The sequence below is a fragment of the Halomonas sp. AOP22-C1-8 genome (genome assembly GCF_052378905.1).
GTDB classification, from domain to species: Bacteria; Pseudomonadota; Gammaproteobacteria; order Pseudomonadales; family Halomonadaceae; genus Vreelandella; species Vreelandella citrativorans.
The window spans coordinates 1-54,723 of record NZ_JBQSYD010000017.1 but is presented as its reverse complement, the minus strand read 5'-3'; the positions used below and the strand labels follow the sequence as shown (position 1 = coordinate 54,723).

At 53.6% G+C, this 54,723-nt stretch carries 59 protein-coding genes and 1 riboswitch (1 of these 60 only partly in view); of the genes, 43 read left to right on the top strand and 16 right to left on the bottom strand.

Annotated features, from left to right (window positions below; all coding sequences use genetic code 11):
• From ACT3TY_RS10855 to ACT3TY_RS10805, 11 genes are all read left to right on the top strand, one after another.
• Positions 1-457 carry the 3' portion of a transketolase family protein gene (locus ACT3TY_RS10855; RefSeq protein WP_441678865.1) on the top strand. 551 nt of this gene lie to the left of the window's left edge, so only the last 457 of its 1,008 coding nucleotides appear in the window; its start codon lies off the left edge, out of view; its stop codon occupies positions 455-457.
• 60 nt (positions 458-517) lie between these two features.
• Complete coding sequence (locus ACT3TY_RS10850; protein ID WP_444628182.1) at positions 518-1,498, top strand: TRAP transporter substrate-binding protein; 981 nt, start codon at positions 518-520, stop codon at positions 1,496-1,498.
• A gap of 19 nt (positions 1,499-1,517) precedes the next feature.
• Entirely contained in the window at positions 1,518-2,081 is a 564-nt protein-coding gene (locus ACT3TY_RS10845; protein WP_087106420.1) for a TRAP transporter small permease, read from the top strand.
• Complete coding sequence (locus ACT3TY_RS10840; protein ID WP_444628179.1) at positions 2,078-3,337, top strand: TRAP transporter large permease; 1,260 nt, start codon at positions 2,078-2,080, stop codon at positions 3,335-3,337. The genes ACT3TY_RS10845 and ACT3TY_RS10840 overlap by 4 nt, the downstream gene beginning before the upstream one ends.
• 8 nt (positions 3,338-3,345) lie before the next feature.
• Positions 3,346-4,251, top strand: a complete 906-nt coding sequence (locus ACT3TY_RS10835) for an NAD(P)-dependent oxidoreductase (protein WP_444628178.1) — start codon at positions 3,346-3,348, stop codon at positions 4,249-4,251.
• A gap of 8 nt (positions 4,252-4,259) precedes the next feature.
• Entirely contained in the window at positions 4,260-5,099 is an 840-nt protein-coding gene (locus ACT3TY_RS10830; protein ID WP_444628177.1) for a sugar phosphate isomerase/epimerase family protein, read from the top strand.
• A gap of 15 nt (positions 5,100-5,114) precedes the next feature.
• A complete protein-coding gene (locus ACT3TY_RS10825) occupies positions 5,115-5,867 on the top strand; it encodes an SDR family NAD(P)-dependent oxidoreductase (RefSeq protein WP_444628176.1) in 753 nt (250 codons plus the stop codon).
• Positions 5,868-5,926: 59 nt separating this feature from the next.
• Positions 5,927-6,646, top strand: a complete 720-nt coding sequence (locus tag ACT3TY_RS10820) for a FadR/GntR family transcriptional regulator (protein ID WP_087106411.1) — start codon at positions 5,927-5,929, stop codon at positions 6,644-6,646.
• A gap of 225 nt (positions 6,647-6,871) precedes the next feature.
• Positions 6,872-7,927, top strand: coding sequence for an AbrB family transcriptional regulator (locus ACT3TY_RS10815; RefSeq protein ID WP_444628175.1), 1,056 nt, complete (start codon positions 6,872-6,874; stop codon positions 7,925-7,927).
• Positions 7,928-7,945: 18 nt separating this feature from the next.
• Entirely contained in the window at positions 7,946-9,814 is a 1,869-nt protein-coding gene (locus tag ACT3TY_RS10810; RefSeq protein WP_444628174.1) for an ABC transporter ATP-binding protein, read from the top strand.
• Positions 9,815-9,870: 56 nt separating this feature from the next.
• On the top strand, positions 9,871-10,878 hold the full coding sequence (locus tag ACT3TY_RS10805; RefSeq protein WP_444628173.1) for a zinc-dependent alcohol dehydrogenase family protein: 1,008 nt from the start codon (positions 9,871-9,873) through the stop codon (positions 10,876-10,878).
• Positions 10,879-10,940: 62 nt separating this feature from the next.
• On the opposite strand, the gene ACT3TY_RS10800 is transcribed toward ACT3TY_RS10805, so the two are convergent.
• On the bottom strand, positions 10,941-11,207 hold the full coding sequence (locus ACT3TY_RS10800; RefSeq protein WP_172117262.1) for a hypothetical protein: 267 nt from the start codon (positions 11,205-11,207) through the stop codon (positions 10,941-10,943).
• A gap of 163 nt (positions 11,208-11,370) precedes the next feature.
• On the opposite strand from ACT3TY_RS10800, the gene ACT3TY_RS10795 reads away from it, so the two are divergent.
• The gene (locus tag ACT3TY_RS10795; protein WP_444622547.1) at positions 11,371-11,679 is read left to right on the top strand and encodes a hypothetical protein; all 309 of its coding nucleotides are present in this window, start codon (positions 11,371-11,373) and stop codon (positions 11,677-11,679) included.
• Here the strand turns inward: ACT3TY_RS10795 and ACT3TY_RS10790 are convergent.
• A complete protein-coding gene (locus ACT3TY_RS10790) occupies positions 11,615-12,346 on the bottom strand; it encodes a YebC/PmpR family DNA-binding transcriptional regulator (RefSeq protein WP_444622548.1) in 732 nt (243 codons plus the stop codon). The two genes, ACT3TY_RS10795 and ACT3TY_RS10790, sit on opposite strands and share 65 nt — an antisense overlap.
• Before the next feature lie 200 nt (positions 12,347-12,546).
• Here ACT3TY_RS10790 and ACT3TY_RS10785 point away from each other — a divergent pair, with 200 nt between their 5' ends.
• Both ACT3TY_RS10785 and ACT3TY_RS10780 read left to right on the top strand, forming a co-directional pair.
• A complete protein-coding gene (locus tag ACT3TY_RS10785) occupies positions 12,547-13,170 on the top strand; it encodes a LysE family translocator (RefSeq protein ID WP_444622549.1) in 624 nt (207 codons plus the stop codon).
• 102 nt (positions 13,171-13,272) lie between these two features.
• Positions 13,273-13,758 carry a glutathione peroxidase gene (locus tag ACT3TY_RS10780; RefSeq protein ID WP_444622550.1) on the top strand — a complete coding sequence of 162 codons (486 nt, stop codon included), beginning with the start codon at positions 13,273-13,275 and terminating at the stop codon, positions 13,756-13,758.
• A gap of 38 nt (positions 13,759-13,796) precedes the next feature.
• Here ACT3TY_RS10780 and ACT3TY_RS10775 read toward each other — a convergent pair whose 3' ends face one another.
• Positions 13,797-14,180, bottom strand: coding sequence for a DUF7079 family protein (locus ACT3TY_RS10775; protein ID WP_444622551.1), 384 nt, complete (start codon positions 14,178-14,180; stop codon positions 13,797-13,799).
• A gap of 157 nt (positions 14,181-14,337) precedes the next feature.
• Here ACT3TY_RS10775 and fabV point away from each other — a divergent pair, with 157 nt between their 5' ends.
• The 4 genes from fabV (at position 14,338) to ACT3TY_RS10755 (ending at position 18,053) form a co-directional block, all read left to right on the top strand.
• Positions 14,338-15,546 carry an enoyl-ACP reductase FabV gene (fabV, locus tag ACT3TY_RS10770; RefSeq protein ID WP_444628172.1) on the top strand — a complete coding sequence of 403 codons (1,209 nt, stop codon included), beginning with the start codon at positions 14,338-14,340 and terminating at the stop codon, positions 15,544-15,546.
• A gap of 378 nt (positions 15,547-15,924) precedes the next feature.
• Positions 15,925-16,488: a PRC-barrel domain-containing protein gene (locus ACT3TY_RS10765; protein WP_444628170.1), complete on the top strand. Its 564-nt coding sequence runs from the start codon at positions 15,925-15,927 to the stop codon at positions 16,486-16,488.
• A 225-nt stretch (positions 16,489-16,713) separates the two neighbouring features.
• Positions 16,714-17,061 carry a hypothetical protein gene (locus tag ACT3TY_RS10760; protein ID WP_444628168.1) on the top strand — a complete coding sequence of 116 codons (348 nt, stop codon included), beginning with the start codon at positions 16,714-16,716 and terminating at the stop codon, positions 17,059-17,061.
• Positions 17,062-17,213: 152 nt separating this feature from the next.
• Positions 17,214-18,053 (top strand): PRC-barrel domain-containing protein, encoded by an 840-nt coding sequence (locus ACT3TY_RS10755; RefSeq protein WP_444628166.1) that lies wholly within the window; start codon positions 17,214-17,216, stop codon positions 18,051-18,053.
• A gap of 207 nt (positions 18,054-18,260) precedes the next feature.
• Here the strand turns inward: ACT3TY_RS10755 and ACT3TY_RS10750 are convergent, their stop codons facing one another.
• Positions 18,261-18,848, bottom strand: coding sequence for a bactofilin family protein (locus tag ACT3TY_RS10750; protein ID WP_444628165.1), 588 nt, complete (start codon positions 18,846-18,848; stop codon positions 18,261-18,263).
• Positions 18,849-19,048: 200 nt separating this feature from the next.
• Here ACT3TY_RS10750 and ACT3TY_RS10745 point away from each other — a divergent pair, with 200 nt between their 5' ends.
• From ACT3TY_RS10745 to astB, 7 genes are all read left to right on the top strand, one after another.
• A complete protein-coding gene (locus ACT3TY_RS10745) occupies positions 19,049-19,609 on the top strand; it encodes a bactofilin family protein (protein WP_444628163.1) in 561 nt (186 codons plus the stop codon).
• 199 nt (positions 19,610-19,808) lie between these two features.
• Positions 19,809-20,783, top strand: coding sequence for a GlxA family transcriptional regulator (locus ACT3TY_RS10740; RefSeq protein ID WP_444628161.1), 975 nt, complete (start codon positions 19,809-19,811; stop codon positions 20,781-20,783).
• Positions 20,784-20,988: 205 nt separating this feature from the next.
• Positions 20,989-22,203, top strand: coding sequence for an aspartate aminotransferase family protein (locus tag ACT3TY_RS10735; protein WP_444628159.1), 1,215 nt, complete (start codon positions 20,989-20,991; stop codon positions 22,201-22,203).
• A gap of 38 nt (positions 22,204-22,241) precedes the next feature.
• Positions 22,242-23,324, top strand: coding sequence for an arginine N-succinyltransferase (locus tag ACT3TY_RS10730; protein WP_444628157.1), 1,083 nt, complete (start codon positions 22,242-22,244; stop codon positions 23,322-23,324).
• Complete coding sequence (astA, locus tag ACT3TY_RS10725; RefSeq protein WP_087106373.1) at positions 23,324-24,352, top strand: arginine N-succinyltransferase; 1,029 nt, start codon at positions 23,324-23,326, stop codon at positions 24,350-24,352. The genes ACT3TY_RS10730 and astA overlap by 1 nt, the downstream gene beginning before the upstream one ends.
• Before the next feature lie 17 nt (positions 24,353-24,369).
• Positions 24,370-25,842, top strand: a complete 1,473-nt coding sequence (gene astD, locus ACT3TY_RS10720; RefSeq protein WP_444628198.1) for a succinylglutamate-semialdehyde dehydrogenase — start codon at positions 24,370-24,372, stop codon at positions 25,840-25,842.
• Positions 25,839-27,206 (top strand): N-succinylarginine dihydrolase, encoded by a 1,368-nt coding sequence (gene astB, locus ACT3TY_RS10715; RefSeq protein WP_444628156.1) that lies wholly within the window; start codon positions 25,839-25,841, stop codon positions 27,204-27,206. Before astD ends, astB begins: the two co-directional genes overlap by 4 nt.
• Positions 27,207-27,251: 45 nt before the next feature.
• On the opposite strand, the gene ACT3TY_RS10710 is transcribed toward astB, so the two are convergent.
• Positions 27,252-27,848, bottom strand: coding sequence for a putative adenosine monophosphate-protein transferase Fic (locus ACT3TY_RS10710; protein WP_444628154.1), 597 nt, complete (start codon positions 27,846-27,848; stop codon positions 27,252-27,254).
• On the bottom strand, positions 27,848-28,012 hold the full coding sequence (locus ACT3TY_RS10705) for a YhfG family protein (protein WP_193054784.1): 165 nt from the start codon (positions 28,010-28,012) through the stop codon (positions 27,848-27,850). Before ACT3TY_RS10705 ends, ACT3TY_RS10710 begins: the two co-directional genes overlap by 1 nt.
• Before the next feature lie 175 nt (positions 28,013-28,187).
• On the opposite strand from ACT3TY_RS10705, the gene ACT3TY_RS10700 reads away from it, so the two are divergent.
• Positions 28,188-28,613, top strand: coding sequence for a GNAT family N-acetyltransferase (locus ACT3TY_RS10700; RefSeq protein ID WP_444628152.1), 426 nt, complete (start codon positions 28,188-28,190; stop codon positions 28,611-28,613).
• 29 nt (positions 28,614-28,642) lie between these two features.
• Here the strand turns inward: ACT3TY_RS10700 and ACT3TY_RS10695 are convergent, their stop codons facing one another.
• On the bottom strand, positions 28,643-29,581 hold the full coding sequence (locus tag ACT3TY_RS10695) for a DMT family transporter (protein WP_444628150.1): 939 nt from the start codon (positions 29,579-29,581) through the stop codon (positions 28,643-28,645).
• A gap of 88 nt (positions 29,582-29,669) precedes the next feature.
• Here ACT3TY_RS10695 and ACT3TY_RS10690 point away from each other — a divergent pair, with 88 nt between their 5' ends.
• The 6 genes from ACT3TY_RS10690 to ACT3TY_RS10665 all read left to right on the top strand — a co-directional run bounded on the left by ACT3TY_RS10690 (position 29,670) and on the right by ACT3TY_RS10665 (position 33,977).
• Complete coding sequence (locus ACT3TY_RS10690; RefSeq protein ID WP_441678910.1) at positions 29,670-30,167, top strand: MarR family winged helix-turn-helix transcriptional regulator; 498 nt, start codon at positions 29,670-29,672, stop codon at positions 30,165-30,167.
• Positions 30,168-30,324: 157 nt separating this feature from the next.
• A complete protein-coding gene (locus tag ACT3TY_RS10685) occupies positions 30,325-30,783 on the top strand; it encodes a GNAT family N-acetyltransferase (protein WP_444628148.1) in 459 nt (152 codons plus the stop codon).
• Positions 30,784-30,789: 6 nt separating this feature from the next.
• Positions 30,790-31,518: a 5,6-dimethylbenzimidazole synthase gene (gene bluB / locus ACT3TY_RS10680; RefSeq protein ID WP_444628147.1), complete on the top strand. Its 729-nt coding sequence runs from the start codon at positions 30,790-30,792 to the stop codon at positions 31,516-31,518.
• Positions 31,519-31,610: 92 nt separating this feature from the next.
• Entirely contained in the window at positions 31,611-32,093 is a 483-nt protein-coding gene (locus ACT3TY_RS10675) for a GNAT family N-acetyltransferase (RefSeq protein WP_444628146.1), read from the top strand.
• 161 nt (positions 32,094-32,254) lie between these two features.
• Positions 32,255-32,482, top strand: a complete 228-nt coding sequence (locus tag ACT3TY_RS10670; protein ID WP_172117246.1) for a hypothetical protein — start codon at positions 32,255-32,257, stop codon at positions 32,480-32,482.
• Positions 32,475-33,977, top strand: a complete 1,503-nt coding sequence (locus tag ACT3TY_RS10665) for a sodium:solute symporter family protein (RefSeq protein WP_444628144.1) — start codon at positions 32,475-32,477, stop codon at positions 33,975-33,977. The genes ACT3TY_RS10670 and ACT3TY_RS10665 overlap by 8 nt, the downstream gene beginning before the upstream one ends.
• Positions 33,978-34,053: 76 nt before the next feature.
• Here the strand turns inward: ACT3TY_RS10665 and ACT3TY_RS10660 are convergent, their stop codons facing one another.
• Positions 34,054-35,115 carry an SPFH domain-containing protein gene (locus ACT3TY_RS10660; RefSeq protein WP_444628142.1) on the bottom strand — a complete coding sequence of 354 codons (1,062 nt, stop codon included), beginning with the start codon at positions 35,113-35,115 and terminating at the stop codon, positions 34,054-34,056.
• A gap of 2 nt (positions 35,116-35,117) precedes the next feature.
• Positions 35,118-35,612, bottom strand: coding sequence for a nodulation efficiency, NfeD-like protein (locus ACT3TY_RS10655; RefSeq protein ID WP_441678920.1), 495 nt, complete (start codon positions 35,610-35,612; stop codon positions 35,118-35,120).
• A 160-nt stretch (positions 35,613-35,772) separates the two neighbouring features.
• Between ACT3TY_RS10655 and ACT3TY_RS10650 the strand changes: the two genes are divergently transcribed.
• Complete coding sequence (locus ACT3TY_RS10650; RefSeq protein WP_193056777.1) at positions 35,773-36,486, top strand: trimeric intracellular cation channel family protein; 714 nt, start codon at positions 35,773-35,775, stop codon at positions 36,484-36,486.
• On the opposite strand, the gene ACT3TY_RS10645 is transcribed toward ACT3TY_RS10650, so the two are convergent.
• The gene (locus ACT3TY_RS10645; protein WP_444628140.1) at positions 36,483-39,437 is read right to left on the bottom strand and encodes a hypothetical protein; all 2,955 of its coding nucleotides are present in this window, start codon (positions 39,435-39,437) and stop codon (positions 36,483-36,485) included. The two genes, ACT3TY_RS10650 and ACT3TY_RS10645, sit on opposite strands and share 4 nt — an antisense overlap.
• A 108-nt stretch (positions 39,438-39,545) precedes the next feature.
• Between ACT3TY_RS10645 and ACT3TY_RS10640 the strand changes: the two genes are divergently transcribed.
• On the top strand, positions 39,546-40,253 hold the full coding sequence (locus tag ACT3TY_RS10640) for a DUF3581 family protein (RefSeq protein WP_087106339.1): 708 nt from the start codon (positions 39,546-39,548) through the stop codon (positions 40,251-40,253).
• A gap of 125 nt (positions 40,254-40,378) precedes the next feature.
• Here the strand turns inward: ACT3TY_RS10640 and ACT3TY_RS10635 are convergent, their stop codons facing one another.
• Together ACT3TY_RS10635 and ACT3TY_RS10630 are read right to left on the bottom strand one after the other, a co-directional pair.
• Positions 40,379-42,118 (bottom strand): potassium/proton antiporter, encoded by a 1,740-nt coding sequence (locus ACT3TY_RS10635; RefSeq protein WP_193056775.1) that lies wholly within the window; start codon positions 42,116-42,118, stop codon positions 40,379-40,381.
• A gap of 111 nt (positions 42,119-42,229) precedes the next feature.
• Positions 42,230-42,616 carry a hypothetical protein gene (locus tag ACT3TY_RS10630; protein ID WP_193056774.1) on the bottom strand — a complete coding sequence of 129 codons (387 nt, stop codon included), beginning with the start codon at positions 42,614-42,616 and terminating at the stop codon, positions 42,230-42,232.
• Between the two features lie 222 nt (positions 42,617-42,838).
• Between ACT3TY_RS10630 and ACT3TY_RS10625 the strand changes: the two genes are divergently transcribed.
• Positions 42,839-44,338, top strand: coding sequence for a CoA-acylating methylmalonate-semialdehyde dehydrogenase (locus tag ACT3TY_RS10625; protein WP_193056773.1), 1,500 nt, complete (start codon positions 42,839-42,841; stop codon positions 44,336-44,338).
• A 63-nt stretch (positions 44,339-44,401) separates the two neighbouring features.
• On the opposite strand, the gene ACT3TY_RS10620 is transcribed toward ACT3TY_RS10625, so the two are convergent.
• Complete coding sequence (locus tag ACT3TY_RS10620) at positions 44,402-45,094, bottom strand: hypothetical protein (protein ID WP_444628138.1); 693 nt, start codon at positions 45,092-45,094, stop codon at positions 44,402-44,404.
• Between the two features lie 265 nt (positions 45,095-45,359).
• Positions 45,360-45,464, top strand: a riboswitch (TPP riboswitch).
• On the opposite strand from ACT3TY_RS10620, the gene ACT3TY_RS10615 reads away from it, so the two are divergent.
• The 4 genes from ACT3TY_RS10615 to ACT3TY_RS10600 all read left to right on the top strand — a co-directional run bounded on the left by ACT3TY_RS10615 (position 45,454) and on the right by ACT3TY_RS10600 (position 50,118).
• Positions 45,454-46,842 (top strand): sodium:solute symporter, encoded by a 1,389-nt coding sequence (locus tag ACT3TY_RS10615; protein ID WP_444628137.1) that lies wholly within the window; start codon positions 45,454-45,456, stop codon positions 46,840-46,842. (Overlaps the previous riboswitch by 11 nt.)
• Complete coding sequence (corA, locus tag ACT3TY_RS10610) at positions 46,839-47,807, top strand: magnesium/cobalt transporter CorA (protein ID WP_444628135.1); 969 nt, start codon at positions 46,839-46,841, stop codon at positions 47,805-47,807. Before ACT3TY_RS10615 ends, corA begins: the two co-directional genes overlap by 4 nt.
• Positions 47,808-47,884: 77 nt before the next feature.
• Positions 47,885-49,063, top strand: a complete 1,179-nt coding sequence (locus tag ACT3TY_RS10605) for a zinc-binding dehydrogenase (protein ID WP_444628134.1) — start codon at positions 47,885-47,887, stop codon at positions 49,061-49,063.
• 23 nt (positions 49,064-49,086) lie between these two features.
• A complete protein-coding gene (locus ACT3TY_RS10600) occupies positions 49,087-50,118 on the top strand; it encodes a proline racemase family protein (protein WP_444628197.1) in 1,032 nt (343 codons plus the stop codon).
• 34 nt (positions 50,119-50,152) lie between these two features.
• Here ACT3TY_RS10600 and ACT3TY_RS10595 read toward each other — a convergent pair whose 3' ends face one another.
• The 3 genes from ACT3TY_RS10595 to ACT3TY_RS10585 form a co-directional block, all read right to left on the bottom strand.
• Positions 50,153-50,359 (bottom strand): DUF1289 domain-containing protein, encoded by a 207-nt coding sequence (locus ACT3TY_RS10595; RefSeq protein WP_444628133.1) that lies wholly within the window; start codon positions 50,357-50,359, stop codon positions 50,153-50,155.
• A gap of 26 nt (positions 50,360-50,385) precedes the next feature.
• Positions 50,386-50,802 carry an alternative ribosome rescue aminoacyl-tRNA hydrolase ArfB gene (gene arfB, locus ACT3TY_RS10590; protein WP_444628132.1) on the bottom strand — a complete coding sequence of 139 codons (417 nt, stop codon included), beginning with the start codon at positions 50,800-50,802 and terminating at the stop codon, positions 50,386-50,388.
• Positions 50,803-50,873: 71 nt separating this feature from the next.
• Positions 50,874-51,821 (bottom strand): D-2-hydroxyacid dehydrogenase family protein, encoded by a 948-nt coding sequence (locus ACT3TY_RS10585; protein WP_444628130.1) that lies wholly within the window; start codon positions 51,819-51,821, stop codon positions 50,874-50,876.
• Positions 51,822-51,924: 103 nt separating this feature from the next.
• Here ACT3TY_RS10585 and ACT3TY_RS10580 point away from each other — a divergent pair, with 103 nt between their 5' ends.
• The 4 genes from ACT3TY_RS10580 to ACT3TY_RS10565 all read left to right on the top strand — a co-directional run bounded on the left by ACT3TY_RS10580 (position 51,925) and on the right by ACT3TY_RS10565 (position 54,715).
• Positions 51,925-52,539, top strand: a complete 615-nt coding sequence (locus ACT3TY_RS10580) for a flavin reductase family protein (RefSeq protein ID WP_444628129.1) — start codon at positions 51,925-51,927, stop codon at positions 52,537-52,539.
• Positions 52,540-52,789: 250 nt separating this feature from the next.
• Complete coding sequence (locus ACT3TY_RS10575) at positions 52,790-53,419, top strand: NAD(P)H-binding protein (protein ID WP_444628127.1); 630 nt, start codon at positions 52,790-52,792, stop codon at positions 53,417-53,419.
• 230 nt (positions 53,420-53,649) lie between these two features.
• The gene (locus ACT3TY_RS10570; protein ID WP_444628126.1) at positions 53,650-54,219 is read left to right on the top strand and encodes a DJ-1/PfpI family protein; all 570 of its coding nucleotides are present in this window, start codon (positions 53,650-53,652) and stop codon (positions 54,217-54,219) included.
• A 133-nt stretch (positions 54,220-54,352) separates the two neighbouring features.
• On the top strand, positions 54,353-54,715 hold the full coding sequence (locus ACT3TY_RS10565; protein WP_193056763.1) for a ribbon-helix-helix domain-containing protein: 363 nt from the start codon (positions 54,353-54,355) through the stop codon (positions 54,713-54,715).
• Positions 54,716-54,723: the final 8 nt, after the last annotated feature.

Genomic DNA, 54,723 nt, shown 5'->3' with positions numbered 1-54,723 from the left:
GCCGCGCGTGCTGGACCGCTTCGAAGGTTACAAGTTCGAAATTGGCAAGGCCAAGCAACTGATCGACGGTAAAGACGCCCTGATTATCTCCTCAGGCCTGATGACTATGCGGGCTATCGAGGCTTCCGACGAGCTCAAGGAGAAAGGCAAAGAGGTGGGCGTGCTGCACTGTGCCACCATCAAGCCGCTGGATACCCAGACTATTCTGGAAGAAGTGCGCCGCCACCCGGACCGCCCCGTCTTTGTCGCCGAGAACCACTCGGTAGTAGGCGGCTTGGGTGAAAGCGTGGCCTCGCTTCTAATGAAAGAGGGTGTGGCCGTCAAGTTCTACCAGATCGGCCTGCCGGATGAGTTTTTAGATGCCGGTGCGTTGCCCACCCTACATGACCGCTACGGTATTTCTACCAAGGAGGTAGTCAAAACCATTGAGCAACATGTTGCTGTAAACGTTAATTGATTCAGAAGCTTAATACGCTAGTTACAACTTACAACAAATAATCGAATTGAGAGAAACGTCATGAAAAAAACTGTACTTGCTACTGCCATCGCCGGCGCTGTTTTATTTGCAGGCAGTGCCACCGCCCAACAGACCCTTCAACTAACGCACAATGCGGCAGAGGGAAACCCCAAGTGGGAGGCATCCGAGCTTTTTGCCGAATTGGTTGAGGAAAAAACCGCTGGTGAGTTGAGAGTTGATGTTGGCGGTAACGCCCAGTACGGCGACGACATGGAAGCCTTGACGCTCATGCGTATGGGTACCCTAGCGTTCAGTACCAATAGCCAAGGCGCAACCTCCAGCGTAGTGCCCCAGTTCTCTGTGCTGGGTCTACCCTTTCTCTTCGACTCGCTTCCCGCCGCTTGGGAGGTCATGGATGGAGAAGTGGGTGAGGAGCTGAAACGCTTGGCCGAAGAGCAGAACTTGGTACTGCTCGGGCTGTGGGATAATGGAATTCGTCACGTTAGCAATAACGTGCGGCCAATCGAGACGCCAGCCGACCTGCAAGGCCTCAAAATTCGTACGCCGCCGGATGAAATGACGGTGGATATTTTTGAGGCATTGGGTGCCAACCCTACCCCCATGAATTTCTCCGAGCTTTACATCGCGCTTGAACAGGGAGTGGTAGACGGTCAGGAAAATCCTTTGATGAATACCTACTCGTCAAGGCTCCACGAAGTTCAGGACTATATCTCGCTGACCGGGCACAAGTATGAGTCCACTCCACTGCTCATGAGCAAGATGATGTGGGACATGCTCTCTGCTGAGCAGCAGCAGGCGGTTCAGGAAGCGGCTAACGAGGCAGGTGAATTCAATCGCCAAGCTTCTCTTGAAGCCGATGAACGGCTTCGTGGCTTGATCGAAGACGCCGGAGTGAGCATTAACGAGGTTGATAAGGCGCCTTTTGTCGAAGCGACCTCCTCGGTTTACGATCTGTGGCGGGAAGAATATCCCGAGCTTGTGGACATGGTAGTTAACGCCGCTCAAAACGGGCAGCAGTAACGAACCGGAGGGGCTTTTCATGACGCTCTCAGACGAGAGCCGCAACAGCGAAGCCGGTAAGCCGGTTTCGCTGTTAATCGGCTCGAAGAACTTGATTTATCAAGTATCCAAGTGGTTGGCGATCATTTCGATCGTGACCATTTTCGTGTCTCTGCTCTCTGGGGTGGTAGTTCGCTATCTTTTCTCGACAAACCTTGGCTGGGTGACGGAAATTCCCAACCTGTTCTTTCCTTGGTTAACCATGGGCGCCATCGTGGCGGCTGCGGCCAGAAACGAACATATCGGGATTGAGCTGGTGGTGGAGAAGCTACCAAGGCTACCCCGAAAAGTGGTGACACTCACTGTGAATGTGATCGCGCTGGTTGCTTTCAGCACTATGGCTTATCACGGCTTGAATGTGGTGGAGATTGCAGGCGGACAGCGTTTTCCCATTACTCGTCTTGGCATGTCTTGGGCGTATTGGTCGGTAGTTGCTGGGTTTGCAGGGCTCGCGCTTGTCTCGCTGATCAATAGTGCATTGGTTCTGGTGGGCGGTGAGGAGCAGTCAGGCCCGCAGGTATCGCACGGGGAGGAAGGAATATGACAGTTCAAATGCTAGTGGCGTTTGTTCTCTTCTTGCTGATGGCAATGCCCGTGGGGTATTCGCTAGTCATTAGCGGTTGGGCGGCATTGTCGGTCTTCGGGCCTATGCCTTCCAGCATGGCGTTGATGAAGATTTTTCAACCAACGCAGAGCTTCCCACTTCTGGCGATTCCTTTCTTTATTCTTTCCGGTAGTCTGATGATGTCGGGCAAGTTGGGTCAGAAGCTGGTCGGTCTAGCGTCAATGCTGGTGGGCAAGTATCACGGCGGGCTGGGGCAGGTAAGCGTGGTGGGCTCGACGGTGTTCGGGGGCGTATCCGGCTCGTCGGTGGCGGAAGCCTCGGCACTGGGTTCGATGCTCATTCCGTGGCAGAAAAGGGAAGGCTATCCTGGAGCATTTGGAGCCGCGGTCACATCGGCTTCCTCGGTCATTGCTGGTCTGATGCCGCCCTCAATTCCGCTGATTTTGTTTGCCACGGTATCCAACAGTTCCATTGCCTCGCTGTTTATCGCCGCCGTTATTCCCGCCCTGATGCTGGCGGCCGGTATGATGCTGGCCTGTTACTTTGTGGGCAAGCGCCGCGGGTTTCCTCGTCTTAAACTCAAGCACACGCGCGCCGAGATGCGCAGCACGCTGTTCACCGCGCTGCCTGCGCTGCTGATGCCGGTGTTTATCGTGGTACTGCTAAGAGCCGGTATTGCCACGCCCACTGAGGTCAGCATCATCGCCGTGGCCTACGCACTGATGGTCAGCGGTATCATCTATCGCGATTTGACCGGCGAGCGGGTTATGGCGGCGCTGGTCAATACGGTCATCACCACGGGCATCGTGATGCTGATCATCGCAGCGGCCAATATCATCGCCTATATCTTGACCTCGGGTGGTGTGCCGCAAGCAGTTGCCCAGTGGGCCGTTGAGTATCTGAAACACCCGCTTCTGATAATCCTGGCGATCAACCTGCTGCTGCTTTTGATCGGCATGTTCCTGGACTTGCCTGCAGCCATCCTGCTCTTGGGTCCCACACTTGTCTCCATTGCCAACGCTATTGGGCTGGATCTGGTGCAACTGGGCATCATGATGTGCGTGAACCTGAGTATTGGTCTGTTTACGCCGCCTATTGGCACAACACTGTTCGTCTCGGCGGCGATCGCCCGCGAGCGTATCGGAGCGGTAGTAAAGGAGCTCGCACCTTTCTATCTGGTAGCCATTATCGTGCTGCTGCTTGTTTCTTACGTACCGGCACTGATCATCTACTGAGGTTTGATATGCATAACATAGCTTTTGCTGGGCTTGGCGCTATGGGTCGACCCATGGCGACGTGCTTGAAAAACGCAGGCTTCAACGTGCTGGGTATTGACGCGTTTGAGCAGGTTGAAACAACCTTCAACGATCAGGCCACTTCGAGCGACGCAAAGCATCGTTATCTCGCCGATTGTGATGCACTTTTTATCATGGTGGTGAACGCCGAACAGGTGCGCGCCGTGTTGTTTGGCAACAACGCAGGTGACGGCACCACTTCAAGCGTCGTGTCGTCGCTAAAAGAAGGTGCCTGTATCGTGCAGATGTCGACGATTGCGCCAAGCGACGCCGCTGGTATCGCCAGCGAAGTGGCAGCGGTTCGACCGGGGCTTCATTACATCGATGCGCCGGTCTCCGGCGGGGTCGTAGGCGCCCAAGCCGGTGAACTGACTATCATGGCCGCCGGTAGCGAGGAGGCCCTTGGCCGTTGTTCGAAAGCGTTCGAGGTGATGGGAAAGGCGGTGTTCGTCGCCGGGCCCACGGCGGGCCAGGGTGCGGCCATGAAAGCCGTTAACCAGTTGCTGTGCGGCGTGCATATCGCCGCGGCCGCCGAGGCGCTGTCGCTTGCTGAAAAGAGCGGAATCGAGTCATCGGTCATGCTTTCGATGGTGCAGGGCTCGGCCGCTTCGAGCTGGATGCTGGGCGACCGCGGCCCACGCATGATTGCCGAACCCGGCGAGGTCACCAGCGTCGTCGATATCTTCTGTAAGGACATGGGCATTGTCTGCGACTCCGCCAAGGTCGCCAAAGCGTTCACGCCGCTGGCGGAGACCGCCCGGCAGATGTTCGTGGCAAGCTCCGAGCGGGGGGAGGGCAAGCTTGATGATAGCCAGGTCATCCGCACCTACCGCCTGCTCAACGGCAAGGGATGAGGCGACCTATGGCAATGAGTTTTATATCCGTCAGTACCGCTGCCTACGATGGGTATGGGTTCGATGTGATCTTGCCTTCGCTTGCGCGGTGCGGGGTGAAAAATATTGAGTTCGCTTTTATCGATGGCTACGTAGAGGCGTTTACTGATAGCGACTTTACCGAGTCATTTGCCAACGATTTGAAAAGCGAGATGCGCCGCTATGGCCAGCAGTGTCGTTACTTCTCAGGCCATATTGATCTGGGGCTTGAAAACGCTGCTGCCAGGCTTGAGGCGCGCTGCCGTTTTGCGGCTTCGCTAGGCGCAGGTTTTGTCATTACCAACGCGGCCACGAGTGAGCATGAGAGCGCGTTCTTTAAGCAGGCCGATACACTGGCCGCCATTGCGCGTGAGTACGGCGTGCGTATTTTGCTTGAAAACCCCGGTAACGGGGCGCCCAACGTGTTCGATAGCTCAGCGGATGCGTCGGCGTTACTTGAACGGTTGGGTGATGAGGCCTTTGGCATTAACTACGACATGGGCAATTTGCTTTCCCACTGCCTAAATAAGAACGCCCTTGGTGATGCTTTGGCGGCCATGTCTATCGCCGATCACTTTCATCTCAAGCCCTGTGCTCGACGTAGCGATGGGTTCGATTTTGTTCCGTTCGGCGAAGGTGATACGGATGATAAAGCGCTCGCTGCTTCGCTGCTTGACCAAGGTAAGCCGTTCTCGCTGGAACTTCCATTTCGACTGCATCGCGATGCTGGCGCTCAGCCGTGGCGCGATGAACAACCACTGCCGCTCGATAGGATCGAGTCGCAAATTTTACGCTCCCTTGAGGAGTTGGCTTTACTGACCCAACATTAATAAAAGGAAAACGTCATGCTGCTTAAAGGTAAAGTATGTATCGTGACTGGCGCTGCCGGTGAAAAAGGTATTGGTCTTAGAACGGCGCGTCTCTTCTACGAGCACGGTGCTTCCATTGTTATTTCCGACATCAATGAGGCAGACTGCGAGAAAGTACGCAGCGAGTTTGACGCTGACCGCTCGATGGTCGTAACAGGTAACGTGGTAAGCCGTGATGACTGCTTCAGTCTGGCGAAAGCCGTGATGGAAAAGTTTGGTAGAATTGATGTGCTGGTCAATAACGCAGGCATCACTCAGCCGGTTAAGTTTGAAGAGATTACGCCAGAAGATTACGACCGTATTTTAGACGTTAACCTGCGTGGCATGATGTATATGTCGCAAGCTGTCGTGCCGCACATGAAACAGGGCGGAGCTGGGTCTATCATTAATACATCTTCGGTTTCTGCACAACGCGGCGGTGGTATCTTCGGTGGCCCACATTATAGTGCGGCCAAGGCCGGTATGCTGGGGCTTGGAAAAGCCATGGCGCGCGAGCTCGGTGCATCCGGTATTCGTGTTAACTCCGTAACGCCTGGCTTGATTGCCACCGACATTACTGCTGGCAAACTTGATGATCAAATGAAAGCAAAAATCCTGGAAGGTATTCCGCTCGCCCGCTTGGGTGGACCCGACGATGTTGCCAATGCTTTCCTTTTCCTGGCAAGTGATCTCTCAAGCTACATGACAGGGACTACTCTGGATGTGAACGGCGGTATGCACATTCACTGACTATGATAAGCTACCCTTATACTTAAAATACGGTATAGGGGTAGCACTTGGATGACGCTATGAGCCAAATGGATCCGAATCTTTTGGATAGGCTTAAGGAGTTTGTTTCTGTCTCCGAACTTTCCAAGGATGGCCGGTTAAAGCTCCCTCCAGAAAGAGCGCTCTGCGAGCACTTTGATATGCACCGCTCATCGGTACGAAATGTACTTTCAGTATTGCATAGCCTTGGGTTCATTGAGCGCAAGCAGGGCAGTGGCACCTTTCTCAAAATGCCGGAGCCGGTGTTTATTCAGCTCTACTTTGAGCTGGCGCTAAAACTTAATTATATCTCTGTTGATCATCTTGAAACTGCCCGGGAAATGTTTGAAAAAGAGATTGTCCAGGCAGCCGCGGTCAACCATCAGGCTCATGAGCTAGAGCAGCTTGAAAGGCTCTGCAGCAAGATCGTTAATTCCACCGATGTACTTGAAGGTATTCAGGCGGATTACGAGTTTCATGAGCTGTTGGCGATTATGGCCAAAAATCCCGCTGTGTTGATTATTTTTCAAGGACTGTCATCGGTGCTTAAAAAAGTACTTCATCAGCGCAGGGTTCTTGCCAGGCAGTCAAAGGGCGCACAAAAGAAAACCAACGAGACGCATATCGCGCTTGTTGATGCTGTTAAAACCCGTGATCGCGAGTTGGCACGCCAAGCTATGCACGACCACTTTGAGACCTGGAATCAGCAGACATTACGCTCCTTCCCTCAAAAGAAAGCGCCTGCTTTTTCGATAGAGTAAGCGCTTATATTCCAAGGCAGCGGAGCTATTTTGATAGCCAGCGTAGCGTTGCTGCCTGCCTGATACACGTCAGTCTTCACCGCGTTAGCGCTGGCAATCCTGCAAGCAGCGTCGGCTTCCTTGCTATTGGTGTCCTTGTATAGCCTGGTCAGTGATAAACTATCGTTATATTTAGCGGGTTAATAAATTAACCCGCTAGCGCAGATTTCGGTAGCGAGGGCTGGTGTGAAAGGTGTTGTAAGTACAAGAAGTGCAAAAGGGCTGTTAACGTCGCTCATCGTTGGCGCGCTAGGCGGCACGATTTTCCAACTTACCGGTTTACCGCTTGCCTGGATGCTTGGCCCTCTGGTTGCCAATTTGCTGGTTTCCTCTCGGGGCGTTAACGTTGTAGTGCCGGAGCGACTGCGTAATGTTTTTCTCGCTGTTATGGGGTTGGTGTTAGGCAGCCAGGTAACACCGGAACTCGCTCAGCGGGTGGTCGATTGGCCAATATCAGCCGTGCTGTTGTTAGCGGGTATTAGCGCCTCTACGGTGGCGGCCTCGGCCTGGTATCGGCGCTGTGGGTTTGATTCCGTCAGCGCCTGGTTTGCCGCCGCTCCTGGCGCCATGACGGCGATGATTATCCTGGGCGACAAATGTGGCGGTGACCCTCAGCGTATTGCTATTGCCCAGTCGCTTCGCGTGATTTTGGTGATTTTAGTGTTACCTCCTCTTTTTTGGGCCTACGAGGGCGGGGAGGGTGGCATGGCGTTGCGGGCAAATGAGTTTGAACATGCCTGGATGCTATTGCTTATCCCTCTGCTACTGCCGCTCGGGCGCTGGCTACGCTTTCCTACCCCCGCCTTATTGGTACCGTTGCTTACCGCTGCACTGCTTTCAGGGTTTGATATTGCAAGTCTTCGGTTGCCTGATTGGGGGATGAACCTGATGCTTTGGGTATTGGGCAGCGCAATCGGTTCTCGCTTTAAAGGCATGACGCGACGGTTATGGGGACGCTATTTATGGCAGTCAGGCATTGCCACGCTGTTGGCGCTTATGGTGTTGGCCCTGTTTGCTGAGTTGATTCATCAGTTTGTGGGCGTTGGCCGTGATGTAGCCCTGCTGGCGCTGGCACCCGGCGGGGTTGGCGAGATGGCCATTTTGGCGGTGGCGCTTAATATTGATCCGGTATTTGTCGCATTTCACCACCTTCTTCGCATGGTGACGTTGATGGTCTTTGCGCCATTTTGGGCTCGCTGGCTTTTACGGCATCAGGCATCTAACCCTACTAATGATCGATAAGTAACGTAAGGAACGTTCATGTTTTCTCGTATGCTGCAGCCGCTATTTCGTTACTTTGAAACGCGCGTAGATCCTTACCCCATGGAGGATGTTCAAACACCGCCTAAAGGCCTATTGCCCTTCATCAAGCACTTCTCGCGCCCGGTATTGCCGTTGCTGATTGCCATGACGCTGTTTACTGCGCTGGTGTCATCCGCGGAGGTGCTTTTCTTTAACTACATGGGGCAACTGATTGATTGGCTGGGCAATGTAGAGCGTGAAGGCTTTTGGGCTGCGAATGGGCTTTGGTTGACCGGGGTCGGTGTGTTGATGCTTGTGGGGCTGCCGCTGTTGGTGCTGGCTCAATCGTTGATTACTCATCAAAGCATCTTCGGTAATTATCCGATGATTGGCCGTTGGCTCTCGCATCGTCATATGCTTAACCAAAGCCTGGCTTTTTATCAGGACGAGTTTGCCGGGCGGGTATCCCAAAAAGTGATGCAAACCGCCCTAGCGATCCGCGAAACGGTCACCAAGGTGATGGGCCTTTTGGTCTATGCCATTGTGTATTTTACCGGTGCGGCGATTTTGTTGGGGCGGGCCGATTTGTGGCTATTGCTCCCTTTGGGGCTTTGGCTTGTTGGGTATCTGGCCATCATGCGCTTTTTTGTTCCTCGGCTGCGTGATGTGTCCATGGCGCAGGCCGATGCCCGCGCGCAGATGACCGGGCGCGTGGTCGACAGCTACAGCAATATTCAAACCATAAAGCTATTTGCGGATACCGAGCGTGAGCAACGCTATGCACGTGATGCCATGGAAGGGTTCATGGAAACCGTGCACCGGCAGATGCGTTTGGTCACCATTATGAGTGTCAGCCTAACGCTGCTAAATACCGCGCTGCTGGTAGGCACGGCAGGTATGGCGATTAGCACCTGGTATTACGACGCCATTTCGCTAGGCGTATTAACCATCGCGATTGCGCTGGTGATGCGCATTCGCTTTATGTCTGACTGGATTTTATGGGAAGTGGCGGGCTTGTTTGAAAATATTGGTACGGTACAGGATGGCATGAACACTATTGCCCGCGAACCGACCATCAGTGATGTACCCAATGCGCCCGCCCTCCATGTACCAGCGGGTAAAATTCATTTTGACGCGCTGCGCTTTGGCTACGAGCAAGCCAAAGGGGAAAGCCGAACTGTGTTTGATGGGTTGAACCTGACAATCGCCCCCGGTGAGAAAATTGGCCTGATTGGTCGTTCAGGCGCCGGTAAATCGACCCTCGCTAACCTACTGCTGCGTTTTTATGATGTTCAGGGCGGGCGCATTCTTATCGATGAGCAGGACATTGCTCAGGTCACGCAAACCTCGTTGCGTCACCAGATTGGCATGGTGACCCAGGATACCTCGCTTTTGCACCGTTCACTGCGCGATAACATTCGCTACGGCACCCCACAGGCAGATGATGAAGCGGTATGGGCCGCCGTATGCCGTGCCCATGCGGATGCGTTCATTAACGACCTGGTGGACCCTCAGGGGCGCCGTGGGTTAGACGCACATGTGGGCGAGCGCGGCGTTAAGCTGTCGGGCGGCCAGCGCCAACGTATTGCCATCGCGCGCGTACTATTGAAAAACGCGCCTATTTTGGTATTGGATGAAGCCACGTCGGCGCTGGACTCTGAAGTGGAAGCCGCCATTCAAGAGCAGTTGGATACGTTAATGGAAGGTAAAACGGTTATTGCTATTGCCCATCGTCTCTCTACCATTGCAATGCTTGATCGACTGATCGTGGTCGAGCAGGGGCGTATTGTAGAAAGCGGCACGCATACCGAATTGCTCGCTCAAGACGGCATTTATGCGGGGCTATGGAAGCGCCAGTCGGGCGGCTTTCTTGGGGTCGATATGTGATGTTTCTGATCCTCTGCTAACGTGTTCCAGATGACAGCTAAACTAGGAGATCGACAATGCAAGTGGTAACGCTACAGGCCCCAGGCGGGCTGGATAAACTTAATGTGCAGGATGCCACGGCACCTGGCGCACCTGCAGCGGGTGAGATTCGCGTACGCATTCATGCAAGCTCGCTGAATTTTCATGACTACGGCGTCGTGGCGGGCATAATGCCGACCGCTGACGGCCGTATTCCCATGTCGGATGGGGCGGGTATTGTTGAAGAGGTCGGTGAGGGAGTATCCGAGTTTTCAGTGGGTGATCGCGTGGTATCGACGTTCTTCCCCTACTGGTTGGAAGGCCCTGCACGCATTGCGGATTTTACGACGACGCCTGGTGATGGTGTTGATGGCTACGCCTGTGAACAGGTAGTTCGCCCAGCACAGTGGTTTACCCATCAGCCGAAGGGGTATAGCCATGCTGAGTCAGCAACGCTCACTACCGCAGGGTTAACGGCATGGCGTGCACTTGTGGTGGATGGCGGCTTGAAAGCAGGTGATACGGTTTTGGTGCTGGGCTCTGGCGGTGTATCCATATTTGCGTTGCAGTTTGCACGCATGATGGGCGCCCACGTTATCGCGACGTCATCTTCCAACGCGAAATGCGAGCGGTTACGTGAATTGGGCGCTACCCATACGATTAACTACAAGGAAACCCCTGAATGGGGCAAGCAGGTTAATGAACTGACGGATGGTCAAGGCGTTGATCATATTGTCGAAGTAGGCGGACCTGGCACGCTACCGCAATCTATCGAAGCGATCAAAATTGGTGGGCATATCTCATTGATTGGTGTGCTGACAGGCCGCCAGGGCGACATTCCAACTGCGAAGCTAATGGCGAAGCAGGCGCGTTTGCAGGGCCTGATTGTGGGCAGTCGTCGCCATCAGATAGAGATGATCAAGGCTATTGAGGCTAACGATATGCGCCCCGTTATTGATCGGGAGTTTGCATTAGCCGAGATTGCGGAGGCTTTTCGCTACCAGGAGGCAGGCAAGCATCTAGGAAAAATTTGTTTAACGTTCTAAAAGCGTTGACGTGTGATCTTTACCAGCACTGCCCACAAGGGGGTGCTGGTAGAGCAAGGTGATTATTCTGCTAAACGGCTATACACGACGCCCTTGATTTCAAGCTCCCAGATATGCTCATAAGGCACGGTGATGCTATCCACCTCATCAGGATCATCGTGACTTTTGTGTAGCTGCTGTTCGGGAATGACCGTTGCATCCATTTTGCGGGCGAGCTGAATGCGCGCACTAAACCGGTTGCCAGCCTGGTCGATAAGAACGCGCTCTCCCGACATGCATTTTTCAAGCTTGGCGTAGAGCTCTGCCTCGCTAACATGAACAATACTCATGGTCGCCTCCTGCGTAACATGAAATGGTTGCGGATAATGGTTATCTCTGAAGATGTCATTTTAGTCGATAAGTTCGAATAGCTCCGCAGAGATTTATCCTCAAGATACTAACCTTGTTCTTGTGTAATGTATTGACCGTAAACCTCAGAGCGTTCGTTGTTTGATGGCGCCTACTTATCAAGCGTCTGTCCATACAGAGCGACAGCGTTTGGCGGTGTACTGCCGAGGCAGTGAGGTGTGGCAGCAGTTTTTGTTTATTACCGACCTAACCGTGCAGGGGAAGCAGGTGCTGAGCGATGCCGGTATTAACCCCGCGCTGTTGTCACAGAATGCTGCGCTGGGTGGTCATGCGGTATTGGCCGCCAGCAATACGCTGACGGCCACTTTAAACGTACCGAGCGTGCTATTTACGCTGTCTCTTCGGGTAGCTTTGCGCTATGAAAGACGTTTTGTACATCGTCCAGATCGGTGAGCATGCCCACAAATTTTTCAAATAGCGCCACGTCATCGCCTTCGAGCGGCGTGGTGTTTTGCGGCAGAAACTGAATCTCATCAATTTCAAAATCGAGCTCACCGAACGCATTCAGCAGGGCTTGCTTGGCTTTAGCATATTCGGTGTGTGGCGCATAAACCGTAATACGCGCTTCTTCCTGCTCAATGTCGGTCACATCAACATCGGCTTCCATTAGTGCTTCAAGCACCGCCTCTTCTTCCTGGCCGACAAACGCAAAAATCGCGCAGTGATCGAACATGTGGCTAACGCTGCCGGGGGTGCCAATCTTGCTTTTCGTTTTGGTAAAGCAACCGCGTACATCGCCAAAGGTGCGGTTAGGGTTATCGGTTAAGCAGTCGACAATCACCATGGCGTTACCGGGGCCAAAGCCTTCGTAGCGTGCTGGAGAGAAGTCTTCGCCACCTGCGCCGCTGGCCTTGTCTAGCGCTTTATCAATAACGTGCGAGGGAACCTGGTCTCTTTTCGCACGCTCTATTAAACCGCGCAGGGCAAGGTTACCGTTCGGGTCGGAGCCGCCTGCTTTTGCAACAACGTAAATTTCACGCCCGTATTTGCTGTAAACCTTGGTTTTTGCGTCGGCCGTTTTAGCCATCGATTCTTTACGGTTTTGAAACGCCCTACCCATATCGGAGTCCTTTATTAGCCGTGCCACGCCTGTCTTGACAGCAGGCGTCATTTTCATCGAAAAAGGGGCAAATTTTACCCAACAGAGTACCATGCTAACAGCGTTATTTAAGCGAGACGACGTTATACAGCAAGCAACTCAGCCGGTAACGGCATTGGCGCATGTAGACGATGATTCATTAATAAGTAAAAAGAGGAAAAATGCCGTTCTCACTCTGGTTGTCACTCGCGGCTATCTGCGCCATGGGGGCGATGTCGCCCGGGCCCAGCCTCGCTCTGGTTTTAAAACACACGTTGGGCGGTGGGCGGTGGCCAGGCATTACCGCTGCTTTATTTCATGCGGCTGGCGTCGGATTTTATGCGCTTTTGACCGTCTGGGGGCTGGGCGCGTTAGTGACTCGTTCGCCTGACGTTTTTCAACTGGTTACCTGGGCGGGCGCCGCCTATTTAGCCTGGTTAGGCATCAAGGCGTTACGGGCTGGTAGGGCGGGGGCAATGAGTCAACAGGGGGCGGTAACCACTCGCCGTCAGGCGGCCAAAGAGGGGATGCTAGTAGCGCTGGGTAATCCCAAGCTGATTATCTTTTTTGTGGCGTTGCTGAGCCAGTTTGTTACTCCTGATATGAGTAGTATGGCAAAGATGATCGTCGTACTAACCGCTATGCTTATTGATGGTGGTTGGTACGTGCTGGTGGCGGTCGGCTTGTCGCATTCGCGGGTACTGCCTTGGTTGCAGCGCCATGCGCACTGGGTCAATCGATTAACCGGCGTGCTATTGATTGCGCTGGCGCTGCGCGTTGCCATGGGGCCAATTACCCTGGGTTAATAGGCCGTTGTGCTTGGCAATAATCGATATAAGGCGCTGGTGCCATCCCTGTAGCCGTGGCAAGGTAGTGTTTATATCGCCTGGAAGGTGTAAGGCTTAATAATGACGATTTACGATCAAGACTGTTACACCCACCAAGGGCAGCCGTTTAATTTACGCGCGCTGCGTGGGCAAGTGCTGTTGGTAGTTAATGTGGCCAGCCAATGTGGATTTACGCCGCAATTAAAAGAGCTTGAGGCGTTATACCAGCGCTATCGTGACCGCGGCTTCACCGTGCTGGGGTTTCCCTGCAACCAGTTTGGCCGTCAGTCGCCGGAAAGTGCTGAGGCATTTTGTACTTTTGGTGAGCAAACGTACGGGATAAGCTTCCCATTGATGGAAAAAGTCAGTGTTAATGGCAGCCACGCACACCCGCTATTTGTCATGCTGAAACAACAGGCGCCCGGGGTCTTGGGCACTCAAGTCATTAAGTGGAATTTTACCAAGTTTCTGGTTGGACGCGATGGCAGGGTCATTGCCCGTTTTGGCCCGCGAGACCATGGGCAACCCTTACGCTTGGCATTGGAAGCGGCGCTGGATCGTGAATAGGTCGTTGGCCATCAACGAGTCAGAGTGCTGACGGCGGCTTAATGCTCTCCACGGGCAACCTTAACGCGGTTCATAAGCTCGACCCAGCGGTGGCGTACCATCATGGTGGTTAGCCCGGAAAAAAGCGCCCAGCCTTTGCGCCGCCACCCCTTTAAGCGCAGGTTATGACTCACCAGCTGTTGCATCAGCTTATGGTCATCAAACTTTCGCCATTCGCTGGCAATCGAAAGTTGATGGCGTGACATCACCGGGGCTAGCTCCAGGCGAAACATCCACTCAAGCTCCATCAGCGGCATGTCGTGCTGGTTAATGACCTCGACCATGCTGGCGTAATCCCGTTCGCTGGGTTCGCGGTCTAGCCATAAGGGGGCCAAGGCAAGCCAAAGGTCGCCGCGCTCGTCGACTAGTTGCTGTGCGTTCATGATGGCCTCGCAGGCATTTAAAAGAAGGGGCACTATCCTGCCGTGAAAGGCAAATAAGCTCAAGAGCGGACAGCGCCCGCTTGGCAAGCTAAAATAGCCGCCATGCTTACAGCATTGTCATGCTGATAATGAAACCAATCCGATAGTGAGGTTCGATGTGATTATTAAACCCAAAGTACGCGGCTTTATCTGCACGACTACTCACCCTAAAGGCTGCGAGCAAAACGTGCTTGAGCAGATTGAAGCAACCCGCGCGCGTGGTTTGGATAAAAGCGCCGGCCCCAAAAAAGTGTTGGTGATCGGGGCTTCCAGCGGTTACGGCTTGGCTGCTCGGATTACCGCTGCCTTTGGTTACGGTGCCGATACGCTGGGCGTGTTTTTTGAAAAGCCCAGCAGTGACACCAAAACCGGTACGGCGGGTTGGTACAATAGCGCAGCGTTTGACAAGTTTGCCAAGCAGGAAGGTCTTTACAGCAAGTCGATCAATGGCGACGCCTTCTCTAACGAAGCGCGTGAAAAAGCCATTGAGCTGATCAAGCAAGATATGGGCGAAATCGACCTGGTGGTGTACTCACTGGCATCGCCTGTGCGCAAGCTGCCGGATAGCGGTGAACTCAAGCGCTCAAGCCTAAAGCCGATCGGTGAGACCTACCGCGCCACGGCCATTGATACCAATAAAGACCGGATTATCGAGGCAGAAGTGGAGCCTGCCACCCAGCAGGAAATCGACGATACCATCACCGTGATGGGTGGCGAAGATTGGGAGCTGTGGATGGACGCGCTGGATCAAGCGGGTGTGCTGGCCAAAGGCGCACGTAGCGTGGCGTTTAGCTATATCGGTACGGAAATTACCTGGCCGATTTACTGGCACGGCGCCTTGGGTAAAGCCAAGGAAGACCTGGACCGTGCGGCCACGGCGATTGATGACAAGCTTAAAACTAGCGGCGGCGGCGCTAATGTCGCGGTACTCAAATCTGTTGTTACCCAGGCCAGTGCAGCTATTCCGGTGATGCCGCTGTATATCGCCATGGTGTATCGCATCATGAAGGAGCAGGGCGTACACGAAGGCACCATCGATCAGCTCAATCGACTCTTCGGCGAACGGCTTTATGCAGCAGAGCAGAGCGGTGATATGGCCACGGATGATAAAGGCCGTCTGCGTCTGGATGATTGGGAGCTGCGCGACGATATCCAACAGGCTTGCCAGGATCTGTGGCCGGAAGTGACTACCGAGAATCTGTTTGATATCACTGATTACGCTGGCTATAAGCATGAATTCTTAAAACTGTTCGGCTTTGAGCGTGATGATGTCGATTACGACGCCGACGTGAACCCTAATGTTGAGTTCGATGTGATTAATTTATAAACCGTTAAATCGGTAAGCGACTCACTTACCGATTTAACGAATTGCCGGGCCTTTGTGCCCGGCAATTTGCGTTTGACGCGTAAAGTCCGTTAGCAGCAGGCATAAAATCAATCACTGTTAAATGTTTACTGCTGGATACGCAAGTCCTCTGGTTCAGCGCCTGATGACACTCAGGATTACGATGCGTCTGACCCCAACGCAGGCAAAGGCGTTTCGTAACAGAGTCGTTTCAGCTGCGGGCCAGAAGATGCCATGAACAGACGATGTCATGGAACTGATTTGATAAACAGGCAGCGATTACCCCGCAACTGGCGGGTATTGGTGATTTTCAATTTGGTCAACTAACTTGTAAGAGTGTGGCACTCAAGGAGAGACAGCATGAAACGGACTACATTAGCTATTGCAATTGCAGCCCTTTGCACTGGAATGTCCAGTGGCGTGTTTGCTGAGGATAACCAGCAAGAGAATGGTCAATCAGAAGGTGCGCTGGAACAACAGGAAGAGGCGGTCGATGAGCAGGACGACGCTCAGGATGAGCAGCCCGCCGCTATGACAGGCGGCAACGCGGCGTCTTCTTCGGATGTTGACCAGGAGGAGAGTGATGATCCGAACGACCTGATGTCTCGCCAAATAAGTGATATCGAAGGCATGACAGTGGTCAACATGCAGGATGAAGAAATTGGCGGTATTGACCGGATCGTTGAGCATAAAGAGTCTGGCGAACTGTATGCGGTTATTTCCATTGGTGGCGTATGGGGAATCGGTGCCGATGAAGTGGCGCTGCCATTAGATGAAATTGAGATGAAGGACGACCAACTGGTTACCAACACCACCTACGGTAGTGAAGAGATAGAAGCGACGGCAGAACAGTATGACGAAGACAATTTCAGCCAGATAGATAGCAGTATGACCGTAACGCAGGCCCAGCAGCACCCTAATTAAGATACTGTCATGAGAATGGCCATCTAATGCCTGAAAGGCCATAACACTTTGTTCATGAGTTCGCCTTGCCTTGTATAATGAGGCAAGGCGTTTTTTTGGTCGTTAAACGATTATTAAGATCGTTATTAACTTTCATACAAGTTTTAAGAAAGATGGTTTTTTATTGTTACTTTTTTCCTCCGTTGACTAACGTTTGAAGAGTAACTCATCCAGGGAGGACATCATATGAACCGGACAATAGTAGCCATTGCTATCGGTGCTATCTTTACGAGCATTTCAACAGCCGTGTTGGCCAATGAAAATGATGCATCACAGAGCGAGGGTCAGATGACCCAGCAGCAGGACAGCTCAACAGCCGGACAGCAGCAAAGTACGGACACTCCCCGTAATCAGGAACAGGGTGATGCCGAGCGTGAAACCGGCACTCAAGGGCCTCAGCAGAGCTCTGAAAGCGACGACCTGGATATGCCTGACCAGGCCGATATAGACAGCGACGATACGCAGAATGAACAAGGTGGTAACCGCTTGGAAGTTTTGAAAGATGAGGATGCCGACCAGACCACGGTTGAATAGTATAAAACCTCACCATTGTTTCTTGACGAGTTTTACTAAGTAAGCGGTGATAATATACGTGTTAATTTTTATTATAATTCATCGTTAGCTTTGCTCTTAGGCGCTTAGGTCTACTAGCTTTTTAAGTGCAAGCCAACACAAGGAGCAATATTATGAAACGGACAACACTTACGATTGCCATTGGTGCGATTTGTGCAGGACTTTCAGGCGGCGCTCTGGCTCAAGACGCTAACCAGAACGACACTGACAATGCCGATCAAATGACGCAGCAGCAAGATGCTACGGCGCAAACGCAGCCACAAGGCACAGCAACTGACAGCCGTGCTCAGTCTCAGCCTAATGGCGACGAAACGATGGACGTTGAAGTCGACCAGGAGCCTGCTGAGGTAAAAGTTGAACAAGACTCTCCCAACATTCGAGTAGAGCAGTCAGAGCCGGACGTGACGGTCGAGCAGCCTGAACCCAACGTGACGATTGAGCAGCCCGAGCCCAACGTTACCGTTGAAGACGCTGAGCCTAACGTTACTGTTGAGCAGGGTGGCGAGCCTGACGTTAACGTCGAGCAAGCCGATGATGCACAGGTCGACGTTAATAGCGATGACGATCAAGAACGCCAGCAGGCTGCCCAGGATAATCGTAACGACCAGGATGACAATAATTCATTGATGTCTCACCCGGTTAGCGAGCTGGAAGGTATGGCCGTCATTAACCAGGATGGCGAAGAGATCGGTGATATTCAACATATCGCTCAGCACAACGACTCTGGTGACCTGTTTGCCATTATCTCAGTCGGTGGTATCTGGGGCTTCGGCGCGACAGAAATCGCTTTGCCGATGGACGAAGTGGAGTTCCAGGATGAACAGCTCATCATGAATACCACGTATGGCAGTGACGAGATCGAAGCGTCCTCAGAGGATTATGTTGAGGATAATTATACGCAGGTCGATAGCGATATGACGCTATCCGAAGCGAAGCAGAATCAAAACCAATAAGCGATTTGATCGATAAGCGGCTTAGATGCTGACAGGAAGGGCAGGGCGTTCGCGCCTTGCCCTTTTTCTATTGATGGCTCTGTTATCAATACGATGTATCGCTATGCCCATCACTTCGGTCCTCAGCTGCGGCCCTCAGCTACGGTCCTCAAATACGGTCCTCAAATACGATCAGCGCTAGCCAGGTGCGACTGTGCGTTTCGATACTTAGGCTTTTACCTCTTCCTGTTCTGCAAGGCTGGTCTCTTTATCAGTAGATGACTCTTTGGTGGTCGCTCGCGTACTAACACCTGACGCATTGCCTTTCGCCGGTAACGTTTTGGTATGGGTGGGCGCGTCATTAAAGCTGTTTTTTAGCATTTCATTGTCGGCGCTCATATCAATGCTGCCGTGGAAAACGCTGCCATCTTCAAGCACAAGGCAGGGCGATACGATGGTGCCAGTCACTTGGGCGCCCTTGTGGATCGTTGCGCGGTGTAAAGCGATTAAATTACCTTCTACTTCGCCGGATACGTGCAAGGTATGAGCAAACACATCGCCTTTAAAATAGCTATTTGCGCCTAATGTGACGGTGTGCTGTTTGCAGGTGATAATGCCGCTAACACGCCCTTTTACGGTCAAATCCTCATCACTATTGATGTCGCCTTCTACTTGCGTATGGCTACCGATAATGGAGGTGCTGGGGCGCGCATTGCTGCTGGTTGGCGTGCCCGTTAGAAGCGTGTCACTTGAGTCTGATGAGCTGGGCGGCGTCGTTTTTTGCTCGGCAGTTGCATTCTTGGCTTTATTAAACATCGTTAACTCCTGGTAAATGTCGGCCTAGCGCTTTTAAGACGCACGCGTTGAGCATAAAAAGTCATTGAATACTTTAATCTGCTTAACGGCTGGATAAAGCTCAGAATTAAGCCGAGTGGGGGAGGTTATTCGCGCCGCCATAAAAATAAATCGCGTATAACCTTAGTCTGGGTAAAATTTGACAGTGGCGGGACCGGTGTATGGGTATTCAAGCATGGTTTATTCTTATTGGTGTTAGCGCAATGACACTGATTGTATGGGATGGCAGGCGCCGTAAGGCAAGGCAGCGCGCTGAAGGCTCATACTCTTCAGGTGACGTGCCTCAACCGTCGCCTGCTGTCTCTCTCGTTTCTGACATCGCTGTTGAACAGTCACCACCTAAAGCCACCGTTATACCACTGGTGGCCCCGTTAAAAGAGGGCAGCCGAATTGGGGCGGCCACATCGATTACGGGGAATATTACCGCCAACGAGCCCGTGCTGGTTAAAGGGAACGTGCAGGGCAGGGTAGTCACGTCGCATCATTCTTTAACGGTGAATGCATCAGGGCAGGTAGCACCCTATATAGAAGGTGGTTTTGTCACCGTTGATGGCCATGTTTCAGGCACGCTGAAAGCGCATGCCAGGGCCACGCTACTGCCACAAGCAACTGTACAGGGTGTGATTGATACGCCATGTTTAGAGTGTGAGGTGGGTGCCTGGCTTCAAGCAAATGTTAGGCATCGCGCCGTTCAGCAGAACGTTACTGCGATGGTTTCCTAAGACGTTTTCCCAGAACGGGCCTCAAGACCGTTTTAAAGAGTAGGCTATTGATCGCTACGGCCTCCCGGGCCTCAGCGCTTTATCTTCATAGCCTCAGCCCAGCGTACGGCGATGCCTTTTTCTATTGGGTGCTATCAGACACTGCCCAAAACGTCACAATTGGTTAAGATGACGTTTCATTTACTGATGGCGTTTTGGCATGCAGCTCAGCTCCTTGTCTCCCCCGTTAACGCTTGCGCGCCAGCGCATTGGGGTATTACTGCTGCCTGGCTTTTCCATGCTCTCACATGCCAGTGCCGTCGAACCGCTGCTGATGGCTAATCAGCTTAGCGGCCAGGTGCTCTATCAGGTGTTTACGCTCAGTACCGATGAGCAGCCGGTGCGAAGCAGCGCTCAATTATCCTGTCATGCTGACTACACCCTGGAGGGGGCACCGCCTCATTTGGACATGGTGCTTATCTGCGCGCCTTCGCCTCTGCCCTATGCGTTACCGGCCAAACTAATGGAGTGGCTGCGCCACCAGCCAAGCCGTACGATGCTGGGCGGATTAGCGGGAGGGGCTGAAGTATTGGCCCGCACGGGATTGCTGGAAGGCTATCGAGCGACCTTACCCTGGCAACGTTTTGCGGCCTTTTCCCAAGCGTATCCTCAGGTGGTGTTGTCGCAACAGCTTTTTGAGATCGACCGCAACCGGATCACTTGTGCCAGCGGTACGGCGGCCATGGACATGATGCTGACGCTGGTGCGCCAACAGCAGAGCAGTCATCTGGTTGAACAGGTGTCAGAGCACTTTATGTGTGAGCGAATTCGCATGGCCGATGAGCGCCAACATGTGCCGTTGCGCCACCGCTTGGGCCACGCCCCGCAGAGCCTGGTAGACGCTGTGACGCTGATGGAAGCCAACATAGAAGAGCCGCTTTCGACCCTGGAGCTTGCTGAGCATTTAGGCATTTCCCGCCGCCAGTTGGAGCGCCTGTTTAAAAAATATCTTCAGGCGGTGCCTAGCCGCTATTACCTCAATTTGCGTTTGCAGGATGCCCGTAAACACCTGCGTGAAAGCGATCGCTCGGTAGGCGATATCGCGTTTGCGACGGGGTTTTCCTCGGCGGCTCATTTCTCAACGGCTTACCGCAATCATTTTGGATTAACCCCACGGGAAGAGCGTTTGAGCTGATGCACGCCCACGTCGCAAAACCTGCAGTAACGCATTAGCACCAGAGACCTCCCTTCAGAAATAATCTGAAATATGGGCAGCATTACATAATTTACCGTCACATTACTGAAAGCGGGTGAACTTGCTCGCCCCGTATACTGATATAACTGATTGACTCAACCCGTATACTGATATAACTGATTGACTCAACGAGAGGGACTGACCCATGAGCACGACCCCAACCCGGCAGGATTTTGATCACTACATGACTCCCAACTATGCGCCGCAGCAGATTATTCCGGTGCGCGGAGAAGGCAGCCGCTTGTGGGATCAGCAGGGGCGTGAATATATTGATTTTGCGGGCGGTATCGCGGTGAACTCGCTGGGTCATTGCCATCCCGTGTTGGTGAATGCCTTAAAAGAGCAGGGTGAAAAACTTTGGCATCTCTCCAATATCTATACCAATGAACCCGCGCTTAAGTTGGCTAAAAAGCTGGTTGAACGCACCTTCGCTGACAAGGTGTACTTGTGCTCTTCCGGCGGTGAAGCCAACGAGGCCGCACTGAAGCTGGCGCGCCGCTACGCGGTAGACCATTACGGCGAAAAGAAAGACAAGATCATCTCCTTCAGCCAATCCTTTCATGGCCGCACGCTGTTTACTGTGAGCGTGGGTGGTCAGCCCAAGTACTCCCAGGGGTTTGGTCCAGTGCCTGGCGGTATTTTGCACGCTGAGTTTAATGATCTTGACAGTGTGCGCGCTCTAATGGGCGATGACACGTGTGCGGTGATGGTCGAACCCATGCAGGGTGAAGGTGGCATTTTGCCCGCCACCCCCGAGTTTCTAGAAGGCCTGCGCGAGCTGTGCGATCAGCACAATGCGCTGCTGGTATTTGATGAAGTGCAAACCGGGGTTGGCCGTTGCGGTACGTTGTATGCCTATGAGCGTTATGGCGTAACGCCCGATATTCTCACCAGTGCCAAGTCGCTGGGTGGCGGCTTCCCGGTTGGCGCGATGCTGGCAACCGACAGCGTCGCCAAATCCCTCGCGTTTGGAACCCATGGTTCTACCTACGGCGGTAACGCCTTGGGCTCCGCGATTGCGTTGGCTGCGCTGGAATTTATCGATACACCAGACGTACTGGAAGGCATTCAAAAGCGCCACGACCTGTTCCGTGAGCAGTTGGAAACCATTAATCGCAAGCATGGCGTGTTTAAAGAAATTCGCGGCATGGGACTGTTGATAGGTGCCCAGATGTCGGACGCCTATGAAGGCCGCGCCAAGGATATTCTGCCGCTGGCCATCGAAGAAGGCGTAATGGCACTGATTGCAGGTCCTAACGTGCTTCGCCTGGCGCCTTCACTGGTAGTGCCGGAGGCAGACATTGCTGAAGGTATGGCCCGTTTGGAGCGTGCGATTGAGCGCCTTGTTGCCAACGCATGAATTTGACCACGGCGACATTGAGAGAGGGGGCGTCAAGCATGCTGGTCATTCGTCCGGTAAAAATGGCGGATCTCGAAGCGCTAGTCGTGTTGGCAGAGCATGCGACTCCCAAGCTTACCAACCTGCCCGCTAACCGCGAACGTTTAGAGGAGCGCATTGAGCGCTCCCTGGCGGCGTTTAATGATGAGATCGAGTTTCCGGGTAACGAGCACTACACCTTTGTGCTTGAAAATAGCGCGCTGGTGGATGAGGCGAGGCATGGTGAAATACTGGGAACGGCCACTATTCGTGCCCAAGCGGGCGCTAATGAGGCCTACTACACCTACCGCCAGGAAACGTTGATTCATGCATCTCAACAGCTCAACGTACGTCGCGAAGTACAAACCCTGGCGCTCTCTCATGAAGTTTCTGACGCTACGCTGCTGTGCGCGTATTCACTAAATCCGCGTTACAAGGGGACCAGCGCCGAAAGCCTGTTGCGGCGTGCTCGGCTGATGTTTATTGCCCAGTACCCCGAGCGCTTTTCGCGCATATTGGCCGTGGCGTTTCCCGGTTACCTGGATGCGCAGAACGAATCGCCCTTTTGGGAAAGTGTGGGCCACCACTTTTTTGCGCGCAGTTTTCACGATATTAACCACATCGCAGGTGTGCGTTCCAAAAGCTTTATTGCCGAGGTGATGCCTCAGTTCCCGCTCTATTTGCCGCTGTTGACGCCACCGGCCCGGGCGGCAATTGGCCGGGAGCATCCTGCGCATGAAGAAGCTTTGCAGGAGATGCTTGCCGAAGGCTTCGTGCGCTCGCGCCATGTGGACATTTTCGACGCGGGGCCGCTTGTGAAAGCCGAACGCGAGCGTTTGGCGACATTCAACCGTGCCGCCTGGCATCCGGTACGTCTTCGTCCGGACGAAACGCTTCCCGATGCCGAACCTGCCTTGATCGCTAACCAAGCGCTGGGCGATTTTCGCTGCATTGTCGCCCGTTACGCGCTTTCAGCCACTGGGCAACTGATGCTTTCAGAGGCGGATGCCAAACGCTTGGGAGTAGAGGAGGGGCGAGCTGTATTTGCCGCACCACTTACTCTGCCCAGCGCGGTGGATGCCTTTGATGAAGGAGAAATATGATGCGCATTCGTCCTATCGCCCGTGCAGATGTTGATGGGTTGCTGGCGCTTGCGCAGCAGGCGGGCGTGGGTTTTACCTCGCTGCCCAATAACCGAGAATTTCTGGCAGAAAAAATTGAAACGTCTGTCCGCGCGTTTGAAGAGCGTACCCCGGTTAACAATCGGCTCTACTTCTTTGTGCTGGAAGATGAGGCTAATGGCGAGCTGGCTGGCTGCTGTGCCATTGAAGGCCAGGTAGGGCACGAAGTGCCTTTTTATAACTATCGGTTGGGCACGCTGGCGCACTCGTCAGTACAGCTGGATTTACACCGCACCATCGATACGCTGTTTTTAAGCTCTGACCATACCGGCGATGCCGAAGTATGCTCACTGTTTTTGCGCCCGGAATACCGCGGCGAGGCCAATAAACACCTGCGCAACGGTGCGCTGCTCTCCAAGGCACGTTGGCTGTTTATTGCACAGTTTCGTGATCGTTTTCCTGAGAAAGTGCTCGCCGAAATGCGCGGCGTGTTCGATGAGCAGAACCGCAGTCCCTTCTGGGAGAGCCTGGGAAAACACTTTTTTCCCATGGATTTCAGCGAAGCCGACCGCTTGACCGGTCTTGGGCAGAAAAGCTTTATCGGTGAATTAATGCCGCGCTTTCCCATTTACACCACGTTTATGGCCGAGGAGGCGCGCGCGTGTATTGGTCAAGTGCATCGGCATACTCGGCCCGCCCTTGAAATGCTCAAAAAAGAGGGGCTGCGCTGGGAAGGCTATATCGATATTTTTGACGGTGGCCCGACGGTTGAAGCCTATATCGACGATGTGCGGGCTGTGCGCAATTCGCAGCTATATCACGTTGAAGTATCGACCAAGGCACCTGATGAGAGCGTTAGCCGCTGGTTGGCCGCGACCACCACCATGCAGGCCTTTACCGCCGCGTGGATAGGCCGTGCACCCACCCGCGATACGATTGTTTTAAGCCACACAGAAGCCGAGCGCCTAGGGGTGACCACAGGTGATGCCGTGCGGCTTCTGGAAACCTGAACAGGTAGGAGAGCATGATGCACGCCCAACAACAGCAGCTTATCAACGGCGCCTGGGTGAATGGCGCTGCAGCATCGTTTAGTAAGTTTGACCCCATCTCAGGCGGGCTGCTCTGGCAAGGGGCATCAGCCAGTGATACGCAGGTTGAAGAAGCGGTAGCCGCTGCGCGAAAGGCGTTTCCCGAGTGGGCAAAAACGCCCCTTAGCGAACGCCAAGCGTTGGTTGAGCGTTTTGCTGAGGTACTTAAATCGCGCAGTGAAGCGCTGGCTGTCGCCATTGCCTCTGAAACCGGCAAGCCGCTTTGGGAGGCGCGTACGGAAGCGGGCGCTATGGTGGGGAAAATAGCGCTCTCGCTCAAGGCGTACAAGGAGCGCACCGGCGAGCGCGAAAAAGCTGTAGGCAGTGCCAAAGCGGTGCTGCGCCACCGCCCGCATGGCGTGATGGCGGTGTTTGGCCCCTATAACTTCCCGGGCCACTTGCCTAACGGTCACATGGTGCCGGCTCTCCTGGCAGGCAACACCGTTGTCTTCAAACCGAGCGATCAAACACCGCTAACCGCGGACTTGGCGCTGCAGTGCTGGCAAGAAGCCGGGCTGCCTGCTGGCGTCATCAATCTTGTTCAAGGCGGTGTACCGGTGGGGCAGGCGCTCTCTGCACACCCTGGGATCGATGGCCTGCTGTTTACCGGCAGTGCAAAGGTTGGTGGCATGCTGCAACAGCAGTTTGCCGGGCAGTTGGATAAAATCCTCGCGCTGGAGCTTGGGGGCAACAATCCGCTGGTGGTTAAGGACGTGGATGATGAGCGCGCCGCCGTGCTGGCCATTTTGCAATCCGCCTTTCTGTCTGGCGGCCAGCGCTGCACGTGTGCACGCCGTTTAATCGTACCCCAGGGCGAGGTTGGCGACCGGCTAATTGACGCGCTTTCCGAAGCGATTGCCAGGCTTCATGTGGCCGGGCAGTTTGATGAGTCGCCCACACCATTTTACGGCGGCCTGGTCAGTGTGGCGGCGGCTGATGGCCTGCTAAAAGCACAGGATGCACTGGAAGCTCTGGGTGGCACGGTGATTAACCGTATGCAGCGTGTTAAAGACAATACCAGTCTGCTCACGCCTGCGTTAATCGACGTGACGGGCCTGGAAGTGCCTGACGAGGAGTACTTTGGCCCGTTATTGAAGGTGCACCGTTACCACGATTGGGACGAGGCGTTAACGCTTGCCAATAACACGCGCTATGGCCTCTCGGCGGGTTTAATTGGCGGTGAAAAGGCCGACTGGGACGATTTTCTGCTGCGCATCCGTGCGGGTATTGTGAACTGGAATCGCCAGACTACCGGGGCTTCGGGTGATGCGCCGTTCGGTGGCGTCGGCGACAGCGGCAACCATCGCCCCAGCGCGTACTATGCGGCGGACTACTGCGCCTATCCGGTGGCTTCCATGGAAGCCGAGGCGTTGGAGATGCCCGATACTCTGCCGCCGGGAGTTAGTCTGTGAGAACACCTGTGATCAGTAACGTTAGGGAAGTCAATTTCGACGGCCTGGTAGGCCCGACGCATAACTACTCAGGGCTCGCCGTAGGCAATGTGGCTTCCATGAGCCACGGCGGCCTTGAGTCCAATCCTAAAGAGGGGGCGCTACAAGGGCTTTTAAAAATGAAATCCTTGATGGAGGCAGGCTACGCCCAAGGTGTTCTGCCGCCTCAGCAGCGCCCGGATATCGGCGCGCTGCGCGACTTGGGTTTTAGCGGCAGCAATCATGATGTGCTGGCCCGTGCTGCCGCCGATGCACCGCAGCTGTTGCGGGCCGTTTGCTCGGCTTCCAGCATGTGGACGGCCAATGCGGGCACCGTTACCCCCAGCATCGACGCGCCGGACCGCCGGGTGCACTTCACTCCGGCCAACCTGCAATCAAGCTTTCATCGCTTTCTTGAGCCGCAAACCACGGGCCGCGTGCTGCAGGCCATTTTTCACAGCGAACAGCACTTCGCCCACCACCCAGCGCTGCCCGCCACGCCTGCGTTTTCCGATGAAGGTGCTGCCAATCATACTCGCCTGTGTGGTGAATACGGTGAGCCGGGCGTTCATCTGTTTGTATATGGCCGCCAAGCGTTTGGTGACGTGCGTAGCGGCGAGCGCGAACCTGCTCGCTATCCCGCCCGCCAAACGCTGGAAGCCAGCCAGGCAGTAGCCCGCCAGCATGGGCTTGTTGCGTCGCAAACGGTATTTGCTCAGCAGCATCCGGACGCTATTGATGCGGGCGTATTTCATAACGACGTCATCGCCGTGGGCAACGGTCCCGTGCTGCTGTATCACGAAATGGCTTTCCTGGACGAAGAGGGCACGCTCAACGAGCTGCGCCGCAAGATGACGACGCCCTTAATCCCCGTTCGCGTACCGGTTGAAGCGGTAAGCCTGGAAGATGCAGTGGCGTCGTACCTGTTTAACTCGCAGCTGCTTTCCAACCCCGATGGCACCATGACGCTGGTCGTGCCCAGCGAATGTCAGGAGCGTGAAGCCGTCTGGCGCACCGTTCAAGACTACCTGTTGGCAGGCAATAACCCCATCAGTGACGTGGTGGTGAAAGACGTCAAGCAAAGCATGCGCAACGGCGGCGGCCCCGCTTGCCTGCGTCTGCGCGTTGCTCTTTCAGAAGCCGAGCGCGCAGCACTGACCGGCCGCGTATTGCTCACTAATGATCTTTACGAAGACCTTACTGCTTGGGTCAACCGCCACTACCGGGATCGCTTGGCACCTGACGACCTCGCCGATCCGCAGTTGGCAGAAGAGTCGCTCAGCGCACTGGATGAGTTAACGCAGCTTCTGCAAATAGGATCGGTTTACCCGTTTCAGTTGGGGTAGGGGGTAAGGCAGAAATAAAGTAGAGCGTCAGGCATTGCCCTGACGTTAGTCTGTCAGAGGTGAGCCGATGCAGCGCTCAAAAATGGATGCTAACGGTTGATAGTCGCAATAGTAGCTGGCGATATTGGCCGCTATCCATTCATTCTGCTCGAGTGGGTGCCATGAAAGGCGATAGCCACAGTTGATGATGAGATGTTCAAAGAGTAATCGCTGTGCGCGACCGTTACCTTCTCTAAAGGGATGAACAACGTTTAAATCACCATACAATTCAGCGCACGCCGGTATGAGTTCTGCTTTCTCAAGCTGAATAAAATAATCGTGTTCTGCAAGTTTAGTAAACAGCTTTTCAGCTTCGGGAATGATGCGATTGACGTGGCAAAATCGCGTATCGCCTTTGGCTATATCAATAGTGCGCACACTACCTGCCCAATCATAGAGGTCATGGAATAGCTGATGATGAAGGTGTTTCAGGTACGCAAAATTATAGGGTGGCTGCAAAAGCTCAATGCTATCCGCGTTAATAAGCGATAGATCGCGCTCCGCTTCTTCAAGCTCAGCCGTGTCGGAAATGTCCAGCTTATTACGCAAGATATCAGTGCCGGGATAGCAATAAGGGTCTTGGCCGACGCCGTACTTATCCATTAGCAATTTTTATATTTTGTATATTTAACTAATACATCGGTTTTATTGGTTTTAGACGCCTGAGAATCAACGATAATCCCTTCCAGTGCCATGCTCGCCTGGTAATTTGAACGCCTGACCTGTGCATAATAGCGGCGCTTTGCTTCCAAAGAGACGTTGTTCATACTCCCTCCTTCGTTATTTATCTACGCTACTGCCTAGTATAGCGGATTATGGGGGCGGTTCTCACCTTAACAGCGGAGTCATATTGTAAACCGCTGGCAACGTAATGATTTATGATGTCAGCTTCTCCAGGAACAACATTCGCAACAGGTGCCGACAGGAGCGCCGGGAGTAAATATGACGCCGCTCTTTCAGCCGACCAGCGATAGGGATTTTGCAGAGCAACTGATCCGTCAGAATATGTCCAGCTACTATGATCAGTTGGATATGCACTGGGACAGCGCTTTGTTTGAAAGTGAGTGGCGTACCCTGGAGAGCTATCAGTTGGTCATCAACACGCACCCGGTGGGCTTGCTGTGTATCAACCAGGCTACCGAGGCTTGCTATATTCGCGAGCTGCAAATCGCGCCGCAGTGGCAGCGTCAGGGTTTTGGTACGGCAGCCATCCACCATATGGTAAACAGGGCGCGGCAATCGAATATCGATACGCTGCGCCTTCGGGTGTTCTGCATTAATCCTGCCGTCGCGCTCTACGAACGCATGGGCTTTCACATTCGTAAAACGGAAGGCAATACTCACTACATGGAACGGCGTATTGTTTAAGTATGCCTGCCAGATATGCCTTTGTTTATTTAGGCAAGTTGCCTGGCTTTGCCAATATTAAGCAGAGCGATACCTGTGCCTATCAGCAGGGCGCCGGGTAGTAAGCCCTCCGGCGCGGCTTCTCCTTGGAGCACTATCGCCACCGGAACGCCAACCACGGCGCCGACGGAACCCAACAGGCTGAGAAGCACTGGCCCGCCGGTTTTCTGAAGCAGAAATAGCAGTAAAAACTGGCCTGCAAATACCATTGATTGAAGGGCAATTAGGAGAAGTGGAAGGCGTTGCCCGCTTGGGATACCAAGCGAAAATCCAGGCAGCAGGCCGACGCTGAACAGAAGAGCCGCCGCAGCGACTAGCATACCGGGCGCAAGCGCGTTGCCTGAGACACCCGCTGGCCAGCGCAACGTTCGGTAAAGATTTCCGATGGCCAACAGTACCGGCCCCGCCAACGCCAGCAAAATCCACACATAGTCGGCATCAGGCGCGGAAAGCTTGTGAGCTGCCAAGGTGACGGCGCCCGCGAGCGCTGACATAACGCCCATCGCCCGCATCATCTGAAAGCGTTCCAGCTTTACTATCAGCGCACCAACGTAGGTAAGCAACGGCGGCAATGTAATCACAAGGGCGACAAAACCTGCACCAATATGCGGAATGGCCGAGAAGAAAATCAGGTTAGAACCCGCCACGCCGACAAAGGCCGAAACCAGGTAATACTCAAGCGTACGACCCGTGACAGGCGGCAAATTGCTGCGTAGTGCTGCTACTACCAGCAGAATTAAAGCCGCGCCAGTAATCGACCAAAATAGAAAGGCGAGAGGCGACAGCTGCGCATCACCGGCCAGTTTGGCCACGTTGGTCGAAAGCCCCAGCAGCGCGCCACCTGCTAAAAGATAGATAAATGCGGCAAGTCGCTTCTGTTTGGGAGGTGCCCCTGATCTTGCCTTGGATGGCTGCATGGCGTGGCTCATATAATGGCTCTTGAAATGTCTTTTGAAAATAGCTTGATGTCAAGGTACCTGAGTTTTTACCTTGACGTCAAGTTAAAATGGGGTGAGCATGAGTGCCATGGATCATGTCGATAAAATACTTACACAGTGGCAGCAAGAGCGCCCCGACCTAAACGTGGCTCCGATGGGTACGCTGGGCCGCCTCAAGCGGCTCAATCAGAGCTTGATGCGGCGTATGGAGCAGACGTGGGCGGCGTACGGCCTTAATGACTCAAGCTTTGATGTGTTGGCCACGCTGCGTCGCGAAGGTCCGCCTTATGCGCTTTCACCCAGCGACTTAATGGCCTCCACCATGGTGACATCCGGTACCATGACGCATCGGCTTCAGCAGTTGGAAAAAGCGGAGTTGATTGAGCGTGTCAAAAACCCTGCCGACGGGAGAGGCTTTCTGATTTCGCTATCTGAGAAAGGGTTTGCGTTAATTGATGAAGCCATTGCCGCCCATGTAGAGACCCAAGCAGAGCTGGTTAGTGGTTTGAGTGACAAGCAGCGGGCGCAGCTTGACGCGCTGCTTAAGCAGTTTTTGAGCAGTGTTGAGAAGCCGTGAGGTGCTGAACGTGGGCACTCTGTGAGATATCTTTGTCGCAGGCTGTGTTGGCTGCAGAGGTTAGTGACTATTTGGCGAGATGGCCGTATGTCGGACCATGTATAATCGGCGTTTTATACTGTTTGAATTCTTAATGCCCGATGGAGATTGTACCGCGATGTCTTTACGTTTTAGCTGGTCGCGACTGGACGAATTAAGCACGCGCGAATTCTATGAAATCGTAAAGGCACGCATAGCGGTGTTTGTGGTGGAACAGCGGTGTGCCTACCAGGAAATTGATGAGCTGGACCCGCTTGCCTGGCATCTTTCCGCCACGGTTGATGGTCAGCTCGCGGCGTATATCCGAGTAGTGGGGCCGGGCGATAAGTTTTCTGAGCCCTCGATTGGCCGAGTGATGACACTCAAGGCTTTCCGGGGCTATCAATATGGCCGGGCGCTGATGAGCGAGGCGATTCGTTTTACCGAGCAAGCCTATCCTGGTCTGGGCATTAAGATCGGTGCACAAGTTTATTTGAACGTTTTCTATGAGTCGTTTGGGTTCGAGCGCATCAGTGAGCCCTACGATGAAGACGGCATACCGCATATTGATATGGTCAAACCCGCCTCCCACGCATAAACGATCATGGAACAGGAGTTCAATCCCGTGACCGCTTCAGATGCCTGCTTTTCAGAGAGTGAACGCCAGGGGCTTTATCGTGCCATTTATGAGCGCCGTGATGTGCGTTCACAGTTTCTTCCTGACCCGATTCCCGCTGACGTGCTGGCGCGTCTATTGCAGGCTGCCCACCATGCGCCTTCGGTAGGGTTCATGCAGCCTTGGGATTTTATGGTCATTGAAGGTGACGAGGTCAGGGCGTCTATCCTTGCGTTATTTGAGCAGGAAAACCAGAAAGCCGCTGAGCGTTTTGAGGGTGAGCGTAATGATCTTTACCGTAGCCTCAAGCTTCAAGGGATTGTCGAAAGCCCGCTGAATCTATGCATCACCTGCGACCGCAGCCGGGGAGGACCACACGTGCTAGGCCGCAACAGTATTGTCGAAACTGACTTGTTCAGCACGTGTCTGGCGGTGCAAAACCTGTGGTTGGCTGCGCGGGCCGAAGGGGTTGGCGTTGGCTGGGTAAGTATTATTGATCAGGCTCAGTTAAGTGACGCCTTGAACCTGCCTGATCACGTATACCCCGTGGCCTATCTATGCCTTGGCTATGTCAGCGAGTTTCTGGATCAGCCGGAGCTTGAAGCCAAAGGCTGGCGCTCCAGGCTACCGTTAAGTGAGTTGGTACATGGCGATAGTTGGGGGCAGCCGCTTGAGAATGGTCCTCTTGATGCGCTGCTGCGCGATTCGTCACGCTAATCGCCGCAGGTGCGCGCTTTTGCATGATGGTGCGAGGCGGGCTACAGGGTTGCCGTGACGGTGTTAATTTCAGCAAAATAAGGTAAATAGTGATGCGGGACACCACTATCCAGCGACTTAGCGCAGATAGTCCTCATCTTCCCACCGTAGTGCGCTGGACGTTTGCAGCGTGGGGGAATTTATACCCAGGGCTAACGCTAGAAGAAGCCATTGATGACACGATGTCTGAGTGCGGTATCTCGGGTGTACCCTCCGTATTTATTGCTTTGCAAGACGACGTACCTGTCGGCACTGCCTGCTTAATTGACGATGATATGAGCATTCGGCGCGAATTAACGCCGTGGCTGGCTTCTGTTTTCGTAGCGCCTGAGTGGCGCGGGCAGGGTATTGCTTCCGCGCTGGTGCAACGCGTGGAAGCAGAAGTACGCAATAGCGGTATTCAACAATGTTATCTCTATACCCCGGACCAGCAGTCGCTTTATCAGCGGCTAGGTTGGCAAGCGATAGAAACGCTTGAATACCGAGGCGAAACCGTGACGCTCATGCGACGCGTCTTAACGGAGTCAAGACGTTGATGACGCAATAGACGCGGAGTGTGCTACTTCGGTAACGTCGCACGCTGCCGCTTTGGCATATCTAGCGACAAGCCGTTGGTCGGCCGACGATTTGCCGATCACACAACATGAAGATAGGTAGGCCAGTGGTACGACGGCTAACAAAATTTTAGGGAATCACCATGCGGCGTTTACTGGTACTGCCCACCTCGCGTGCGGGTTGGGGTTTATTCATTGCGTTTTTAACACTCATCGCTATGGGAACGTGGCCGATGATTGGTTGGGTAAACCGGGCAACGTTAGTGCTAGGCCTGCCCCTGATGGTGGTATGGAGCTATTTGGTTATTTTTTCTTGCGTGGTGGTCATGCTGATAGGCAACCGTATCGTAGAGCGAGATAACCATGAATAGCCTCTGGCCTCTGCTGATTACGCTTATCTATGTGGCCATTGCCATGATGATTGGCTTACGCTCCCGCGGTGGTCAGGCCACCCGTGCCAATATGAACAGCCTGGAAGAGTGGGGGGTTGCTGGGCGTAGCATGGGGCCGGTCACGCTGTATCTGCTGATTGCCGCAGGGAGCGTCAGTGCTTATACCTTTATGGGTGCACCGGGCTGGGCTTATTCGAAAGGGGTCGCGGTCTTTTACGTCGCTATCTATTTGGCGTATCTGGCCCTGATCGCTTGGTACTTTGGCCCCAAGGTATGGCAGTTTGGCGCTGAGTTTGGCCACGTTACTCAGGCAAGCGCGATTGCTGACCGTTATCAAAGCCCTGCCTTGGGGGCGCTGGCATCGCTGGTAATGGCGGTTGGCTCAACTGCTTACGCGGTGCTTCAAACGGTTGGTTCGGCCTATATTCTGTTTGTGATGAGCGGCGGTATCATTCCTGTCTGGTTAGGCGTTGTGTTGGTGCTTGCCTCTATTGCTGTCTATTTGTACGCCAGTGGCCAGCGGGCGATTGGGCGCACCAACGCCTTTCAGGGCGTATTAATGTTGGTCGTTGCCTGGGCTGTAGGGTTGTGGGCAGTGCATAGCGCCACCGGTGGTTTAAGTTTTGCAGCGATATTTGAGCGTATTCAGGCTGAGCATGTAGCGTTTTTAACCCTACCAGGGGCCGGCGGGGATATGAGCTTTAGCTTCTGGACCACCTCGATTATTGTCTCAATGTTCTCGTTTATGCCCCCGGTATGGACCCAGTGGATGAGTGCGTCTTCCGCACGTACTATCCGGCGCAGCGCCACTTGGCTGCCTACGTACTACGTAGTGATTTTACCCATGGTGATCGTGGGCTTTATCGGTATTTACTCGCTGCCTGACTTGGCGCGAGCAGATACCGTCGTCCTTGAATACGCCATGCAGCATTTGCCCGTTGTGCTGGTCGGGTTACTTGGAGCGGGTACCCTGGCGGCTTCCATGTCATCCAGCGAGCCGTTTATTCATTCGGTGTCGCTGTCATTAAGTAAGGATGTACTGCAACCGCTGTTAAAGCTTTCAAATGCCACTACTGGCCGACTTGCCAGGCGTATGATCTTACCCATCATGGCCCTAGTGATTGCGCCACTCGCAATTGCGGAACCGGGCAGTCTGGTGATGATTTTGCTGGTAGGGCTGGGATTTGCCTCGCAAGTGTTGCCTGCTTTTGTTGGCATGTTCTTCTGGCCGCGCGCGTCACGTTTGGGCGTTATGGCGGGTATTGTGGCAGGATTTTTGGTTACCGTGGCGTTTACTACGCTATGGCCACACCCGTTGGGCATCCACGCGGGGTTCTGGGGGCTAATCATCAACTTGCCGATATTTGTGGGGGTGTCGTTAGTGACTCCGGCCACACAAGCGGATGTCGTGGAGCGTTTTTTTCGCATTGCGGCGCCGCGTGGTTTAACCCGTCTTGGGAGCGTGAGTCGTTAGGGCCGATTTATCATAAGTGTTTGTAACAGTTGGAAAACCGGGTAATAGCGTTACCCGGTTTTCTTGAGCGAGCGTGTCAGCTTCCGCTAATACCTCCGCCTACCACGCCGCTGCGAAAGCTGTTGGATGGGTTAGTATTGCCGGTGCGGTGTTTTAGATGTTCTCCTACCGCATCCTCAGGTGAGCCTGCCAGTTCGCGGAACATGCCCATGGAACCCAGCAGAGCAGAAGATTCATAAGGCACAAAGACGCGCTCGCCGTCTTTCGCCATGTTGGGCAAACCCTTGATATAGCTCTGGCCGAGTAAATAACCCACCACGGTGCGTTTGTTTTCCTCGCTGTCGCCAATAGCATTCAATACCAGTTTGATGGACTCCTGCTCGCCCTGGGCGCGCAGAATGGCCGATTCCTTATCACCCTGGGCGTTAAGAATGGACGATTCACGCTGGCCCTGAGCCATGGCGATAGCGGCAGATTTTTCACCTTCGGCTTCGGTAACGGTGGCGCGGCGTTTACGCTCGGCAGCCATTTGTAGGCGCATGGCCGTTTCTACTTCTTCAGGCATGGCGATGTCCTGTACCTCGACGCGAGATATTTTGACCCCCCATTTGGATGCAGGCTCTTCCATGGCAGCCTGAATCTCATTGTTCACTTCCGCGCGGGATTCAAATAGTTTATCCAGCTCCATTTTGCCGACCACCGAGCGTAGCGTGGTTTTCGCCAGAACCTCGACGGCCTGGCTCATGTTGACGACTTCGTAAACTGCGCGCTTAGGATCAATAATTTGGTAATAAAGCGCGCCATTGATACGAACCGTTACGTTATCGGTGGTCACGACCGGCTGGCCGGGGAAATCCATCACCGTTTCACGGCGGTCAATGCGAATCTCATCCGTGGTAATTGCCTGGTACTCTTCGCCCATTTTGCGATAGCGCAGCATGGTGATCGCGCGAGGCTGCTCAATAAAGGGAACGATGATATTGATGCCACTTTCGAGCACACGATTAAATGAGCCGAGGCGCTCAACTACCATTACTTCCGACTGACGTACAATCACCAGTCCTTTGGAAATAATCACAATGCCGATAACGACAATAATCAGGCTTATTAATAAACCGGGGCTAATAGGTAAATCCATTATTAAGGCTCCTTGCGTAGGGTGGTATCGTCTTGCAAAGGGTTAGGGGCTGACGAGGGGAGGGCAACCAGCGCTGTAGTACCTTCAAAGCGCTGGAAGATAACGGACGTATCGGGTGGAAGCTCTGTGGCACCTGTGTCCATAACGCGCAAGCGGTAAAAGTCGCCGTTGATTTTGATACCGGTCGCATCGTCATAATCGCGGCGCAACGTGTGGTAATGATTGCCTTTTTCGACCCCAGTGCCGGTGGTGCCGTAGGCAACGCCGCGAGGAGAAAAGCGCGGACGAATCACCATCACACCCAAGGGAACTAATAGGCCAGAAAAAATGCCCATGCTCAGCAATTGCCAAGGTAGAGAGAGCCCAAGGGCAGTGACCGCCGCGGTAAGCGCGGCAGCAATACCCAGTGCCAGTAGTACCATTGCACCAGAGGTTAACTCCCCTAAACTGAGAAGTAGCGCCAGTACTAACCATGTATAAGCAGGGTTCCAATCCATAGCACCTCCTTTTAAAAAGTTCTCACAAGCGTACCCTAAGCCACGGCGTTAAGTCGGGTTAATTAGCGAATGAGCAAGCGATAGGCGAAAAACGCATTAGTGGTATTCTGCCTGCTTTAAGAAACCGCTTTAAAAAACATAGCGCACAAAGGGGAATCACGTGACGGGTGTGGTGTATTGGTTGGACATGATGGGTGTGATTGTTTTTGCGCTATCGGGCGTTATTCTTGCGTGTCGGTCAAAAATGGACCCGTTTGGCATGCTGGTGTTGGCCGCTGTGACCGGGATTGGTGGCGGTACACTGCGTGATTTAGTGCTGGGCTTGCGGCCTGTCTTTTGGGTCGCTGATCCCACTTACTTATGGGTTATCCTGGCAACGGTGGGCATTTCGCTGGTGGGGTTCCACTATATTCATCGCTTGTCGCGAAGGTTTTTGCCGATTGCGGATGCCTTTGGCCTTGCCTTGTTTACGGTCATCGGCACCCATAAAGCACTGTTGCTGGGAACCTCCGGTGTAGTGGCGGTATTGATGGGGATGATGACCGGTGTCGCCGGCGGAATGATCCGCGACATGCTGGCTCAGCGCGTACCGATGGTGTTGCGTGAAGAGATCTACGCTACCGCTGCCATGGCTGGCGGCACTGTATATGTCGCGCTGAACACCTTGAATACGCCGCTGAGCGTTAGTATCGCAATGGCCTTGGCGATTACGCTGGGGCTGCGGTTAGCCGCGATTCGCTGGCACTTGGCATTGCCGGTGTTTGCTTGGGTCACTTTGCCGCCCAAAGAGACGGATTCAGCAGCGCCGCTTTCGACGCCGGCTAAAGCCAAAGAGCGGGTCAGGATGATTCGGCGCCAGCGCAAAAAGCGCTAATCAGGACGAGGGTAACGAACCGCTTGCCGCCAGCGGTCAAACCAGCGCTTGGGTTGCAGTACGTGTAGCCTGGGTTCGCTGTTAACAAGCTCCACGCCTATGCCAAGTGCGCCAAGGCGGGCATAGAGCGCGCCATTGGCGCTCTGCTCTTCAAGCGTGACATCGGAAAGCAGCAGTAGTGGGCCGCCGGTGAGTACAAGGTTGCTCAGCTGGATACGTTCACCATTAAGCGCAAGTTCAGCGGTGCCATTAACATTGTGCACGTTGAGTAGCCTGCCGAGCCAGTCGCTTTCTCGGGCACGGGCTAAAAACAACCTGGCGACCAAGCCGGTGTCGCGCATGGCCAGACGCAGCTGTGTGGACAGGCGAATGGGGTCATCCCAGGTAAGCTGTGCGTCATCCATGGAGAGCTGCACCCACCAGCCTGCGTCCTGAGCGCCTTGCTCGCTGATACGGAACACATTTTCCAAGCGCAGAAATGAGTCATTAGCCGTAAAACGCCGTGCCTGTAAATCGCCTTCAGTAAGTTGTAAGTAGAGTTCGATATCGCCACGTAGCCGCTGATCAAGAAGGGCGAGGTCGGCGCCAAACGCACGCAGGGTCATGTTGCCTTGGGCGCTCATCCCCTCCAGTAGCCACTCGCTGCCCAGGTTTGCCTGACCGCCAAGCAGGCGAAGGCCTGCATCTTCAGGCAGGTAGCGGTTATAGCGAGTAAAGTCCGGCACTTCGGTAATCGGCAAGGCTATTCGGGTAACAAAGTATTCTGCTTCTGGCGATATGAGCACGTTGCTGAGCTGGTCTGTCTGGGTGGTTAAGGCAAAGTGACGCCCCTCTACATGAGGCCTGTCATCATCGTTACGCTGTAGCGAAAAGCGCGGAATACCCAGCGAAAGTTGTGCCTGTTCGGGGCTGTCGATTTGCGCGGTTAGCTCGCCGCGCCCGCTGGCCTGGTAGTCTAAAAATGCGACTTCAAGATGGTTGGCATCTATACGCAGCCGAGTAGGTGCCAACAGGCGCTTACCGCTAAAAGAGCCTTGGGCGAACAGTTGCCCATTGCCAGACAACGAAACGCCGTGATCTGTGGGTAAAAAGGCGTTCAGAAAACTCAAGCGCTGCACGCTGCCCTCTAGCTGAAACTGCCCACTGGGAATCTCGCCACGCCGCTGAAAGCGGCCTTCGCGAATCACCAAGATACTTTCCAGGCGCTCTTCGGGCTGTGTGTCATCAGCGACCTGCCAGCGTAAACGGCTACCACTGATATCAACGCTTGTGCCATCGGTAGCTGCCTCGCGTAGTTGCAGTGAAAGCTGCATATCGCTGGTGAGCAGGGTGCTCTGCTCATCACGCTGCCAGCGGGTAGTGAGCGAATCGCCGGTTAAGGTAAGCTCTCCGCTAAGCTGTTTAGGGGTAATATGGAGCGTTCCGTTACTTTGCGCTTGGCCGCTGACCAGGCTAAACGGAGCCGGGGCCGGCAGGTAAGTGGCAATATACGGTTGCAGGGCGCTAATACTGGCCATGCGGGCGTCCCGCCAGTGAAGTGTCGCGGTGGCGTGACTGCGGGCTAATACAGGTTCGATAGGACTTTGTGCTACCAGGTCAAGTGTCGCGTCGTTAAGCAGTGTTTGGTTGGCGTGGGAAAGCGTTGCCTGGGAGAAACCAAGTGTCGCGTCAACCATCGAGGCGTCCTTTAGCTCAGCGTTAAGTGTGCCTTGCCCTTGAGCCGTCATATCCAGTGCGTTGATCGCGATTGTGTCTGCCTCGACCCGCAAATGGGCGCTATGGGCGTGAGTGTCGCGAACGCTAACCCTGGCTTCTAAACGGCCATTGCCGGATAAGCGAATGCCCTGGCCCTCCAGCGTATTGGCGAGGTAGCGGTCCATCATGTCCAGTCGGGTAATGGTGCCTTCAAGCGTCAGTTCAGCATCCGTGGGTGGAGTTAGGTGGTCCAAACGCTGGTTGGCCATATCGCTTTTAAGGCTTAAGGCGGTATTTACCGCATAGGGCTGTGTATCTGCCAGCGTGACATCCTGCAGGCGAGTCTCAAAATCAATCTGGTGATCGGCTACGCGTAGCTGGACGCTTCCTCTACCGGTTGCTGTGTGGCGTGGGGGCGGTGCATCTGCCTCTCTCCAGGCCGTTGGTTGATCGTGCTCTAAAAGCGTTCGCTCATCCAGCGTTAAACGTAATTCAGGTGCCTTCAAAGTAAGCAGGCTACCTGGTTTAAGTGTGCCTGAGGCAAGTTCAATATGGCCCTCCAGTGCGCCGCGGCCGTCCAGGAAAAGCCACGGAATGGCCTCCAGGTAGGGCATGAATACATTCCAGGCATCTGCCTGCGCCTTAATATCAAGTGTTGCGGAAAGTGCCGCTAGCAGTTCAGGGTTAAGTGTACCCGTGGCCGGGTCCGTGGGCGTGATCTCATCAAGCGTTGTGGTGGCTTCAAGGGTTATGGCGTTAACCAGTGTGGCGTGGTCACTTGGGCGTATCAGGCGGCCTTCTGTGATTGCCAGGTTCACATGGGGTATGGCCAGGTTTTCACGGCTAAGGGTTGTATCAGCCACCTCTAGCGTGCCCTGCGCTTCAAGGGCGATATCACCCACCGCTAAGCGGCGGATTCCTTCGGCCTCTAATGCCTTGATATGTAACTCGCCGCGCAGTAGCGACCATAACGAGAGTGTGAGCGTGGCATGCTCGGCCTCAATTGCCATCGGTAGCGCATCGTCTTCACGGGCAAGATAAAGGTTGTCTACTTCCCAGCGTCCAGGGTGGCGGCTAGTTCCTTGGCTCCAGCGAACCTCAATACCTTCAAACTGAGAAATTCTTTCCGGTAACCACTGACTATTCAGCAACCAGTAGCTGCCCACCAGCCAAACCGTTATGATAAACAGGCTACTGATCAAGGTAGCCAATACAACGCGGGATAAGCGCTTTTTAGTAATGTTCGTGTTTGACATACTCGCTTCCTGGCAGGTGACTCCTGTTGGCGCGCGTTTTATGGCATTATGCGCGACGCTGGATAGTTATGGGTTTTCGATTTCAACGCTAGGCAGGCAGCAAACGCCATGTTCAAGGATTTTTACGCGCAACACGGAGAGTATGTAGTGGTCTCCGCCGAGCAGGCCAGCCGTTTCGCTAAAGGCGTGGCAGGTGATTACAACCCGATCCATAATCCGGGTGCGCGACGTTTCTGCGTGCCTGGTGACCTGTTGTTTACGCTAATACTGGTAAAGTTCGGGCTGTCGCGGCAAATGGAATTTCGCTTCACCAATATGGTAAGTGCTGATACGCCACTGCTCTTTAGTGAAGCAGAAAATGGTGAGCTTCACGTAAGTGATGAGAGTGGAAAATGTTATTTACAGGTGGTTCGTGATGGCGAGACGACCCACGATAGCGCTGCTATTGAAGCATTTGCTCGTTGCTATGTGGCGTTCTCAGGCAAAAATTTCCCGCATTATTTAAAACCGCTAATGGAAAAGCATGGGGTAATGTTTAACCCTAAACGCCCTTTGGTTATCTACGATAGCATGGGGTTTTCATTAGAGCGTTTGGATGGGTTTACACCAGGCCTTGCCTTAACGCGCTCATCGCTTGATGTGCAGGGGAAGCGAGCAGACGCATTGCTTGAGTTTTCCATTGAATCGAAGGGCGTTGCAATCGGTGTCGGCTCTAAAAAGCTGGTGGTCAGTGGCCTTTGTCATTATGACGCCGCTGAAATGGCCGCCATTGTTGATGAGTTTTACCGGCTTAAAGCTGCCTACGAAGCTGCCTGAGTTGTTTCTGCAGTGCTGGTCCAGCAGGACTGGTTGAAATACGATTCTTGCAGGACATTTTTGCAGCACGTTGAAGTATTTCAAAAGGCCACCCGTTAATAGCGGGTGGCCTTTACGTATGGGTATCAGGCGGGGTGTTGCTCTACAGTGAGTTCTGGCTGACTGATGGTCAAACCTACCGTGGTAATGCGCCCATCAAGTACGCCTTGAACGGAGAGGGTCACGTTTTCCAACGCTATTGAGTCACCTATGCGTGGTTCGTCCGTCAATCGCTCACGCAGAAGCGCGTCTAATGTGCAGTGCATATCACGGTCTAGCGTAATGCCATAGGAGTTAAATACTTCGTCGACGTTGGTGTTGCCTTTCAGATGCAATATTTGATTGGGGAGTTGGTAGTGGTCGACCGTGGCTCCCTCCGCAAAAATACAGTCAACAAACGGCAGAACCTGTGGACGCAGCACGACAAACAAGTGATCGCCTGGCTGTAATTGGGTGGACCCACGCGGTGGGATAACGTCTTTGCCACGGGTGATCATGGCCACCACTGTGCCGTCAGGCAGTGCGAGTTGCGATAAACGACGGTTGGCTGCACGAGTAAAGTCACCTAGCCGATATTCCACAATGTCGGCGTCAACGTCCTCCAATGAGGTAATCTCCAGGCTGGCGGCAGGCACAACAGGCGGTGCTTCGGTAAGTTTCAGTTTACGCGCCAGGTAGGGCAGCGTAGTGCCTTGAATAGTGGCAGAAATTAATACCACGAAGAACACCACGTTGAAGATAAGTTCAGCGCCTTCCAGGCCGAAAATCAGTGGGAAAATAGCCAAAATAATGGGCACTGATCCACGCAGGCCTACCCAGGCAACCAGCCCGGTTTCGCGGTTCGTAAAACCGAACAGTTTAAGAATGGGAGTGACGGCGAGAGGGCGAGCCACCAAGGTTAATATAGCCGCAATCATCAGGCCTTCCAGCCATACATCCAGTAGGGAAACAGGATTAATCAGCAGCCCAAGCACCACGAACATGACGATCTGACTCATCCACGCTAATCCGTCATGAAACAAAAACGTGCTGCGCTGAAAGGCAATCGGGCGATTGCCGATCATGACGCCTGCAATAAAAATCGCCAGGAAGCCACTGCCTCCAAGGTTCGCAGCAACGCCAAAGGCGAAGAGCCCGCATGCCGCAACCAGAACGGGATAAAGGCCCGATGTGACCAGATGAATACGGTTAATAAGTTGAACGGCTGCCCAGCCGACCAGCAAGCCGACGGCGCCACCTACCCCGATTTGCAGGATAAAGAGTTTTAACAGGCCCACTCCAAGGGGCATATCGTTAACCAGTACTTCAAGTAATCCGATGGTTAAGAAAATCGCCATCGGGTCGTTGGATGCGCTTTCAATTTCAAGCGTAGACTTGAGCCGCTGATTAATATGGATGCCAGCATTACGCAGTAATGAGAAAACCGCAGCGGCGTCGGTGGAGCCGACGATGGCGCCTAGTAATAAACCATCCAACAGGGGGAGGTTTAGAATATAAGCAGCAGCGACCCCGGTAACCATTGATGTGATCAAAACGCCGAGCGTGGCCAATAGCGAGGCTGGCTTCCACACCAGGCGGATTGAGGCGAGGGGCGTTTGTAAGCCGCCATCGAACAAAATCATTGCCAGTGCCAACGTGCCCAGCGCGTGTGCCAAACCAGGATTATTAAAGTCGATACCGCCAATGCCTGCTTCCCCCGCAAGCATACCGGTTCCTAAAAACAGTACGAGTACCGGCATACCCAAGCGAGCTGACAGCTTGCTTGAAATAATGCCGACCAGTAGCAGGATGGCTGCTAGTAAAATAAGTTGGTCCACCAGAAACATACGCACGATTCCTGAAATAACTTGATATGGCCAGACCTTTTAATAATAAATGCCTGGTGTCATGTATGTGGCAAAGAGGCGTTATGCACCTCTGTTAACCGTCGTTATTTGTTAAGCGTAGGGTGGTGCTCTGCAGGGAGGAAGGCCGCCTGGTAAGCCTGGGTTCGATGAGCCAAGGGTATTCAATACGCAGTGATAAACGGCAGGCGCAATACCAGGCCATCTTTCATGGGCGGGCAGAGCCACCCCGGTATCATTTTGAATTACTACCGGGTTTTGGCGTCGCTTGTCATGGTCCAGGCTAAGGCGATTAAGTGGGTTAGCCAGCACGATCAGCGGTTTGGTGTGGTCTTCCAAGGCTGAGTGATGACTTGGCTCAGCAGCCCGCGGCATCACCTCGTGGGGAGCGGCGCACCACAGCAATAGCGCCAGACTCCATAGGCCCACTTGGCCAAGCCGGAGAGACGTCATAGCGGTGGGCATGTATTGCTGAGGCAAAGAGACATCTCCTGGGTGCGCTGTATTATCATCCCTTATTGAGAGGGGAGGTCAAGGGGGTAAACATGCGTTTGCACTGTCTTTGGAGTCTTGTCATCGCTAATCGGGGTTGTTACTAATCGTTAGTTGACGTTTACTTGCTGATATACCCTGTTCTTGGCCCTGGGGCAGCTATAGAGACTGCCACTGTTACAAACACAATCATAATCAGGAGCAAGCGTAATGGCCGTTCGCGAAATTCCCATGATCATTGATGGTCAAGCCGTCCTGTCTCAAAGCCAGGAGTGGCGTGATGTGGTTAATCCGGCGACCCAAAAGGTGGTTGCCCGGGTGCCTTTTTGCACGGCAGAAGAAGTAGAGCATGCGATTGCAAGCGCCCATCATGCGTTTAGAGAGTGGCGCAAGGTACCGCTTGGAAAGCGCATGCGTATTATGCTGGCGTTGCAGGCACTGATTCGTGACAACACCGATGAACTAGCCGCCTTAATCACCGAAGAGCATGGCAAAACGTTGCCAGATGCCAAAGGTGAAGTAGGGCGAGGTCTGGAGGTGGTCGAACACGCCTGCTCGATTACCTCGCTCCAGCTAGGAGAGGTGGCCGAGAACGCGGCAAGCGACGTCGATGTTTATACGCTACATCAGCCGCTAGGCGTAGGGGCCGGTATTACGGCCTTTAACTTCCCGATCATGCTGCCCTGTTTCATGTTTCCGCTGGCCATCGCGACAGGCAACACCTTTGTGTTGAAGCCTTCTGAGCAGGATCCCAGCTCGACCATGCGCTTGGTGGAGCTTGCCCATGAAGCCGGTGTGCCAGCTGGGGTGTTGAACGTGGTGCATGGTGGTCCTGAGGTTGCCAACCAGATTGTCGATCACCCAACGATTAAAGCGCTATCGTTTATTGGCTCAACCCACGTCGGCTCATTGCTTTACAAGCGGGCGGCAGATGCGGGTAAGCGTATGCAGGCGATGATGGGGGCGAAGAACCACTGTGTGGTTATGCCCGACGCAAATCGCAGCCAAGCCATCAACAATCTGCTGGGCTCAGCATTTGGCGCCGCAGGCCAGCGCTGTATGGCTAATTCGGTCGTGGTGCTGGTCGGTGAGGCGCGACAATGGATTGATGATATTGTGGATGCTGCAGGCCAGATGAAAGTGGGGCCTGGCACCCAACAGGATGCCGATTTAGGGCCGCTGGTATCGCCTGCCGCCAAGGAGCGGGTGTTAGGTCTTATCGAGACCGGTGAAAAGGAGGGCGCAACGCTATTGCTTGACGGGCGTAACTGCCAGGTACGCGATTATCCGAAGGGCAATTTTGTGGGGCCGACGTTATTTACCGATGTGACTGCGGAGATGACCATTTACCGTGAAGAGATATTTGGGCCGGTACTCTGCGTTGTCAACGTGGAAACACTCGACGAAGCGATTGCGTTTATTAATGCTAATCCTAACGGCAACGGCACGTCTATCTTCACGAATTCTGGCTGGGTGGCGCGGCGCTTTGAAACTGATATAGACGTGGGGCAGGTGGGTATCAACGTGCCAATCCCGGTGCCGGTTGCCTATTTCAGCTTCACTGGCTCACGTGCTTCAAAGCTCGGCGATTTAGGGCCAAATGGCAAACAGGCGATCGCCTTCTGGACGCAAACCAAAACGGTAACAGCACGCTGGTTTGAACCTGAAAACGTTTCAAGCGGTATCAATAGCACTATTGCATTAAGCTAACGCTTACTTACTAAGCAGTCACTGGCTCTTGCGGGGGGCCAGTGACGTTGTTGTACTCAAGGATTAAAAATCATTCAGCAGGCTTAAACTTTCTTCCAGCAGCTTTTCAATCGGCTTAAGTTGGCTTTCATGCAATACGAGTAGAGACGGCGCCTCTTTTGGCTGTCCGACAAGGGGCACTAAAAGGGCGAACTCACTCTCCTCTAGGTGAAATTCATGAATTTCACGCGGGCCTAAGGCCGTTTGGCATTGGGAGCAGCGGTAGACATCGTCCTCGCCATACACCAACCGGTGATACATTTTAAAAAGCGTATAAAGTGCCAAGCCGCCTTCAAGCGCAGACCAGCGTGCGGGCGTTTTGGGTATATCGTCGGTGACCTCTTGCCCTTCGGCTTTGGCATCGGCGATCACATTTGCTAAAGGCATCGCCAAAATGGCAGGGTCTTCAGAGGGTAGCGGAGCGTTTTGCTTCGTGGCCTGGTCGAAGTCTTTCACCGCGCGCTTTACATCATCTAGCGTATTTAAAACGTAGTCAGCATGCTGTAAGTCGCCAGGCTCGCAGCTACCGTTCTCCCAGCCATGGATCACGCGTAGCGTCATGTCTCCTCGTGACATGGGGCGGGCCAGCAGCATATAAAGCATTACGCGAACGTGAAGCTGGCGCTCATCGGTATTGTTTTCAAACGCATGGTAGGGGTCAGCAAACAGAGTATTGAGCCGCCCTTGCGTATGCTCCTTGGCTTCGGTGTATGACATAGTGGTTTCCTGTAAGTGCGTCGCTTATTCTCCTGTGCGACGCTTGTAACACTAATGTTTTATAACACTAATGGCGGTAAGCTACTTTTATTTTGCAATGCTTTGACTCAGTTTACAGCAGCTTTTGTTAGTCTAGACAACGTTGTAGCGAATGAATAGCAGAAGTAAACCGTTTTCCTGTTAGCTATTTAGCGGCTAGGATACGGCGCGAGTAGCTGCTCATTTTGACGGTTGGCTCGCTTTACATCAGGATACGCTCTCAATTCACTGTCGCCAGGGGAGCCACGTTGCGTGGCTGAGAATGCTATGACGCAGACCCTGGAACCTGAACCGGTTAGTACCGGCGGAGGAAGTGCGACATGCCATACCTAACGTCAGCCGTGCTGGGCGCGGCGCTCTGTTGCTTTGCATTTTTAGGCCTTAAAGCCCGTGGGCGTAAAGGCTCATTGGATGACTTTGTAACCGCTCGTAATTCACAAACCAGCACCACGCTAGGGCTCTCTTTTGTTGCATCTGGTATGGGGGCCTGGATTTTGTTTGCACCGCCAGAAATTGGCGCTTTTATTGGCCCATTGGCCTTGGCAGGCTATGCCCTTGGCTCCTCACTGCCTTTTATCGTCCTTGGCTTTTATGGTCCGTCTATACGCCGGGCTCTCCCTGAGGGGCGGAGCATCGCTGAGTTTGCTGAGGCGTGCTATGGGCGCGGAGTGCGCCACTGGGTAACGCTGGTTTCCGTGGTGTATATGGCCTGCTTTTTAGCCGCTGAATTAACCGCTATTGGAGCGATCACCTCGCTGCTTTCTGATGTTCCGTCGAGCTGGGTGATTATTGGAGTAACGCTCACTACGTTGCTTTACACGGTAAGCGGTGGGCTGCGCGCAAGCCTGGCCACTGATCGTTGGCAGGCATGGTTGCTGCTTGCACTGTTAGTGGTGGTTTCCAGTGTCACCCTTTGGCACTTGCCTGCTATGCCGAGCAGTGCGGCATGGCCCTCTATCGCCACTTCTGATGCGCTTAGTGTGGCACTAACGCTTGTCATCGCGGTTACCGCAGCGAACTTGTTTCACCAGGGCTACTGGCAGCGGGTATGGGCGGCACGTGATGACCACAGTTTGGCCCGCGGGGCTTGGGTAGGAGGGGGCGCCACGGTCATGATCGTTATGGTGATTGGCGGTTTGGGTATGCTTGCTGCCATGAACGGTGTTCCGCTGGGCGAACCGCCCATGCCTTTTTTTGCACTGCTCAATAACGCGCCACCCTGGCTAGCTATAACGGCACTAGTGCTTGCCGTTACATTGGTGGCGTCCAGCGTAGATACGCTACAAAGCGGTATTGCCTCACTGATCGTGTCGCGCAGTGAACAGCCAAGCGTTTCTATCGCGCTCACACGCTGGATGACCGTTTTGCTTATGGTGCCTGTCGTGGTTGTCGCACTTCAGGGTGTGTCTGTTTTACGTCTTTTTTTAATCGCTGATTTAGTCTGCGCTGCAACTGTGGTGCCCGTGCTGCTGGGCTTATGGCGGCGCATGACGCCCCTTGCAGCTGTCGGTGGCGGCATGGCGGGTCTATTGGGTGCGATCTTGCCTGGGTGGATGAGTCACGCCAGCATAAGCGAAGGGATAATGGCGGCAAGCTTTCCGAACAGTGTACCCACACTAGCGCCGTTTCTAGGTGCGTTGTTAGCTTCCACGGTGGTAAGCGTGTTATTAGCGTATTTAAGAAGCCCCTGGAACCAAGGACAGTTATGATTCGCAGTATTTTGACGACCCCTGATGGCGAAACCCATGAAGGGAGCGAAGAGCTTTTTGTCACATGGCAGAATACCCCCGGCAGTCATATATGGATCGATATGCAGGGGGAATCAGCAGAATCTGCTGAGCGGCTACTGGGTAAATTTGAGTGTCACCCCATGGCTATTCAGGATGCCCATAAGGAGCGTGTACCACCCAAAATAGAAGAGTTTGATAACCACGCACTGATTATTTACCGCGGTATTTCATCTTTTGATGCCCAGCTAAACTTTGTTCCTCAGCAGGTCTGCTTTTTTATTGGTGAGTGCTTTCTAGTGACGCTACATCCAGGCGTTGCCATGAGCATTGAGCGGCTCTTTAAGGAGCAGGGTAAGACGTTATTAGCGAAATCACCGGAGCAGGTGGCGCTCAAGGTGATGTATATCTCTGCCGGGTACTACATCGATAGCCTGCTTGAATTTGAAGCGGAATTAAGCGATTTAGAAGATGAGTTACATGAAAATGGCAACGATGTATTAATGCGCAAAATTACCATGTACCGCTCCCGGCTGGTTAAGATGCGGCGCGTGTTTAATTATCATAAAGGGATTACCCAAGAGTTAACTGTCTACGACTATGAGCACGTCCCGCGTGAGGAAAGTGAAACGCTGCATGCCATTAACGATGTTGCCGAACGTTTTGAGCGGCTTTATACGCTTACTCAGATGTATTACGACATTTGCGGTGATTTAGTAGACGGTTACATATCAATCTCGTCGCACCAACTGAACATTACAATGCGCGTTCTAACGGTCATTACGGCGATTTTTGTTCCGTTAACGTTTGTTGCGGGTATCTACGGGATGAACTTTGACTACATGCCGGAGCTGCACTATCGCTATGGCTACTTCTTCATTTTAGGCATGATGGCAGGAATCGGTGGCGTGCTGATTTGGGTGTTCAGGCGAAAGGGCTGGTTCTAATTCAGCAGGCTTTTAAGGGGTAGCAAGAGTTTGCTATGGTCGGCTAGTCTTATTCCTTTGTACCAAGGAGCCTGACAATGCCTGAATCTACCGCCGTTTCTTCTACGATGGCTGCCATGCTCTTGGTCGGGCATGGTGGCGTCGAACAACTGCATTACCGTAAAGACGTCAAAACGCCGTTACCCGGCCCAGGTGATGTTCTGGTCCAGGTGACGGCGACCGCGAAAAACAATACCGACCGTAAAGCGCGTGAAGGCCTGTATCCCACCAAAGAGAAAGGCGACGTGACGTCTTTTGCCATGGGCGGCACGCCCACCTTAACGTTTCCGCGTATTCAGGGGGCAGATGTGGCCGGGCGTATCGTAGCGGTAGGCGAAGGCGTGGATGCCGAGCGTATTGGCCAGCGTGGCCTGCTTGATTTCAATATTTATGCGGATGAGCGCCGGGATATCAATCTAACTCCCGACTACTACGGCCATGGGGCCGATGGCGGCTACGCTGAGTATATTGCGGTGCCCGCAGACCAGTTCCACTCCATTGATAATCCCGAACTCCGCGACGCTGAGCTAGCCGCGATGGGCATGTGCTCCTATCAAACGGCGTACCATATGATGACCTCGGCACACATCAAGGCTGGCGAGCGCGTGTTGGTAAGCGGTGCCAGTGGTGGCGTAGGCACCGCGCTCATTCAGCTATGCCGTATTGTCGGTGCTGTTCCTTATGCGGTCAGCCAGCCTGATAAAGCCGCTGCGCTGCAAGCGTTAGGCGCCGAAGCCGTTATTGACCGTGGCGACCTGCCGACCTTTGTTGAGCGCGTCTTAGAAGCCACTGGCGGAAAGCCAATTGATGCGGTGATGGACTTGGTCGGCGGCGAGATGACCGATCTGTTTATCGATACCATGATTGTTGATATGCAGCACCGCCAATCCTATCCGCGCCTTTCCATAGCCGGGGCCAGCGGCGGTAATCTCAGTGAGATCATGTGGACGCGTATTTACCTTTACCAGGTGCAGATATTTGGCGTTTCTCACGGTACTCGTGAAGAAGCCGAGCAGCTAATCGCCTGGATTCGTAGAGGTGAACTCAAGCCTGTTCTCCATGCGGCGTTCAAGCTTTCTGAACTGCATGACGCCGAGCGCTATTTTGTTAATCGGGGCAGCAATTATCTCGGCAAAATTGTCATTGTTCCGGATGCGCAGTGGGATACTCACGGCGCACCTTTTGCACTAACAAACGCTCAGGAGCAACGCCTTTGAAAAAGATCCATACGCTTCAATTAATGGATACTCATGCGGGGGGCGATGTCAGCCGAATCGTAACGGGCGGGATTGATGCTCTGCCGGGCGCCACGGTGCGGGAGCAAATGGAGTACCTGCGCGATGATGCCGATGGCTTGCGTCGCTTGCTGCTGGAAGAGCCCTACGGTATTCCGGAGATGTCGGTGGACTTACTGGTGCCAGCGACGCACCCTGAGGCCGCAGCGGGTTATATCATTATGGAAGTGATGGGCTACCCGATCTATTCAGGCTCCAATACCTTGTGTACGGCAACCGCGGTGCTTGAGTGTGGGATTGTGCCTAAGCAGGAAGGCATTCAGCAGTTTTCGTTGGAGGCCCCGGCAGGCCTGGTACATATCGAGGCGCGTGTGCATAACGGCGTGGTCGAGTCGGTTACCTGTGAAGGTTTGCCCAGCTATATTGATACCTACCGCGATACCATCCAGGTGCCTGGTATCGGCACCGTGACGTACTCTGTCGCCTATAGCGGCGGCTTTTACGCGCTAGTGGATGCTGCCGAGCTTGGTTTTAAGCTTATTCGTGAGGAGGAGCAGGCGCTTTCGGCCTGTGCGCATAAAATTGTTGAGGCCTTGCAAGCTCAGCGCGGCTTTTCCCACTACACGCTGGGTGATGTAGGCCCGTTGCCTTTCCTGCATTTTATGGGCCCCAAAGAGCAAGTGGGGGAAGGGTATGTACGCTCTCGTTCAACAACCTACGTTCATCCGGGTGTGATTTGTCGCAGTACTACCGGCACCTCCGCCAGGCTCGCGTTAATGAACTACGAAGGTCGACTCAACATAGGGGATAAACTGGAAACGGTCTCGCTACGTGAAACCGGGTTTATTGGCACGTTTACAGGGACTCATCAGGAAGGCGCCTATCAGGTGGTTGAAAATACGATTACCGGGCGCAGCTATGTGCTGGCTCAGTCGGATATCGTGATCAACTGTGATGACCCTCTGGTTTCCTGCGGTGAGCTGCACCATATTTTGAGCGACCGCCACTCTGTTAACCACCAATCTGTTAACCACTAATCTGTTAATCAATACCCTGTTAATCACTGCTCTGTTAAGTCGGGTGGCTAATCTCGGTTAACGCGATAGCGATATAGCCTTGCGCTTCCAGGCGCTCCCAGACCGGGGCTTTTTCGGCCTCGGTCATTTGGCCCCAATAGGCAATTTCATCCAGCGTACGGCCACAGCCTTGGCACGTATTGGTCGTGTCTAGCTGGCAGTGCTGGATGCAAGGAGAGAGCGGTCGGGAAACGGTGGTCATGCGCAATTCACTTGACTCAATAGCGCTTACGCAGAGGAAACTTTACCACGTAGCGATTTGATTTTTCCTTTGCGGGTCTTATGGTCAACGCGACGTCGCTGGGAGCCTTTGGTGGGTTTTGTCGGGCGGCGTGCCTTTTGCTGCCGAGTCGCGCTGATGATCAATTCTTTCAGGCGAGCAAGGGCATCTTCTTTATTAAGCTCCAGCGTGCGATAACTCTGCGCCTTGATAATCACCACACCCTCTTTACTGATGCGTTGATCATTGAGTGCTATCAAACGTTCTTTATAAAACGGCGGCAGGGTAGAGCGTGAAATATCAAAGCGCAGATGTACCGCTGACGCCACTTTGTTGACGTTCTGACCGCCTGCACCCTGAGCGCGAATTTGGCTAATATCAATTTCCCAGTCGGCCAAGGCAACATGGTTGGAAATAGTGAGCATCAAGTCCTCTGTGTCACAGGTGAGTAATAAGGCTAGCACACTTGACACAGAGGTGGTCGCAGCGACAGAGTTTAAGAGGCGAGATTAGTGACCGGCTCACCGTTGCTAAACGCGACGACATTCGCAAACGCGTCACCAAAGTAGAGCTCGTAGCTATCTTTTTCGACATAACCCAAGTGAGGCGTCGCTACGCAGTTGGGCAGGGTGAGCAGAGGATCGTCGCAGGTCGGCTCGCTATCGAAAACATCAACCGCCGCGCGTCCTGGCCTGCCTGCTTCGAGGGCGCTAACTAATGCACCTGATGCAATTAACGGTGCGCGGCTGGTGTTTACCAGAAGCGCTGTGGGTTTCATGCAGGCCAAATGGTCAGCGGTCACAATGCCCCGCGTTTCATCGTTTAGGCGCAGATGCAGGCTAAGCACATCGGCACGTTTAAAGAGATCCTGCTGGCTCTCGGCAACCGTTAACCCGGCGTCCATGGCTCGAGTTCTGGTGCCTTCGCGCCCCCACACCAGTACGTTCATTTCAAATGCCTGCGCATAACGGGCCACCAGGCTACCAATTTTGCCCAAGCCAAAAATCCCCATTGTGCGGCCTTTTAGCCCGGTGCCCAGGGTTCGCTGCCAGCGGCCAGCTTTAAGGTTTTCTACTTCTTCAGGCAGGTGGCGCATGCCACAAAGTACCAGCCCCCAGGTTAATTCGGCCGCCGCGTGTGGCGAGCCTTTACCTGTCATAACGGTAACGCCTTGTTGCTGACACGCTTTTAGGTCGACATGAGCCGCACCGTCCCCGGTTTGGCTAATCACTTTTAAATTGGGCAAGCGTTCAAGCAGCGCTGCAGTGATAGGGGTACGTTCACGAATTATCACAAGCGCATCCGCGTGATAAAACCGTGCCACCAACGCCTCAAAATCGGTCAGCGTATCGTGATAAATAGTTACGTTGTGCCCGTTGAGCATTGCATAGGCATCCAGATGGCGTACACAGTCCTGGTAATCATCAGGTATCACGATATTCATTGGCAGGTCCTTGGTCGGTGTAAGATCATCGAAAAAAGCAGCGCCGATAGCGTGCTGTTATAAGGTGATACTACTCTCATGCTAGGCAATCAAGGATCAACGAATGAGCGACTATTTATTAGAGGATTCCCCGTTAAGTGCTGGCATGATTTACCGTCTACTCTCGGGAAGTATCTGCCCTCGCCCGATTGCATGGGTGGCCACGCAGGATGTCAGCGGGAAAGACAACCTTGCCCCCTTTTCGTTTTTCAATGTGGCAAGTGTAACCCCGCCTGTTTTGGCCTTTTCGCCACTTCTGGATGGCAGTGGGCAGCCTAAAGATACCCTGCGCAATCTAGAGGAGTTGCCGGAGTGCGTAGTGCATGTTGGCAGTGAAGCGCTGATTGAAGCATTGAATACAACCAGTGCCAGCCTGCCCAGAGAGGAAGATGAGTTTACGCTTGTAGGGCTTGAAAAAACTCTAATGCCAGGCGTCACAGTGCCACGCATTGCTGCCTCCCCAGTTGCCTTTGGTTGCAAGCTTTATGATCTGATTCGCTTTGGTGACCAGCCTTTGGCAGGTACGCTCGTGCTGGCGCAGATAGTCTCTATTCATATTGACGACACCTTATGGGATGGCCGTCACGTGGATATCGATTTACTCAAGCCGATTGGCCGACTAGCGGGCAGCGACTACGCTCGCGCCACTGATCGCTTTGCTATTGAGCGCCCGGCTTAGGGAACTGCTTTTGCCTTGGCCTACCAGGTTTGGTCCGAGCCCAGCACCTTATGAGTGTGCATGAGACCTGCACTGTCGTTGCCACAACACAAGACACCTACACGTTTAGCTTAATGCTGCTGCAGTGTTTTCTTTCAGCGAGCGTGCTCTAAGCACGTTCGCTGTTTTACGCTCAAGGCTTGATTTCTCCAAGCTGTGGCTGCACTAACTAATGAATAGCCCGTGAATATACGTAAACCAGAGAGGCAACATGACCACATTAGTAATAGGTGCCAATGGGCAGATTGGTAAACAGTTTTGTGAACTCGCCCAACAGGCTGGGGAGCCGATTAAGGCAATGATCCGGGATGAAAGCCAGGCAGAGTGGTTCAGCGAGCGTCAGATCCCCATCATTGTGGCTGATCTTGAGGGTGAGTTTGAACACGCCTTCGAGGATTGCGATCAGGTGATTTTTACTGCTGGCTCAGGCCCGCATACTGGACCGGATAAAACGCTCATAATTGACCTTTATGGTGCTATCAGAGCCGCTGATATCGCCAGTGAAAAAGGGCTTGATCGCTATATTATGGTGAGTGCTATTCGCGCAGAGCATCCGCTTGAAGCACCCGAAAAGATGCGCCCTTACATGGCCGCCAAGTTTGCAGCGGATAGCCATCTACGTTTTGCCAAGGTTCCCCATGTCATCCTTAAACCAGGCCCCTTGACTAACGAGAAGGCAACGCACGGGTTTGCCGGGACAATGGAGGCATCTCCTGAACAATCCATTACCCGGGCAGATGTTGCCCATGCCTTGCTGCACGTTGTGAAAACACCTACGTTGAAAGACAAGGAGTTCACGCTCTTGAACGGTAAGGAACGTATTAGTGACTTGGTGCGTTGAGCCTGAGCATCACATAGTAACGATCTAAGCTTCCCCTTACCCTTGGCAAATTATGGCTTGAAGAGCGCCACATAAAGCGTGCCATTATGCATTTGCCGGTTTGACCGCGTGTTTTCGCTATAAAAAAATCAGTGTAGTAATGGCGTACTACCGCTATCGAAAACGTGCTTGCTAGGCTTGTTTGGCACACGCAGCGTGTGCGCAACGACAAAACAAGAAGGAGTACGAAGATGACCAGCAAGCGCATTCTGATGATTACCGGCGACTTTACTGAAGATTACGAGACCATGGTGCCTTTCCAGGCATTGATGGCTGTTGGTCATCAGGTTGATGCCGTTTGCCCTGGCAAGGCATCGGGCGACACCGTGGCAACAGCGATTCATGATTTCGAAGGTGATCAGACCTATTCTGAAAAAACTGGCCACCGCTTTGCGCTCAATGCCGATTTTGAGCGTATTGATCCCACCGATTATGATGCGCTGGTAGTGCCCGGCGGGCGTGCTCCGGAATACCTACGCTTGAATCAGGATGTGTTGGCGATGGTTCGGCACTTTTTTGAAGCCAATAAGCCTGTTGCTGCGATTTGCCACGGCGCGCAATTGCTAGCCGCTGCAAATGTGCTCAAAGGCAGGCAGTGTTCTGCATACCCGGCTTGCCAGCCAGAAGTTGAGTTGGCAGGCGGACATTTCGCCAGCATTGAGGTAAGTGAGGCGGTAACCGATGGCAATCTGGTGACGGCGCCCGCTTGGCCAGCGCACCCGGCTTGGCTTGCTCAATTTATGGCGCTGCTAAACCAGTGAGCGCTGGGCCGTTAGCATCATCATACAAAGCAAAGCTTACGCGCCTAACCGACATGCATCTAACAGACATTAGGCGCGTAGCGTATTTGCCCGCTATGCTAACGGCTTACCTGAATGTTAAGAGATCACACCCATGTGCAAACTCTTTATTCACGCCAATCCTGAATTATGGTCCAGTGCGACGCATTCGCTGCGTATTGATGGCATGGTGACGAGCGTGCGAATGGAGCACTACTTCTGGCTCATTTTGGAAGAGATCGCCACGCGTGATGGTATGAATACGGCCCAACTGATTACTCGCCTGTATCATGAATCTATCGATGCCGGACACGACCTGGGCAACTTCACCTCGTTTTTACGCGTGTGTGCGCTACGCTATCAGGCGCTTCAACTAACGGGAGATATTCCCACTCAGCATGAGATACCGATTGCGACGCTGGATGCTGAGGAGATACTCGTGCGTGAAGGCCGCTCCAGGCGCCGCCAGGTTCACTAGGCTAGGGG

Excerpts from the sequence above, each read along its gene's own strand:
- ACT3TY_RS10810 (WP_444628174.1), top strand. The coding sequence starts at position 7,946 with ATGTTTTCTCGTATGCTGCAGCCGCTATTTCGTTACTTTGAAACGCGC.
- ACT3TY_RS10685 (WP_444628148.1), top strand. The coding sequence starts at position 30,325 with ATGTCTTTACGTTTTAGCTGGTCGCGACTGGACGAATTAAGCACGCGC.
- ACT3TY_RS10595 (WP_444628133.1), bottom strand. The coding sequence starts at position 50,359 with ATGACCACCGTTTCCCGACCGCTCTCTCCTTGCATCCAGCACTGCCAG.
- ACT3TY_RS10635 (WP_193056775.1), bottom strand. The coding sequence starts at position 42,118 with ATGTTTCTGGTGGACCAACTTATTTTACTAGCAGCCATCCTGCTACTG.
- ACT3TY_RS10565 (WP_193056763.1), top strand. The coding sequence starts at position 54,353 with ATGTGCAAACTCTTTATTCACGCCAATCCTGAATTATGGTCCAGTGCG.
- ACT3TY_RS10735 (WP_444628159.1), top strand. The coding sequence starts at position 20,989 with ATGAGCACGACCCCAACCCGGCAGGATTTTGATCACTACATGACTCCC.
- ACT3TY_RS10800 (WP_172117262.1), bottom strand. The coding sequence starts at position 11,207 with ATGAGTATTGTTCATGTTAGCGAGGCAGAGCTCTACGCCAAGCTTGAA.
- ACT3TY_RS10645 (WP_444628140.1), bottom strand. The coding sequence starts at position 39,437 with ATGTCAAACACGAACATTACTAAAAAGCGCTTATCCCGCGTTGTATTG.
- ACT3TY_RS10655 (WP_441678920.1), bottom strand. The coding sequence starts at position 35,612 with ATGGATTGGAACCCTGCTTATACATGGTTAGTACTGGCGCTACTTCTC.
- ACT3TY_RS10625 (WP_193056773.1), top strand. The coding sequence starts at position 42,839 with ATGGCCGTTCGCGAAATTCCCATGATCATTGATGGTCAAGCCGTCCTG.
- ACT3TY_RS10840 (WP_444628179.1), top strand. The coding sequence starts at position 2,078 with ATGACAGTTCAAATGCTAGTGGCGTTTGTTCTCTTCTTGCTGATGGCA.
- ACT3TY_RS10675 (WP_444628146.1), top strand. The coding sequence starts at position 31,611 with ATGCGGGACACCACTATCCAGCGACTTAGCGCAGATAGTCCTCATCTT.
- ACT3TY_RS10705 (WP_193054784.1), bottom strand. The coding sequence starts at position 28,012 with ATGAACAACGTCTCTTTGGAAGCAAAGCGCCGCTATTATGCACAGGTC.
- ACT3TY_RS10755 (WP_444628166.1), top strand. The coding sequence starts at position 17,214 with ATGAAACGGACAACACTTACGATTGCCATTGGTGCGATTTGTGCAGGA.
- ACT3TY_RS10665 (WP_444628144.1), top strand. The coding sequence starts at position 32,475 with ATGAATAGCCTCTGGCCTCTGCTGATTACGCTTATCTATGTGGCCATT.
- ACT3TY_RS10845 (WP_087106420.1), top strand. The coding sequence starts at position 1,518 with ATGACGCTCTCAGACGAGAGCCGCAACAGCGAAGCCGGTAAGCCGGTT.
- ACT3TY_RS10640 (WP_087106339.1), top strand. The coding sequence starts at position 39,546 with ATGTTCAAGGATTTTTACGCGCAACACGGAGAGTATGTAGTGGTCTCC.
- ACT3TY_RS10835 (WP_444628178.1), top strand. The coding sequence starts at position 3,346 with ATGCATAACATAGCTTTTGCTGGGCTTGGCGCTATGGGTCGACCCATG.
- ACT3TY_RS10750 (WP_444628165.1), bottom strand. The coding sequence starts at position 18,848 with ATGTTTAATAAAGCCAAGAATGCAACTGCCGAGCAAAAAACGACGCCG.
- arfB (WP_444628132.1), bottom strand. The coding sequence starts at position 50,802 with ATGCTCACTATTTCCAACCATGTTGCCTTGGCCGACTGGGAAATTGAT.
- ACT3TY_RS10575 (WP_444628127.1), top strand. The coding sequence starts at position 52,790 with ATGACCACATTAGTAATAGGTGCCAATGGGCAGATTGGTAAACAGTTT.
- astA (WP_087106373.1), top strand. The coding sequence starts at position 23,324 with ATGCGCATTCGTCCTATCGCCCGTGCAGATGTTGATGGGTTGCTGGCG.
- ACT3TY_RS10600 (WP_444628197.1), top strand. The coding sequence starts at position 49,087 with ATGGATACTCATGCGGGGGGCGATGTCAGCCGAATCGTAACGGGCGGG.
- bluB (WP_444628147.1), top strand. The coding sequence starts at position 30,790 with ATGGAACAGGAGTTCAATCCCGTGACCGCTTCAGATGCCTGCTTTTCA.
- ACT3TY_RS10740 (WP_444628161.1), top strand. The coding sequence starts at position 19,809 with ATGCAGCTCAGCTCCTTGTCTCCCCCGTTAACGCTTGCGCGCCAGCGC.
- ACT3TY_RS10670 (WP_172117246.1), top strand. The coding sequence starts at position 32,255 with ATGCGGCGTTTACTGGTACTGCCCACCTCGCGTGCGGGTTGGGGTTTA.
- ACT3TY_RS10615 (WP_444628137.1), top strand. The coding sequence starts at position 45,454 with ATGCCATACCTAACGTCAGCCGTGCTGGGCGCGGCGCTCTGTTGCTTT.
- corA (WP_444628135.1), top strand. The coding sequence starts at position 46,839 with ATGATTCGCAGTATTTTGACGACCCCTGATGGCGAAACCCATGAAGGG.
- ACT3TY_RS10805 (WP_444628173.1), top strand. The coding sequence starts at position 9,871 with ATGCAAGTGGTAACGCTACAGGCCCCAGGCGGGCTGGATAAACTTAAT.
- ACT3TY_RS10775 (WP_444622551.1), bottom strand. The coding sequence starts at position 14,180 with ATGAACGCACAGCAACTAGTCGACGAGCGCGGCGACCTTTGGCTTGCC.
- ACT3TY_RS10620 (WP_444628138.1), bottom strand. The coding sequence starts at position 45,094 with ATGTCATACACCGAAGCCAAGGAGCATACGCAAGGGCGGCTCAATACT.
- ACT3TY_RS10820 (WP_087106411.1), top strand. The coding sequence starts at position 5,927 with ATGAGCCAAATGGATCCGAATCTTTTGGATAGGCTTAAGGAGTTTGTT.
- ACT3TY_RS10825 (WP_444628176.1), top strand. The coding sequence starts at position 5,115 with ATGCTGCTTAAAGGTAAAGTATGTATCGTGACTGGCGCTGCCGGTGAA.
- ACT3TY_RS10700 (WP_444628152.1), top strand. The coding sequence starts at position 28,188 with ATGACGCCGCTCTTTCAGCCGACCAGCGATAGGGATTTTGCAGAGCAA.
- ACT3TY_RS10730 (WP_444628157.1), top strand. The coding sequence starts at position 22,242 with ATGCTGGTCATTCGTCCGGTAAAAATGGCGGATCTCGAAGCGCTAGTC.
- ACT3TY_RS10765 (WP_444628170.1), top strand. The coding sequence starts at position 15,925 with ATGAAACGGACTACATTAGCTATTGCAATTGCAGCCCTTTGCACTGGA.
- ACT3TY_RS10850 (WP_444628182.1), top strand. The coding sequence starts at position 518 with ATGAAAAAAACTGTACTTGCTACTGCCATCGCCGGCGCTGTTTTATTT.
- ACT3TY_RS10660 (WP_444628142.1), bottom strand. The coding sequence starts at position 35,115 with ATGGATTTACCTATTAGCCCCGGTTTATTAATAAGCCTGATTATTGTC.
- ACT3TY_RS10745 (WP_444628163.1), top strand. The coding sequence starts at position 19,049 with ATGGGTATTCAAGCATGGTTTATTCTTATTGGTGTTAGCGCAATGACA.
- ACT3TY_RS10695 (WP_444628150.1), bottom strand. The coding sequence starts at position 29,581 with ATGAGCCACGCCATGCAGCCATCCAAGGCAAGATCAGGGGCACCTCCC.
- ACT3TY_RS10710 (WP_444628154.1), bottom strand. The coding sequence starts at position 27,848 with ATGGATAAGTACGGCGTCGGCCAAGACCCTTATTGCTATCCCGGCACT.
- ACT3TY_RS10790 (WP_444622548.1), bottom strand. The coding sequence starts at position 12,346 with ATGGGTAGGGCGTTTCAAAACCGTAAAGAATCGATGGCTAAAACGGCC.
- ACT3TY_RS10690 (WP_441678910.1), top strand. The coding sequence starts at position 29,670 with ATGAGTGCCATGGATCATGTCGATAAAATACTTACACAGTGGCAGCAA.
- ACT3TY_RS10760 (WP_444628168.1), top strand. The coding sequence starts at position 16,714 with ATGAACCGGACAATAGTAGCCATTGCTATCGGTGCTATCTTTACGAGC.
- ACT3TY_RS10780 (WP_444622550.1), top strand. The coding sequence starts at position 13,273 with ATGACGATTTACGATCAAGACTGTTACACCCACCAAGGGCAGCCGTTT.
- ACT3TY_RS10605 (WP_444628134.1), top strand. The coding sequence starts at position 47,885 with ATGCCTGAATCTACCGCCGTTTCTTCTACGATGGCTGCCATGCTCTTG.
- ACT3TY_RS10830 (WP_444628177.1), top strand. The coding sequence starts at position 4,260 with ATGGCAATGAGTTTTATATCCGTCAGTACCGCTGCCTACGATGGGTAT.
- astD (WP_444628198.1), top strand. The coding sequence starts at position 24,370 with ATGCACGCCCAACAACAGCAGCTTATCAACGGCGCCTGGGTGAATGGC.
- ACT3TY_RS10795 (WP_444622547.1), top strand. The coding sequence starts at position 11,371 with ATGGCGCCTACTTATCAAGCGTCTGTCCATACAGAGCGACAGCGTTTG.
- ACT3TY_RS10580 (WP_444628129.1), top strand. The coding sequence starts at position 51,925 with ATGAGCGACTATTTATTAGAGGATTCCCCGTTAAGTGCTGGCATGATT.
- ACT3TY_RS10570 (WP_444628126.1), top strand. The coding sequence starts at position 53,650 with ATGACCAGCAAGCGCATTCTGATGATTACCGGCGACTTTACTGAAGAT.
- ACT3TY_RS10585 (WP_444628130.1), bottom strand. The coding sequence starts at position 51,821 with ATGAATATCGTGATACCTGATGATTACCAGGACTGTGTACGCCATCTG.
- ACT3TY_RS10785 (WP_444622549.1), top strand. The coding sequence starts at position 12,547 with ATGCCGTTCTCACTCTGGTTGTCACTCGCGGCTATCTGCGCCATGGGG.